This window comes from Alteromonas stellipolaris, assembly GCF_001562115.1.
GTDB classification, from domain to species: domain Bacteria; phylum Pseudomonadota; class Gammaproteobacteria; order Enterobacterales; family Alteromonadaceae; genus Alteromonas; species Alteromonas stellipolaris.
The window spans coordinates 2249192-2306862 of sequence record NZ_CP013926.1; the positions used below are offsets into that span (position 1 = coordinate 2249192).

A 57671-nucleotide genomic window follows, 5' to 3' on the forward strand; every position below is an offset into this window, starting at 1 on the left:
TCACCCTTATACCAAGGCATTGTTGGACAGCGCACCGAGCTTCAGAAAAGATTTACCGCCAAAATCACAATTACCGACACTAGGTGGCTCTATTCCTACGTTGCAGCATTTGCCTATTGGATGCCGGTTAGGCCCACGCTGCCCTCGCGCGCAGCGTGCCTGTGTTTCCAGACCTGCAGTAAGGCACATTCACGACCATACCTATAACTGCCACTACCCGCTGCATATGGAGAAGTTATGACAGATATTATGCAGGTAGATGGCTTAACGTTTAGGCATAACGACAAGAAACGTTGGCTAAAAAAACCCGAAATATTTGAACTGGGGCCTATCGACCTGACTGTGCAGCGTGGTGAAACCATTGCGATTATTGGTGAAAACCGCGCAGGTAAGTCATTGTTAGCCAAATTACTGGTAGGCGCTATTCCTGCTGATGAAGGGGTTATTGAGCTTAATAGTCACAAATATTTAGCGAAATACAATCAACACAACAATCAGCAAAAGCGCACCCATGATATCCGCATGATATTGCAACACAGTAGTGAGTCGATGAACCCTTCTGTGCCCGTGGGAAAAGTACTCGACGAACCCCTTCGTTTAAACACAGATTTAACGGAAGCGGAACGTAAATCTCTTATTGAAGAAATGCTGACAAAAGTGGGTTTGTTACGCGAGCATTATTATTTCTATCGTCATATGCTATCTGATGGCCAACAGCAGCGTGTATCTCTTGCACGCGCCATAATATTGAAACCGAAAGTCCTTATTGCTGACGAACCGTTTGCGGCACTAGACCCATCTATACGCTCTCAAACGGTAAACCTTATTTTGAAGCTACAACAGGAAATGGGGTTGGCGTTTATTTTCATTAGCCATAACTTGGGAATAGTTCGACATATCGCCGATCGGGTTATTGTGATGGAAAATGGCAATATTGTGGAAGAAGGGAAAACCGAAACGATTTTTCGTTGGCCTGAGCATGCCATTACTAAAAAACTCATAGTGGCTTATCAGTCGTTAATTACGAGCAATACTATCAGCTAGTTAACGTTAATCTCAAGATGCTTGGAAATTGATTTAAAGCAACCTTAAAACGATTCTGACCCTATTATTATAACGCTTTTCACATGCGCTTTATGCAAAAACAAAAAATGCGGCCTAGTGAAGAGGCCGCATTTTTTGTTTTTAAATAAACGGGTTTATTAAACCTCGCCCTGTCGCCAATTTAAATAAATTGGCTAACGCATTAGCCTACTAGCGCCAGCAAGATACCTGCCGCAACTGCTGAACCAAGCACACCTGCCACATTGGGCCCCATTGCATGCATCAATAAGAAGTTATGAGGGTTTGCCTCAAGTCCAACCTTATTCACAACCCTTGCGGCCATTGGAACAGCCGATACACCAGCGGCACCAATCAGTGGGTTTATCTTTCCACCACTCATACGGCTCATTAGCTTAGCCATTAACACGCCAGTTGCAGTACCAATAGCGAACGCTACTGCACCTAACCCAAGAATGCCCAAGGTTTCAACGGTTAAGAATTTGTCTGCAGATAGCTTTGAACCTACCGCTAGCCCTAAGAAAATAGTAACTATGTTAATCAGCTCGTTTTGTGCCGTTTTGCTAAGCCTATCTACAACACCACACTCTTTCAGTAAGTTACCAAAGCAAAACATACCCACTAGAGGCGTTGCTGAAGGCAAAAACAAGATAGTTAGGAATAGTGTAGCCAGTGGGAAGATAATCTTCTCACGTTGCGATACAGGGCGTAATTGCGCCATTTCTATGGTGCGTTCTTCTTTGCTAGTTAACGCTTTCATAATTGGAGGCTGAATAATAGGTACCAGCGCCATGTATGAATAAGCAGCAACCGCAATAGCACCTAATAAATCGGGCGCTAATCGAGAAGCTAAAAAGATAGCCGTTGGACCATCAGCACCGCCAATTATAGCAATCGCGCTGGCATCTTTGAGAGTGAACTCAAAACCAGGGATCATGTTGAGCGCAATAGCACCGAACAAGGTCGCAAAAATACCGAATTGCGCAGCCGCCCCTAAAAGTAACATTCTAGGGTTTGCAATTAACGCACTGAAGTCCGTCATTGCGCCCACGCCCATAAAGATAAGCAGCGGGAAAACCCCAGTGTCTATACCGATAGCGTAAATGTAATGGAGCAATCCTCCCGCCTCTGAAAACCCGGCTAATGGAATATTGGTCAATAAGGCACCAAACCCAATAGGGATTAACAACAGCGGTTCAAACTTTTTCACAATCGCTAAGAACAGCAACAGGAAACCTACTGCCATCATGATTAACTGGCCTGACTCAAAATGCGCCAGTGCAGTGCTGTCCCACAGCACCATCAACTTATCCATGAATTACCCCAGCGCAATAAGTGGTTGAGCACTGGCTACGGCATCGCCTTCACCTACAAGTACTTCACTAACGGTACCGGAAACAGCTGAGCGAATTTCAGTTTCCATTTTCATGGCTTCTAAAATAATAACCACATCACCTTCATTCACAACATCGCCAGCACGAACTAGTATTTTGAACACATTACCGGCTAACGGTGCGTTAATGCTTTGCGCACTTTCACTACTGGATGAGGATGCCGGCTGAGCCGCTGGTGCGGCTGTAGATGGCTGACTTGGGGTTATGCTAGATAATTCACCGGATGCTGCTACTTCAACATGGTATACCTTACCTTCGACTTTTACATCGTAAGCCGCCGGAGTGCCAGCAGCTGACACAGGCGCAGGCGTACTTGTTGCCACATCAGCTTCAGTGCCGGGTGCAGGTTCAAATGCATCAGGGTTTCCACGATTTTCTAAAAACTTCAGTCCAATTTGGGGGAACAAGGCATAGGTAAGTACATCATCAATCTTAGTATCTGACAGTGTAATGCTTTTCTCTGATGCTAACTTAGTCAGCTCTGTTTCAAGGCTGTCTAGTTCAGGCGCGATATTATCTGCCGGACGACAGGTAATGGGCTGGCCACCATCAAGCACTCGCTCTTGTAATTCTTTATTCACTGGCGCGGCCGTAGCGCCATACTCGCCTTTAAGGACACCAGCCGTTTCTTTGGTAATGCTCTTATAACGTTCACCGGTAAGTACGTTTAATACAGACTGCGTACCTACAATTTGCGAGGTTGGCGTAACCAAAGGAATAAAGCCTAAGTCTTCACGTACGCGAGGAATTTCTTTTAGCACTTCTTCAAACTTATCTTCAGCGCCTTGCTCTTTCAACTGGCTTTCCATGTTGGTTAACATGCCACCAGGTACTTGAGCGAGCAAGATACGGGCATCAACCCCTTTCAAGCTACCTTCAAATTTACTGTATTTTTTGCGCACGCCACGGAAGTAGCTGGCGATTTCTTCAAGATCCGGCAATGACATGCCCGTATCTCGTTCTGTGCCCTCTACAATAGAAACCATGGTTTCTGTCGCGGTATGACCATAGGTCATGCTCATAGAAGATATTGCGGTATCAAGCATATCGATACCCGCATCAATGGCTTTTTGATAGGTAGCAGTACTTAACCCCGTGGTTGCATGGCATTGCATAGCAATAGGCACACTGACGGTTTCTTTAAGCCCTTTAATAAGTGCTTCACAGTCGTAAGGCTTAAGCAGCCCCGCCATGTCTTTCACACAAATAGAATGAACGCCCATATCTTCGAGTTGCTTGGCCATATCGAGCCACAGTTGAAGATTGTGGACAGGACTTACCGTGTACGAAATTGTACCCTGGGCATGAGCGCCACTGTCAACAGTCGCTTTAATCGCTGTTTTTAGATTACGCATGTCGTTCATGGCGTCAAAGATACGAAATACATCAACCCCATTTTCATGGGCACGCTCTACAAATCGTGTCACTACATCATCAGCGTAATGGCGATAGCCTAATAAGTTTTGACCTCGCAACAACATCTGTTGCTTCGTATTTGGCATTGCCGCTTTAAGCTGGCGAATGCGATCCCAAGGATCTTCCCCTAAATAGCGAATACAGGAATCAAATGTCGCCCCGCCCCAAGATTCAACAGACCAAAAACCTGCTTTATCAAGTTTTTCGGCAATAGGCAGCATATCTTCTATACGCATACGCGTAGCAAGTAGCGATTGATGGGCATCACGCAAGACTAGCTCGGTTAAGGCCAGTGGCTTAGACATGGTAACTCCTGAATGATTTGTTTAATTAATTTTTATTGGCTTGACGATGAGTATGAACAGCAGCGGTGATAGCAGCAACAACGTTACCATCGACACCAGCTTGAACCGCTTTTCTACGAGGTGCAGCATACTGCGGTGCGGCTTCGCCCGGAAATGCTTCACAAAATTTTGCAATTAGGTGAATTCCAACGATTAACAATGCTAGGAATGAAAAAACAAATACCATTCCTATTAGCATCAGTGAGCCGGCTTCAAGCAGCAAACTGCTAACTGATTCTGTTTCCATGGTGAACTCTTCAAAAATTTCGTTGTGAATAAGTATCATGCGAGGGTATAAAACACAACAAAAAAGCAAGTAAAATGCATATGCAATCACACTTTATGCTACTAGAATGCAATAAAGTAACTATTTATGCTAAGTGAATGGATATATTTTCACAAATATATACTTAATGAACTCCTGTGGTTTTTGTGAAATCCATATCAAGTTGTTTAGCGAAATTTTTAGCGTGCATGGCAACGAGTTCTAACTGGAAGTCGTTTTCATCTTGAGGAGTATAAGAAGGTACATTAACCGGACGCCCTTCTTTATCAATCGCCATGAAGGAGATGAAGCAACGATTCGCGACAGTCATCTTACTTTCTGTTGCCTCACCGGAACTAACAGAAACATAGATATGCATACTAGAGGTACCTGTGTGCACTATAGAGGCGGTTAACTTTACCAATTGCCCCACTCTGATTGGTTTAATAAACCGAATGCCGTTGGCCGATACAGTAACGCAATATTCCTTCGACCACTGCGCCGCACAGGCATAGGCCGCTTGATCTATCCACTTCATCACCACACCACCATGAACATTACCACCAAAGTTCACATCGGTAGGCTCAGCGAGAAATTGAAATGTTATTGTTGCAAGTGACATTAGTACTACACCTTCGTAGGGAAACTGCTGTTTATAGAGGTTAGTTCATAATTCGAACAGAGGTTAGCGTAAGGCAACGATAGGAGACTAAAGTGTATAGTGGGCTAGAAGTGAATTGTGTAGAACTACAAAAGAATAGAAATTTAATAGGCGGAAATAAAAAAACCCACCAGATGGTGGGTTTTCTTATATGGCGCGTGTGGAAGGATTCGAACCTCCGACCGCCTGGTTCGTAGCCAGGTACTCTATCCAGCTGAGCTACACACGCGTAAACTTTTTTACTTTAAGGTATTATCCTCAAAGGTGACGCATTTAAAAGAAGTGGCGCGTGTGGAAGGATTCGAACCTCCGACCGCCTGGTTCGTAGCCAGGTACTCTATCCAGCTGAGCTACACACGCGCAATAAAACTTTTGTTGACCGTCACACCATCAACGAACAATGGCGGAGAGGGAGGGATTCGAACCCTCGATACCAGTATTAGGTATGGTTCCTTAGCAGGGAACTGGTTTCAGCCACTCACCCACCTCTCCTTAAGTGGTGCCGCATTTTACGGATTCACTGGCCGGAGTCAAACCTTTTTTTGATAAAAATGTTCGCTCGCTGTCATTTTGTACGATTCGTACAAAAAACCTGTGTTTTGGTCAGGTTATAATCAAATTTTAGCGGGTTAATTTAGGAATGCACGCCTTAGTGCAAAATGAACTTTTCTAATAAATATCGAAAGATACCTAAATTTTTTAAATTAATTTAAAAAAATCCCTATAAACAAAAAAGGCCAGCATAAGCTGACCAATTTTTGTGCAGAGAGTGATTACTCAGCCGTTCCAGGCTGTCCGCCCTTCTCAGCTTGAATTCTCATGTAAATCTCTTCACGGTGCACAGAAACTTCTTTTGGTGCATTCACACCAATTCGGACCTGATTCCCTTTAACACCTAGTACAGTGACAGTTACATCATCACCAACCATAAGTGTTTCACCAACTCGACGAGTCAAAATAAGCATTCGCTTGCTCCTGTTCCTTAATACTGAACATATCCTTAATTACTCCGCCACTCATCGGCACGACCCGACAGTAGCAACAGTGATTCCATGTTTCTGTGTCACTTCAAAAACTCACTGCAAGCTTCAGATTTGATTATAGCTTATCTTCTAACCAAGCGTTAACTGATTCTAACGCAGTGCTTAGATGCTCTGGCTTATCGCCACCCGCTTGAGCCATATCAGGGCGACCTCCCCCTTTTCCACCAACCTGCGCGGCGATAAAGTTAACCAGTTCTCCTGCTTTCACTTTACCGGTAAGGTTTTTCGTCACCCCGGTGATAAGATTGACCTTATCTTCACTTGCCACACCTAGTACTACGATGCCTTCGCCAATTCGGTTTTTAATATCATCCATCATTGAGCGCAGTGATTTCGCTTCAACACCTTCTAACTTAGCAATAAGTACTTTTACGCCGTTTATTTCAATAGCGTTATTAAGCATATCAGCACCTTGCTGACTCGCCAGTTTTTGTGTGGCAGAAGTGAGTGATTTCTCTAGTTCTTTAGTATGAGTTTGTACTGCAACTACCCGTTCAACCAAGTTTTGCGTATCGGTTTTTAACAAACTAGACAGCTCTGTCAAGGTTGCTTGCTGGTCTTGAACATAATATAGCGCCTGCTCACCAGTAATCGCTTCTATACGGCGTACACCTGATGCTATACCCGCTTCGCTGGTGATTTTGAATAAACCAATATCGCCAGTACGGTTAACATGCGTTCCACCACATAGTTCTACAGAGAAAGGTCCCATAGTGACTACACGTACTTTCTCGTCGTACTTTTCACCGAACAACGCCATTGCCCCTGATGCTTTGGCTTCATCCAAACCCATTAATTGGGTTTTCAACGCATGGTTGGCACGAATTTCTTCGTTAACTCTGCGCTCAACTTGAATAAGTTGCGCTGGTGTTACCGCTTCAAAGTGAGAGAAGTCAAAGCGCAAACGCTGAGCTTCTACTAACGAACCTTTCTGGGTAACGTGCTCACCTAACGTTTCGCGAAGTGCTGCGTGAAGTAAATGTGTAGCACTGTGATTTTTCTTCACAGCATCACGGTTTGAGTTATCAATTGCAGAAGTAACACGCTCACCTTTTGTGATGGTGCCCTTTACTTTCCCTTTATGCGCAAAAGCGTTACCCATTTTTTGGGTATCGGTAACGATAAACTCGCCATTCGCGACACGAAGTACCCCTTTATCACCAGACTGACCGCCGCTTTCTGCGTAAAAAGGCGTTTGATCTAATACCACAACCCCTTCTTGACCGTCTTCTAAACGCTCACAAAACGCATTATCTGCAATAAGCTCTACAATATTTGCTTCGCCTTCAACATCACTGTAACCGGTGAAGGATGTCGCATGGTCTATAGTCAGCGTATTGTTATAATCGGCACCAAAGTTACTGGCTTGTTGCGCACGGGCGCGCTGTGCCTGCATAGCACTTTCAAACCCTTCCACATCAATTTTAAGATCGTGTTCACGGGCAACATCGTTAGTGAGGTCTGTAGGAAAGCCATAAGTGTCATAAAGCTTAAACACCACATCACCTGGAATAGTGTCACCTTCAAGGGTTTCTAGCGTATCGTTTAGCATTGCCATACCACGGGCTAAGGTCTTGCTGAACTGCTCTTCCTCTACTCGTAATACTTTTTCAACTACCGGTAATTGGTCTACAAGCTCTGGGTAAGCTTCACCCATTTCTTTGCTTAGTGCTGAAGCCAATTTGTAGAAGAAAATATCGCTGGCACCTAACTGGTAACCATGGCGTACAGCACGGCGAATAATACGACGAAGTACATAGCCTCGGCCTTCGTTAGATGGCATCACACCATCACAAATTAAGAAGCTACAAGAACGAATATGATCGGCAATAACCCGTAACGATTTATTCTCTAAATCTTCACTGCCCACAATAGTGGCCGCCGCTTGAATTAAGTTTTGGAACAAGTCGATTTCGTAGTTGCTATGCACGTTTTGCAAGATAGCTGAAATACGCTCAAGTCCCATACCGGTATCGATAGACGGCTTAGGCAATGCTTCCATCGTGCCATCAGCTTGCTTGTTGTATTGCATGAATACCAGGTTCCAGATTTCGATGAAACGATCGCCATCTTCTTCTGGTGTTCCTGGAGGCCCACCCCAAATATGCGCACCATGGTCGTAAAATATTTCTGAACACGGACCACATGGCCCTGTGTCACCCATAGACCAGAAGTTATCTGATGTACTGATGCGGATAATCTTTTCTTTAGGCACACCAATGTGGTTTTCCCAAATATCAAAGGCTTCTTCGTCTTCTGAATAAACGGTAACCAGAAGCTTTTCTTTTGGAAGGCCAATTTCTTTTGTTAAGAAATTCCATGCAAACTCAATGGCTTCTTTTTTGAAATAATCACCAAAGCTGAAGTTACCTAGCATTTCAAAGAAAGTATGGTGACGGGCGGTATAACCAACGTTTTCTAAATCATTATGCTTACCACCAGCACGAACACAGCGCTGAGAAGAAACCGCACGCGTGTAGCTACGTTTTTCCGCACCTAAAAACGTATCTTTAAACTGGTTCATTCCCGCGTTAGTAAAAAGAAGCGTTGGATCATCTGCTGGAACGAGAGACGAGCTAGCCACAGGCTGGTGACCATGACTCTGAAAATAATCTTTAAACTTTTGGCGTAAGTCAGCAGTTGATAATGTCATTGAAAACCTAACTTCCTTAATACATTGAATGAGAATGTGCGGGATTGATGCCACTAGCCGATTAATCGTTAGATTAACCATTCTAAGATTAACCTTTTTAATAACCGCCTAGTTGTTTATGCATTTCATGCCCTCGCACGGATGTGCGCAACAATACCATGGTTAGCGCTTTTTTGTTAAGCCCATAGCCTGCTCTAGCAGTATAAATAAGCCCTTTTATACCCGTTATAAAGGGCATAAATGAATTTTATGCGATTTTTATTCACCCTTGACGGCATATTCAATATGTTCGCTGTAAAAACCACGATATTGAAGAAACTGCTTTTGCTTCATCAGTAATTTAAAATCAGTTTCTTTGAAGGGGCCAAACTTTTTTTCTTTAACCCATTTCGCTTTTTCAAACCAGTCAGGCTCTATTTCATCAAGGGCCCGTTCAGCGGCAAGTTCATCCACCCCGTATTGCTGCAAATCGAGTTTAATTTTTCTAGGGCCAGAGCCCTTCATGTACAAAGCGCGTGCGCGACTTTCAGCGAAGCGATCGTCACTTTGGATATCCGCCTCCCGAAAGGCTTCCAGTACAGGCATAAAAGCCTCACTTTCGATGCCTTTTTGTGAAAGCTTGCGGCAAATCTCTGAAAAGCTATGCTCTCGTCGTGCAAGCATGCGGGTAATCGCGTCGGTAATGAATTTTCTGTCAAATTCTGACATTTTATTAATCGAAACCTTCTTAAAATACTTTTCAATCTCGTTATATTACTATTAATGGTAATCTTTAGCGTCGTTGAACGAAAGTGAATAAAGTAAACGTAAGCATGGAATATAAGGTAAAAGTTGTCGATGCGGTGTCGGATGTTCCCCAAGCTACATGGGATATGCTTGCCGAAGGCGAAGGCCCATTTTTACGTTACGACTTTTTAAATGCGTTAGAACAAAGTGCGTGCTGCGATGAAGCGTCAGGCTGGTTCCCGCAACATCTTGTCATTGAACAAGCGCCCGCGACCGACCAAGCCGCTATTAACAAGGATGCGTGCCCTTCGTCTGATGAAAGCGCAGTAATAGCCATTATTCCCGGCTATTTAAAAACGCATAGTTACGGCGAATATGTATTCGACCATTCGTGGGCAAATGCATATCACCAGCATGGTATTCCTTATTATCCGAAATGGGTTGCTGCTATTCCTTTTACGCCGGTCTCTGGTTCGCGAATTCTAACGCATGAAAAGGCGCCGTTTAGTGACACGCTTTTAGCCCTTATTTCTCAAACCGTACAGTCCATGGGCGAAGAAGCCGTCTCTTCCTGTCATTGGCTCTTTACCAATGCCCGCACTCAAGGGTTTCTCGGTAATCATTCAGGCTTGCTCACCCGCTACGCCGTTCAATTTCAATGGCACAACTACCAATACGACAGTTTTGACAGCTTTCTAAATGCGCTAACATCCCGTAAGCGTCGAGATATGAAAAAAACACAACGAAAGCTTGTTGAACAAGGCATTCATTACCGTCATTTAACCGGCAGTGAAATAACCGATGAGGTGCTCGACTTTTTCTTGCAGTGCTATCAAGCAACATATTTAAAGCGCAGCGGGCATACTGGCTATTTAAATGAGGATTTTTTTAGACAGTTGCGCGATACCATGGCCAAGAACATGCTTATTGTCACTGCATACAAACATGACTCTCCTATAGCCAGCGCTTTGTTCTTTTTTGATGATACTGGCTTATATGGCAGATATTGGGGCGCACTTGAGGAAGTCAGCGGGTTGCATTTTGCCTGCTGCTATTTTGAAGGTATTGCTTTTGCGATTGAAAAAAAGCTTCCACTTTTTAACCCTGGCACCCAAGGCGAACACAAAATTCTTCGTGGTTTTGAACCTATTTACTGCCAATCGCAACACCAACTATTTGCGGCCCCCTTTCATGATGCTGTAGCGTCATTTTTACAACAAGAATCAGAACATATTGTGGCGTATTTCAATCAGGCCCAAGATGTTTTACCTTTTAATAACGATATAACACCTACCCTAAAAACGACAAACACCCCTAATCCTTTATTAGCGGTGAATAATCATAATGAGAAAACGATATGAAACAAAAACTACTCGCGCTAGCCATAGCAGCTTCGTTGGGCTTAGCAGGCTGTGGTCAACCAGAACAAAATAAACAACAAGCAGCTGACAAGATGGCAATGGAAGAAGAAATGGGTCAGGCTGAACTCGGTTCATTTGGCGTAGATTTAACTGCCCGGAACGAAGCGGTTAAACCTGGTGATGACTTCTTCATGTACGCTGGCGGTACCTGGTACGACAATTACGAGCTTCCTGCTGATAAAACCCGATTTGGTGCATTTACAGCCCTAGCCGAGCGCAGTGAAGAGCAGGTTAAAAATATTATTGACGGGTTAATGGAAAAAGAAAACTTGAATGCTGATGAGCAGCTTGTTCATGATTTCTTTGTGTCTTTTATGGACGTAGAAACCCTTAATGAAAAAGGCCTTACACCTATTTCTGATGTGTTGTCGTCTATTGATGCTATTGCTTCAACCAAAGATTTAACCGAAGTATTTGGAAAAAGTTGGCTCACCGGTGCTAGCTCTCCTATTGATACTGGCATGTGGTACAACCGTTTAGATCCCAATGAGTACCAGCTTAGCGTTGGTGTTGGCGGTCTTAGCTTACCCGATCGCGATTACTACATTAGCGATCACGAAAGGTTCGTAAAAATTCGTGAAGCTTACCTTGCCCACATTGAACAGATGTTAAACTTTGCAGGCGTTGAAAATGCCGCAGAGGAAGCTGCCACCATTCTTCAACTTGAAACCGAAATAGCAAACATTCAGTGGCCTCGTGAAAAACGCCGCGACCGCGACCTTACATTGAACCAAATTGAACGCAGCAAACTTACCGATGCTTATCCTCAATTTGATTGGGACACTTTTCTAGCACAAACCGGCTTTAAAGCCCCTGAACTTAATATCACCCAACCTGAACCCATTAATGATGTCATTGATATTATCAATGAAACTAGCCTAGATGATTGGAAGGCTTACCTGACTTACCACACCATTAAAAACAACGCTGGCTTACTATCAGAAGATGTTTATTTAGCCAACTTTGATTTCTATGGCACCACGTTGAGTGGTCAGCAGGAGCCTCGCCCTCGCTGGAAGCGTGCCGTAAGCCAAATGGCTGGTACTGAATCTTTAGGGTTTGCCATTGGTAAGATATACGTTACTGAGTACTTCCCTGAAAGTTCGAAAGCACAAATGGCCGAGCTGGTTGAAAATTTACGCACGGCACTGAACGAACGTATCGATAACCTAGATTGGATGAGTGAAGACACCAAAGTTAATGCGAAAGAAAAGCTGATGGCGTTTCGCCCTAAGATTGGCTACCCAGACAAATGGCAATCTTTCGACGGGTTAACTATCAACAGTGATGACTTGCTAGGAAACGTGCGTAATCTTAGAGAGTTTTTCAAAGCTGAAGGTATTGCGAAAGAGCTAGAAAAAACCGACCGTGAGCGTTGGGGCATGACGCCACAACGTGTTAACGCGTATTACAACAGTTCGTTTAACGAAATTGTATTCCCTGCTGCTATCCTCCAACCACCGTTTTTCGATCCTAATGCTGATGCCGCAGTAAATTATGGCGCAATTGGCGCGGTTATAGGTCATGAAATGGGCCACGGTTTTGACGATCAGGGTTCTAAGTCTGATGCCAAGGGTATTCAGCGTAACTGGTGGACTGACGAAGACCGCGCTGCGTTTGAGAAAAAAGCCAATATGCTGGCCGAGCAATACAATCAATACGAGCCGATTGAAGGTAACTTCGTTAATGGTCGTAACAGCTTAGGCGAAAACATTGGTGATGTAGGTGGTTTGTCTATGGCTTATCACGCTTACAAACTAAGCTTAAATGGTGAAGAAGCACCGGTTATTGATGGCCTAACTGGCGATCAGCGTTTCTTCCTTGCATGGGCGCAAGTGTGGCGTGAAAAGCGGACCGAAGAGAGTATGTTGAACCAGTTACGTGGTGGAACACATGCACCGGGACGCTACCGTGCGCAAGCACCACGAAACCACGATGCTTGGTATGAAGCCTTTAACGTGCAACCTGGCGATGATTTGTATCTTCCGCCAGAAGAACGAGTTCGTATTTGGTAATGTTAGTGGATACCCATGCGGACGCTTTGTCCGTGTGGGCTTCTTTGATGACAGTATATGTATTTGCAGCATTTATGATTGAAGGCATTTAATGTCATATTCCCTGCTACCACGCCGCTTTTATTGATATTGTGATACTACCAATCGTACATAACGCTTCACTGCGTTACTCGTCCTAATTACATTTTCCTTATTATTTTGCTTTTCACCTTCAAGGGCATTGCGTAACCAAAAACCATCTATCATAGCTGCGGTAGACAACGCAGCCTCTTTGGCATGCTCCCTAGGAATAAGGTTTGCAAAACTATAAGTTAAGTTACTTTCTAACCGTTTGTGGTTTATTCGTTGAAGACGGTGTAAGCCTTTGTTGTGCAGTGATAACGCCCAAAAATTCAACCATGTATTGGTGGCTGAGGATTCTTGCTGTTCACCGGAGAAATTGCTTTCAATAATGGCGTCTAAGCGATCTATATGGCTGCTAAAATCACCCTGCAGTTTCAACTTTTCTAACAAATATCGCATAGCAGCTTCAATCAGCCCCTGTTTATCACCAAAATAATGGCTAATAATACCGGTTGAAAGACCCGCTTGTTTACTAATTAAACTAATTGTGGCGCTGTGAAACCCGTGTTCAGCTATGACCACCAAAGTGGCATCGATTAGCTGCTGCTTTCGAATGGGCTCCATTCCTACTTTAGGCATGTAACTGCTCCATACCGTATGAGTCGCTGCAACATATGCCTATGTCACAGCGACCTAAATTACAGTGAATTAAAACGTTAAACGTGCATTAATGGCGACCGCTCGTGGCGCACCAATCCAAAATGCATTAGGGGCAATGGTAGACGCATAGTCTTCATCTAGCAGGTTATTTACAGTTAGGCGCACTTCAAGCTCTTCCATGCCTTGACCTATATTGCTGATGTATCCACCAATATAAAGGTCGCTAACCAAATAGTCATCTACTTCAGCAGTATTGTAAATATCGATGAAACGAGAGTCGACATACTTTGTCGATATACCTGCAAAATAATTGTTTTTACTCCAGTCAAGGCTGATAACTGCCATGGTATCTGGTGTACCAATAACCGTATTCCCTTTCACCGCCACTAACGACGCTTCAGCATTAGTTGCATCGTCAATAGCGGCTTGGGCACTTGCTAGTGAATCGTACTGAGTACCTGTGCCACCAATGGTTTCAATGTATTCCGATTCACTTAATGTAAGCGAGGTAAAGACAGTGAGGTTGTCGGTAATCGCAAAGTCAGCAGACATTTCAAAACCGCTAGATTCAATCCCGCCTACATTTCGATATCCACCTGCCGCAGCTTCTAAAAAGTCTATACCGCTAGCAGTTTCATTACTGGTGAATTGAATGCGGTTATTAAACTCAATGGTGTAGTAAGTAATATTGGCATTGAACTTAGCGCTTGAGTAACGTAGACCTACATCAATGTTCTCTGCAGTTTCTGGTTCAATAAAGCGTAAATCCGTATCGTCGCGCTCAAGTTGTGCGTCTTTTATTGATGCAAAGTTTTCACCGTAGCCAGCGAAGAGTTCCAACCCATCTATTGCGATAGGCGCTACAAAACCAGCAGAAAACAACGTGTCTGAATCAGAATTAACTTCAAGGTTATTGGCGCTGTCGAAGTTATCATTTTTTGCAATATCAACATTAAAGCGCTTAGCGCCTAGACGTACTTTCGCTATTCCAAAATCAATTTCGTCTTCAACGTAATACATTAAGGTATCAATAGGGAAACTGCGATCATACTGCACCCAGTAAGGCGAGTTATTAAAATTGTAACCAATCGCTGAATCGGTGATTTTGTGCCAATCTCGGTACTCATCACGCTCATAATCTTCCCACCACAATCCAAAGCGAAGCGTATTATCGAACTCACCTAACTTGGCGTACCAGATACCATCGGCATTAAAGCCAATACGCTCTTTGTTGTAATGTGTATGTCGGTATGAGCCAACTGGAATTGCACCTTGTTCGTGACAGCTTGGGTCGTACTCGGCCCCTGCACCGCCATAAGGGAAGGTAATTGAACTTGCACAGCCAGCAATAGGAGAAAGTTGCATACCATCGCGGTCCACAAAGTAGATATTGCCAAGTGCACTACCACCGTAAACCGTGTTTCCGTTGACCAACTCTGAGTGGCCATCAGCGCCGTCATCTTTTACGTCTACAAGATACGGTGGTACCCAATCCCCACGTCCTTCGTTTTCGTGATAATAGACACTTGTCGACATATCGACCGCGCCAATAGAAAACTCTGCTTTTAAGTAAGCTAATAGATTTTCACGTAAGGTAGACCAGCCACGACGATAAGATTGGTCTTGGTAAGGAATGCCAGTCCATTCACTGGTGAGCTGATCCCAGTCTGGATTTTGTGCATATTGCTCTAGGCTATATATACGTTGGTAGTTTTCTTCATGGGTATCGTCATACGAGACATAGCCCGTTAGCGCAACGTCTTCCACCATAGAGGTTATTTTCAACGCCAGGTGATCACGGGTATTTTCAGCCACTTGATCCATAAAGTCGCTGCTTTCTTGCGTAGAAAGGCTGATCCACGCGTACGTATCTTTTAAGATTTCGCCAGTGTCATAACGCACATAATACTTAGATGCATCAAACTCCCCCGCCGTCACGCTCGCGACAACCCCTTCTTCATCGCTCGGGTTGATAGTAGTAAAGTTTAGCGTACCGCCTAGCGCTTCATGAGAGCGAGAAGCAATATCAGACGTACCTTGTGAAACTTCGATAGTTTGTAAATTTTCGGTATCAATATAACGGTTTGCTTTAGCACCGCCGCCGTAGTTCGAGTTGCCATTGGCAATGCCATCTACCGTCATACCGATTTGCTGTTCGTTAAGGTTAACTTGAAAGCCACGAATAACAATAGAAGTAGACCAATCATCGGCCCCAAAGGTATCACCTTCGTTAATTAACACACCCGGTAAGTTATCTACCACGGCAAGCACACTACTTAAATTAGCTTGTTGTTTTTGCATGTCGTCAGAAGCCGCGTTATTCGCGTATGACACACTTCGCCCAACAACAGTAATTTCTTCTATTTCATTAGATTTATCTTCGGCAATAGCTTCTGCATGGCTATTTGAAATACCTGATAATCCGGCAAGTACACTAAGTGCAATAAGATGGTAACGCGTCATGTGTATGTTTCCCTTTTTAATAGTTTGAGTATTTTTCACCCAATCAGCTTAAAAAGCGGATGTGACAGTTACGTTAAGTTAAATTGAACATTCAATTAATAAAAAATGACAGATTATGAAAAAGCACAAAAAAAAGGCCCTTCTCGAGAAGGGCCTTTATTAAATACACTAAATTATCAAAAGGTTAAGATTGCGATACAGCGTTAAAATTAACTTCTTGATTCGGTGTTTCCGTCACTTTTTTTTTCGCATAAAGCAATGCATCGTGCAAGTTATCGTAAATAACGATACCTGGATGGTTAACACAGATACTTTCTAGCACTTCGTTCACCGCAGCGTTAGCACCGCAAATCACTAGCTGCCTACCTGCCGCCATAGCATCCACAGTTACTGTTTCTACCGCCATTGCCGCAGACACATCCACAGTAGGCACACGAGTGAAGTCTAGTATCATCACCTTAGAACCGGCTTTTACGTTGTCTCGTACATGGTGACCAACATCAGCAGCGGCACCAAAACTTAACGGACCGCCAAAGCTAAAGATAGATACTTTACCTCTAAGCGACTCAAGTAACGCATTCTCTTCAGGATCGTTAAGCGACTCAGGAATTTTACGAAGCTCTTCAAGTTGCAACTGAGCAACTTGACGGACGTAAGCTAACGCAGCGAATACCACACCTACACCCACAGCAGTGATAAGATCTACAAACACAGTAAGTGCAAGTACTAAAATCATCAGACCGAAGTCCCAGCGAGGGCCTTTGTGAGCACGCTTTAGGTAGCTCCAATCGATAATATCTAAACCCACTTTTACCAAAATACCAGCTAGTACAGCATGAGGAATTTTCGCCGCAAGCGGGCTAAGACCCAACACAATCGCAAGTAATACCAATGCGTGTACCATACCCGAAATACGGTCTTTACCACCGCTACGAATATTCACAACTGTTCGCATGGTCGCGCCTGCACCAGCAATACCACCAATGAATCCAGCTACAGTGTTACCAATACCCTGACCGATTAGTTCTCTATTACTATCGTGACGTGTACGAGTCATGTTGTCGGCTACCAATGATGTCAACAAACTATCGATGGCACCTAATACCGCAAGAATAAAGGCAGCTTCTAAAATTAATAATGCTGTACCCTGCTCGAACACTGGCATTTGGATGCTTGGTAAACCCGTTGGGATTTGACCTAGAATAGGCACCGATAACGCCAAGCTTGCAAGAGTACCAATGATAAGTGCTGCTAGCGCACCCGGTACATATTTACCTAGTGATGCTGGCCATTTGTAGGCAATAATTAATGTACCGATACCTAAACCTAGGGTGGCAAAATTAATATCTGCAAGGGCAGTTGGTAAATAGCTTAATGCACCAATAGTGCCGCCTGGAGGCTCATGACCTAAAAGACGACCTAATTGTAGAATAATAATAATTGCACCTATACCAGACATAAAGCCCGATATAACAGGGTATGGTACTAGGCGGATATATTCTCCAACCTTCAAAAAGCCGAAAATAATTTGAAAAATACCAGCAAGTATAACAGCGGTAAAGATCAAGCTTGCATCACCAGATAGGCTAGCAAACAAACCGGCTAATACCACCACCATAGGCCCAGTTGGCCCAGAAATTTGTGACGGCGTACCACCAAACAACGCGGCGAAGAAACCCACCGCTATGGCGCCATAAAGACCGGCCATTGGGCCAAGTCCTGAGGCTACCCCTAGCGCCAAGGCTAGCGGTAAAGCGACAATACCGGCGGTTAAACCACCGGTGATGTCACCACGTAAATTACTTACATTTAACTTAAACATGGAATGTTTCCTAAGTTCTCAACGCGCAAAAGAGCTTAGCGTGTAAGCTGCGCTTCTGCGTGAGATTGATCCATTACCTCAAACTCACCAGACTCGCTGTTGTAGCACAACACTTCGCCACTACCTATATTATAAACCCAACCATGAAGAGTAACTTGTTTGTTCGCAATTTTTGCAGCAACAGCAGGATGTGTACGTAAATGCTGAATTTGCTGTACCACGTTTTCTTTTGTTACATCTTCTAAATGATCGTGGGTTAGTTCAGAACAACCACTACGTTCTTTAACAACTTCAGTCGCAGCGCGACAATGGCCTAGCCACTCTTTAACATGAGGCAATGAAGCAAGCCCTTCAGGCTTTAAAGCGCCTTTCATTGCGCCACAATCTGTGTGACCACAAACAACGATATGCGTAACGCCCAGCGCAGCAACTGCAAATTCGATTGAGGCAGTCATACCACCCGTTTGGTTACTATGCGGAGGCACGATGTTGCCTGCGTTACGACAGATAAACAGTTCGCCTGGTTCGGTTTGCGTCACCAAGTTAGGATCGATGCGAGAGTCTGAACACGTGATGAAAAGCACTTCTGGGTTCTGACCATTAGCCAGCTTTTGGAAAGCCGCTTTTTTTCCTGGGTAAACTTCCTTTTGGAATTTAGCAACACCCGAAATTACGTGATCCATAAATTTCTCCATTAAATAATAATTATTGTCTTTTACTGTCTACGCCAGTGTCGCCTGATAGATTAATAGTTTAATATACTAGTTCGTGATAGCTCCTAGCTATCACGCTTTTTAAATTATAAAATTAAGGCGACGTAATCACCATGTTACTGAACGGTAAAACTCCATCAATTAACCAAATTCGTTATTTTGTTGCCGTAGCTAAATACTTAAGCTTTCGACAAGCGGCCACAAGCTTAGGTATTAGTCAGCCTACTTTAACGAGTCAAATTAATACCCTCGAAGCGAGTTTGGACTTAATATTATTTGAACGTTCACGAACTGGCACCTTATTATCGCCTCAAGGCAAAGCACTTTTCGAAGCCGCCGAAGAAGTACTTCAAGCGAATCACCGTTTTAATGAAATTGCACGGGATCTGGCTGAAGGTGAAGTGGTTACTTTCCGCCTTGGAATTCCCCCTACTCTTGGCCCTTATTTGTTGCCCCATATTTTGCCTGAACTACATCAGCGCAAGCCGGGACTTCGTTTCTACGTGCGAGAAGCTGCACCGCAGGCACTACAACATGGATTGCTGCATGGCGAGTACGATTTAATTATCTCACCACTTTCCAGTGAATATTCGCAGCTAATTACGGAGCCGTTATTTAACGAACCCCTTAAATTTGTTGTTCCCTCCGATCATCACCTTGCAGGGAATGCCTTTGTTCGCCCTGAACAAATTGCCGGGGAAAAAGTACTCACATTAGAAGATAGACACCATTTTCATCATCAAGTGCAACATATTTGCGACGAGATTGGCGCAAACCTGCAACGGGACTATGAAGGAACAAGCTTAGATACACTGCGACAAATGGTAGTAATGGGTATGGGGGTAGCATTTTTACCTGGGCTATATATACATTCAGAGTTGCATCACCCTGAGGCACTTCATGTTTGTGAAATAGAAGGTATGCCCATTGAAAGACAGCACTCCTTAGCATGGAGAAATACCGCACCTGGACGCAAAACCTTCAGGGAAATTACCTCTGTGATAAGAGATATTATAGGTAATCGACTTTCAACTGCCGTGGATGTCATTCACGGTTAATTACGTATTTACGTTTCTACACTTATCGCAATTTAGCTAATTAGCATGACAAAATTGATTAAAAATAATGGTATATTTACGTTAATACATGAGCAACTTTCATAAATTATGATTGAACGTCAGCATCTTAAAATTATTAACGCTATCCATAAACACGGCACCATGACGGAAGCAGCCAAGTCCTTGTTTGTTACTCAGTCTGCACTTAGTCATTCGATGAAAAAACTAGAAGCTAGCTTTTCTTTACCGCTTTGGCAAAAAGAAGGTCGAACATTAGTGTTGACTCAAGCAGGTAAAAGCTTGGTTGGGTTATCTCAACGGGTGCTGCCTCAGTTTGAACATACTGAGGCTCAGCTTCGCCGTATGGCAGAAGGGAAGCAAGGTATATTGCGTATTGGGATGGAATGTCACCCTTGTTTCGAATGGTTGCTAAAAGTGGTTGCGCCTTTTTTAAAAGCCTTCCCCGATGTAGACGTTGATGTAAGACGAGCATTTTCGTTCGGTGGCTTACAAGCCTTACATGGCTACGATATCGATTTACTCCTCACCCCTGACCCATTACATGTAGACGCGATTAATTACACCGGCGTATTAGATTACGAACAAGTGTTAGTTATGCACAATGAGCATCCGTTGGCTGAATACGCCTATATCAAGCCTTCGCAATTAGCCAATGAAGTGGTGATCACCTATCCGGTAGAAACCAATAGACTAGATATTTTTTCAGGCTTTCTTACCCCTGCTGGTGCAAGCGTAAAACAACATAGAACTATTGAAACCACAGAAATTATTTTGCAAATGGTGGCAGCTGGGCGCGGTGTTACTGCGCTGCCTAAATGGCTGGTTGATGAAGCGAAAGAATCTGATGTGTTAACGTATAAGCCCTTAGGTGAAAAGGGCTTACAGAAAACCTTATATTTGGGTCACCGAAAAGAGGTTGACCCAATTGGGTTTGTTGACGAATTTATCTCGTTAGCCAAGGCTACCGTATTGCCTAAATGAACAGATAGCCGTGTTTACATTTTAAATCGCCCTATCCATCCATTTAACCCTATAGATACGCCACTATGCTGAGTGGCCTCAACAGCCATGATGACCTGCATTTACCATGGCTACTCAGATTACTAAAAGACCTCTAGGGTTTATGCCATTCCAGCAATAAATTGTTTGCGGGCATCTTATGAATTTCCCGTAATACTAAGTCTTGGCTCCACCCAGTTAGCTCGCTGATATCACGATAGCCGCCATATCCTCGTTCAATAAGTGATTCATGGAATGATCTGTTACTTTCAGATGAAAATTCGCCGCCAATAGTAAAGGGGCCGTATTGGCAGAAAACACCGCCTGAAGGTAAGTATTCACTTACCAATTTCATCAACAGCTCAGCTTCATGACGCTGCATGATGTGAGCGGTATTAGCACTGTAAATACCTTGAACTGCGAGTGATGGAAAGCTGTCTTTGCCTATGGTTAATGCCACTGGCTTTGAGACATTGGGTAACGCAGCATCTTTCAACCATGCTGCGATACCCTCATGGTAGTCAGGTTGGTCACTACAATGCCATTGTAAATGTGGCAAGTTTTCAGCAAAATAAACGGCATGCTGCCCCGTACCGCTGCCAATTTCTAACACACCCTTACAATTAGCAAACGTACGATTTAGCACAGCTAAAATCGGCGCTTTGTTATTTTCGCACGCTTGGCTAAACGGCTTTGAGAACGACTCAGTCATGTAAATTAGGCCCCAACCATTTCTCAGCTTCTTCCAATGTCCAACCTTTACGGGCGGCATAGTCTTCTACTTGGTCTTTTTGAATTTTAGCCACGGCAAAATATTTGCTTTGAGGGTGGGAGAAATACCAACCTGATACCGCCGCACCTGGCCACATGGCATAGCTTTCAGTAAGCTTCATACCAGTATGTTGCTCTGCCGATAATAAATCCCAAATAAGCTGCTTTTCAGAATGCTCAGGGCACGCTGCATAACCTGGCGCAGGTCGAATACCTTGGTATTTTTCACGAATAAGGTCGTCATTGGTTAAGTTTTCACTTTCGGCGTAGCCCCAATATACTTTACGTACTTGTTCGTGAAGGTATTCGGCAAATGCTTCGGCTAACCTATCGGCCACGGCTTTCACCATAATACCGTTGTAGTCATCACCAGCTTTAATGAAGCTATCGGCTAGCTCATCTTCACCTATTCCGCCTGTCACCGCGAAAGCACCGATATAATCATTAATACCTGATGATTTCTCTGCAATATAATCGGCTAAGCAATAGTTAGCGAATTTATCTTTTAAGGTTTGCTGGCGAAGATGATGCGCTACGCCTTGTACTTCTGAGCGGGACTCATCGGTATACACTTCAATATCATCATCTACCCTATTGGCAGGAAATAACCCAATAACACCTTTAGCGGCTAATGAATTATTAGCGATAATGTTATCTAGCATCTCGTTTGCATCGGCAAATAAGGACTTTGCTTCTTCCCCTACCACTTCATCATCTAGAATTCGTGGGTACTTGCCGGCCAAGGACCAAGTCAGGAAGAACGGTGTCCAATCGATATAAGGGCGTAAGGTAGCTATATCTACATCCACCGGTGTTACCCCTAATTTCTTAGGTGTTACGGGTGCTTCTGTAAAATCTGGGTTGAACGCATTGGCGCGTGCTTGGGCTAGAGTAATAGGCTTACTACGCGGCTTCTTACGGGCATGTTGCTCACGTACTTTGTCGTATTCTTTTGCCAGTTCTTCGGCGTAAATATCTCGAGAGCCACGGTTAAGCAGCTTTTGACACACGCCAACTGCACGACTCGCATTAGGTACATACACCACAGGGGCATGATAGTTTTGTTCTATCTTCACCGCTGTGTGTGCTTTGGAAGTAGTGGCACCGCCAATTAATAGTGGTAAATCGAAACCTTGCCGCTCCATCTCTTTTGCCACATGCACCATTTCATCAAGTGAAGGGGTAATAAGGCCTGAGAGGCCAATCATGTCCACATTTTCATCTTTCGCCACTTGCAAGATAGTAGCAGCGGGTACCATGACACCGAGATCTATCACTTCAAAGTTATTACACTGCAATACAACCCCTACAATGTTTTTACCAATGTCGTGAACGTCGCCTTTCACGGTGGCAAGCAATATCTTGCCATTGCTTTTGGTGCCATCGGATTTTTCAGCTTCAATGTAAGGCTGTAAGTGGGCTACGGCTTTTTTCATTACCCTCGCCGACTTTACAACTTGAGGCAAGAACATCTTACCTTCGCCAAACAAGTCACCAACAATATTCATGCCGTCCATTAACGGCCCTTCAATTACATGTAGCGGACGCTCGGCTTGCAGGCGGGCTTCTTCTGTATCATCAATGATGTAATCGGTAATGCCTTTAACAAGTGCATGGGCCAAACGCTTATTAACGTCTTGCTCTCGCCAGCTTAAATCTTCTTTTGCCGCTGCTTTGCCGTCGCCTTGATAGTTGGGGGCGATATCGAGCAAACGCTCAGTAGAGTCGCTACGACGATTTAGAATGACATCTTCTACCGCTTCACGAAGTTCTTTTGGTATTTCATCATAAACTTCAAGCTGTCCCGCATTTACGATGGCCATATCCATACCGGCACGAATAGCATGATATAAAAACACCGAATGCATCGCTTCACGCACAGGGTTATTGCCTCTAAACGAGAACGATATGTTAGAAAGGCCGCCCGAGATGTGCGCATAAGGGCAAAGCTCACGAATTTTTCGCGTGGCTTCAATAAAATCTACGGCGTAGTTATCGTGTTCTTCTATACCCGTTGCTACCGCAAAAATATTCGGATCGAAGATAATGTCTTCTGGCGGAAAACCGATAGATTCTGTCAGCAGTTTATAGCTGCGCTGGCATATCTCAACTTTACGTGCTTGTGTGTCGGCCTGCCCCGTTTCATCAAACGCCATCACTACCGTGGCGGCACCATAACGTTTAATTTTCTGTGCTTGGGCAAGAAAGCTTTCTTCACCTTCTTTAAGGCTGATTGAGTTTACAATCGCCTTGCCTTGCACACATTTAAGTCCGGCTTCAATCACTTCCCATTTTGATGAGTCAATCATAATAGGCACCCGACTGATATCAGGCTCAGATGCAATTAAGTTCAAAAAGGTAACCATGGCCTGCTTGGAATCAAGCATGGCCTCGTCCATATTGATATCGATAATTTGCGCGCCACTTTCCACTTGCTGGCGGGCAACATCAAGGGCGGTTTCATAATCGCCTTCAAGAATAAGACGTTTGAAGCGTGCTGAACCAGTTACGTTAGTACGCTCACCAATATTAATAAATGTAGAAAATTGTGCGCTCACGCTGCCTCCTAGTGTACAAACGGCTCAAGGCCAGACAAACGCATTTTAGGTTCGAACTTAGGCACCGTTCTTGGTGCTACGCTGCTTACCGCATCGGCAATAGCACGAATATGTTCTGGCGTACTGCCACAGCAGCCACCCACAATATTCACTAAACCAGATTCTGCCCATTCTTTGATATGTTCGGCCATTTCAGGCGCCTCTAAATCGTATTCGCCAAACTCGTTGGGTAAACCCGCATTCGGGTGAGCAGATACTAGACACTCGCTGATCGTTGAGACTTCTTCGACATATTGGCGCAACAAGTCTGGCCCTAACGCGCAATTCAAGCCAAACGAAAATGGACTAATGTGGCGCATTGAATAATAAAAAGCTTCAGAGGTTTGGCCTGAAAGCGTTCTGCCTGAAGCATCGGTGATGGTGCCTGAAATCATTACAGGCAAATGCTTACCTAGTTTTTCGAACACGGTTTCCACGGCAAAAGCAGCCGCTTTAGCATTTAGCGTATCGAAAATAGTTTCAAGCATAATCAAGTCTACGCCGCCTTCAATTAACGCTTCAGTAGACTCTGTGTAAGCTTCTACTAAGGCATCGAAAGTCACATTGCGCTTACCTGGGTCGTTAACATCGGGAGAGATAGAAGCAGTACGATTTGTTGGACCTAGAACACCTGCTACAAACCTGGGCTTGCCTGGCGTTTTTGCAGTGAACTCATCGGCGGCTTTTCTGGCTAATTTAGCAGCGGCAATGTTGATCTCTCTTGATTGCGCTTGCATGTCGTAATCGGCCATAGCAATAGTAGTAGCGTTAAAGGTGTTGGTTTCAACAATGTCAGCACCGGCTTCAAAGTAGTCGCAATGAATTTGGTAAATAATATCTGGCTGTGTAACAGCCAAAAGGTCGTTATTACCTTTTACGTCACAATGCCAGTCCGCAAACTGGGTGCCACGGTAATCTTCTTCTTCCAGCTTGTGTTGCTGGATCATGGTGCCCATCGCGCCATCTAATACGAGAATACGTTGTTGTGCAGCGCTTAGCAGTGTTGCTTGCGCGCTAGAAACTTGATGTTGACTCACGCGTTACCTCTTTGGCTGTGATTTTTCAGCTAACTGATTTAAGTCATACGGCGTTGTTTGGTAAACATAGTAGTTTAACCAGTTTGTGAAGAACAGACTCCCGTGGGAGCGCCATCTAACGATAGGCGATTTGTTCGGGTCGTTATCCGTAAAATAATTTTTTGGTATGGCGGGGGTTTGCCCGGCTTTGACGTCCCTAAAATATTCATCTTTAAGGGTATCAGCATCATATTCTGGATGCCCTGTAACGAAAACCATGCGCTTGTCTTCTGAGGCAACAATATAGGCGCCTACTTCTTCAGATTCTGCCACCACATGCAGTCCATCTACACTATTATAATTCGCGGTATCGATATGCCCATAACGAGAATGAGGCGCATAGAATACGGGATCGAAGCCACGTAATAATTCATTATGTGGGTCGTTTACTTTGTGCTCGAACACACCTGAAAATTTTTCTTTGCGCAGCGTGCGAGTAAAGTTATAAAAATGATACATGGCAGCATGTGCAGCCCAACATAAATATAGAGTGGAGTTAACGTGACGCTGTGCCCACTCTAAAATGGTGGTCATAGTATCCCAGTACTTTACGTCTTCGTATTTTAGTAAAGCTAGAGGTGCGCCAGTCACGATAAGCCCATCGTACTTTTTGTCTGCCACTTGCGAAAAGTCGTGGTAGAAAGCATCCATGTGAGACTGTGGGGTATTTTTGGGCGCCTGACTATCGATGCGAATAAAATCCACATCAATTTGTAATGGCGTATTGGAGAGTAACCTCAACAGCTGTACTTCAGTCTCAATTTTATTAGGCATCAAGTTTAAGATACCCACTTTAAGAGGACGTATATCCTGATTCGCCGCCCTATTGCTCTCCATGGTGAAGATATTTTCGCCCAACAACACATTCTGCGCAGGCAGTTGTTCTGGTATACGAATTGGCATAGAAGGCTCCAGTCATAAATTACTATGACTGTATTGTGGCAATTACCACACAGATGTCAACATCTTTACGTCTAGACGTCTAAACGGATGTTGAAAACCATTATTGGGAAGAGGATTGCTTGTGTACCATAAACAGCATTTCAGCTTCGGCACGAGGGATATCACAGGCTTCCATCACTTCTTGCATACTTGCGCCCTGCTTTACTAATTCCGCAGCACGCTGATAAAGCCTTAGAGAGGGATCTTGCAGTTTTAACTCGCGAATTTGATTTTCGAAATCGTCTTGTTTTTCTTGAAGGGCTTGAAGATGACGAGTAACAACGAGGCTTCGGGTTTGCGCCTCATTTTGCTGATGACCAAAATCTCGAATTTGGGTATCCATGTCATCGGTTCTGCGCGTTACAAGCTCTTGCAGTTCAACTAACGCCGCATGTGTTTTTCGCTCTTTAAACGTCAACCATATTGCAAAAATACCCAGTGCTAATACAAGCGCAAGCAATATAAGTTCGTTGAATGTTGGAGCAATAAACTGCAGATCCATATGCGAAGAAGCCTTAATTCGTAGCTATATAAAACGGAAATAAAAAAGGCAGATAACCCAGTTACCTGCCCTTTAGACGTGTTGGCTGATTAAATTGAACTTAGTTCATCCCACTCATCGTCACTTAAAAGTTTATTTAAATCGACTAGGATAAGAAGCTCACCGTCTCGGTTGCTAACACCTTGAATAAACTTAGCACTTTCTTCAGTACCCACGTTTGGCGCACTGTCAATTTCAGACGAGCGAAGGTAAACCACTTCAGCCACGCTATCAACAAGTATACCCACGACCTGCTCATCAGATTCGATGATCACAATACGGGTATTATCCGTTATCTCTGTTGGTGGTAATCCAAAACGCGCACGTGTATCAATGACCGTAACAACATTACCACGTAGGTTAATGATACCTAGTACGTAGTCAGGTGCGCCGGGTACAGGTGCAATTTCAGTGTAACGCAATACTTCTTGCACTTGCATTACGTTAATACCGTATGTTTCTTCACCTAAGCGGTATGTCACCCATTGAAGGACTTCATCGTTACTGTCGGTGGTATTACTGTTCGTTCTTTCGTCGCTCATGAACCTGGCTCCCAATACTCGGCGTCTGGTCGTTACTGCCTAAGCCTTTGTTAAGCATAGATATTAATTCGTTAACGTCAATTAACGCGCACATTTTCTCTTTAACCATCCCCGCTAACCAGGGACGCTTACCGGTAGACTCACGCCATTTGACGTCAGCTTTTGCCAAGGTGACCGTGTTAACCAGTTTCTCACTGGCCAATCCCCACGAACTATCCCCTAACATAATAAGATATCGGTAGTTCAATGACTCTGCGAGACTCTCATCATACTTTTCTGGCATGACCCATCTTGCAGAATCTACAACGCTAAGCTTCTCTTCGCGATGTATCATTACCCCCATAAACCAATCTGGTTTCCCAAATAGAGGGCCTATCTTTTCAATCTGATGAATACCACCTAGGGTGGTCAATGGCACCGCTAATGTTAACCCTGCCACTTCAAAAAACAATGCCTGAAAATTATTTTCGAGGCTGTCGACCAACAATCCATTTTCTACTGATTGCCCCTCTTCTGGAAAGGCTTGCACTGACTCAGCAGTCTCATTATCTATTTCATTGTAGTCGCTTTTTTCGTATTGCGTAGTTTCTTCGACATCTTTGCCTGTGCTAGATGACACGGCTTCAATGATGGCTTCTTCAACCACGATTTGTTCAGTGGCAGGTGCTTCATCAATTGTGGCTTCTTCGGCTAACGTTTGTACTGCCTGCTCAAGCAATTTTGCCGTTCGCGCAGTTACGTCTGCCGGATCATCTGGCTCTTTTAATAGGCTATCGAGATAAGCCTCTACAACGTCTTCCCGTGCAAAAGGTCCTTGATTGCTCATCTAACTTTACTTCTCCAAAACCTCAAGTAACTTGCTATAAGCCGTTACCCCTCGGGTTTTCGGGTATGCTGCGGAAATTGGCAACTGTACTAAACTCGCATCTCTAAAATGCGTATCTACGGGAATTACACCTTGCCAAACCCGCTCTCCATAATCGCTCATTAAACGCTTTCTTGATTCAAGTGCCGCGTTCGTGCGCTTGTCGAACATAGTAGGAATAATCACAGTGTCAAAAGACTTTTGCAGAGAGCGCCCCATTATTTCCATGGTGCGTATCATTCTGTCCAAGCCTTTCAGCGCCAAATACTCTGTTTGTGTCGGCACTATCACTTTATTACATGCTGCCAATGCGTTGACCATAAGTACACCAAGTACCGGCGGGCAATCAATAATGACAACATCAAATTCATTCTCTACTTTGGCCAGCGCTTTTTTTAGCACCAAGCCCATCCCTTGCTCACTACCCATTGTTCTGTCTAGTGTGGCTAACGCCATGGTAGCGGGCAAAACGTACAAATTATCTAGCTTAGTGGGACACAAACAGTCCATGACCATATCGGCAGTGATATCAGAAGACTTAATAAAAATGTCGTAGACAGATTGACTGAGTAACTCTGCGTCTATGCCGAAATAGTAACTAAGTGAGGCGTGGGGGTCGGTATCAACCATCAATACCCGTTTCCCGCGCTGAGCTAACAAACCACCTAAGGTTACTGTCGTTGTTGTTTTACCAACTCCGCCTTTCTGGTTTGCAACTGTCCACACCTTCATCGTTTTAATTCCCAGCTTATATTTACTTGGGTTGTTGTTCATTCACAGACAACACTGCCGCTGCGCTTTAGCTATTTCATTTCGGTTAAGATACAGCTGCTCATGTCATCTATATCAATACTGTTAACCGATATGTTTGCAACAGCTACTGCTTGAGGCATGCCATAAACAACACATGAATCCTGATCTTGCGCCCAAATGGTAGCACCATTATCTTTCATCAAACGGCAGCCTTCTCGCCCATCTGCGCCCATACCAGTTAATATAATACCCAATAAATCGCCACCATAAGCTTTGGCCAGCGAACCGAAGGTTAAATCAACACTCGGCTTATAATTTATTTTATCAGACGGGTTAGCGTCGGTAATTACTACTTTCTTATGAGAGCCTGAACCCTCTATCAACATTTGTTTACCACCGGGTGCTAAATAAGCGCACCCTGGTTTCAATATGTCACCATGTTCAGCTTCTTTAACCGCAATATTGCAATGAGAATTAAGCCGCTGTGCAAACGCGTTAGTAAAAGTGCCAGGCATATGTTGCACCAACACAATTGGATAAGGAAAATCTGAAGGCAATGCTACCAGTATCTTCTGCAATGCCACGGGCCCCCCCGTAGATGCACCAATTGCTAAACACTTATACCTTTTACCAGAAGCCTTAATCGAGGAAACGGTAGGCTGCCTCGTGGCATCTTTTCTTCCAGTCAGTAGATTAGAACTCTTGAAAAACGCTGGTTTTGGCGCGTTATCAGGAAACTTTCTACTTTCAATACGCTTCAATACAGGGCGTTTGATACCAACACCACGCCGTGCAATTAATCTTACTTTTGTACAGAGCAGTCGTGCTGCGTCTTTACGATCTTGGGCGATATCTTCGAATTTCTTTGGCAGAAAATCTAATGCACCGGCTTCTAACGCATCTAGTGTCGCTTGTGCACCATGATGCGTTAGAGACGAAAACATCAAAATAGGCACAGGCCGCTTTTCCATGATGGCCTTTACCGCTGAAATGCCATCCATTACCGGCATTTCCACATCCATTGTGACTACATCAGGTAGCAGTGTATCTATTTTATCTAGTGCATCTTGCCCGTTACGAGCTTCGCCAATAACTTCAAGTTCTCTATCGTCGTCGAGAATTTCACGAACTCGACGACGATAAAAAGTAGAATCGTCCACGACCAGGACTTTAAAGACCATGGATGTAAATTTCCTATGTGTTCCGCCGTATTACTTTAAAGGCTTCCGAGCATAACGCTTCAGTAAGCTAGGAACATCTAGGATGAGTGCAATTCCACCGTCGGATGTGATAGTTGCTCCCGCCATACCTGGCGTTCCCTGTAATAAGGCATCTAATGGTTTTATCACCACTTCTTCTTGGCCTATTAGCGCATCAACAACAAAACCAACTTGCTGGGTGCCTATTTGAACCACGACGACGTGACCTTTATCTTTGATTATATTTTTAGGTCCACGGATCAACCATTCTCCAAGGAAGAACAGTGGTATCGCTTTAGAACGAACTATCATGGTTAATTGGCCATCAACCGTATTGGTTTTCTTGATGTCCATGTTGATAATTTCGTTGACCGCACCTAACGGTAACGCGAACGTTTGTTTGCCAACCACAATCATTAGGGTCGGTAAAATCGCAAGCGTAAGTGGAACTTTAATATCGAGTCGCGTGCCTTTCCCAAGGTGAGAATCAATATTAATGGTACCGTTAAGCTGATTAATTTTTGTTTTAACCACATCCATGCCTACACCACGGCCCGAGATATCACTTATCTCAGTTTTTGTAGAGAAACCTGGTGCAAAAATGAGATTGAACGCTTCAACATCAGACATACGCGCAGCCGCATCGGCATCTAAAACACCTCGACTTATCGCAATCTCTTTTAGTTTTTCAGCATCCATTCCCTTACCGTCATCTTCAATGGTAAGTAGGATATGATCACCTTCTTGAGAAGCCGATAATCTCACGGTCCCCATTCGGGCTTTACCTGTAGCAGCACGGTCATCAGGCATTTCAATACCATGATCCACTGAGTTTCTCACTAAGTGAACCAACGGATCGGCCAATGCTTCTACCAGGTTTTTATCTAAATCTGTCTCTTCACCTTCCAACTCTAAGGTGATTTCTTTTTTCAAACTACGTGCTAAGTCTCGAACAACGCGAGGGAAGCGGCCAAACACTTTCTTAATTGGCTGCATACGGGTTTTCATAACCGCACCCTGCAAATCGCCAGTCACCACGTCAAGGTTAGCAATTGCCTTAGACATACTCTCGTCGGCATTGTTTATTCCTAAACTCAGCAAACGATTTCGTACCAATACTAACTCACCGACCATATTCATAATTTGGTCTAGGCGCTTAGTATCAACACGTACTGTGGTTTCTGCTTGAGGAGGTGTTGGGTTTGCTTTTTTGTCGTCTTTCTTAGCCGCGGCTTTAGCAGGCTCTGGCGCCTTTTTAGCTGCTGGACTAGGCGCTGGCGCTTTTGCGGCAGGCGTTGATTTAGCTGGCGTACTAGCGGCAGATTGCTCTGCTTTAGCCTTCTGAATTGCTTCTGTCGCTTTTTTATCTACAGGCGGAGTATTTGCTGCTGGTTCAGAGCCTTGCGCTGTAGGCCCTTGTCCTGAACCGTGTAGTTGGTCAAGTAGTGCTTCAAACTCATCGTCAGTAATTTCTTCACCGCTAGGCGCAGCTGCTTTGGGCGCAGCTGCAGGTGCGGGTTCTTCTTCTTTGAATTTACCTTTACCGTGCAATTCGTCTAACAGTGCTTCAAATTCGTCGTCGGTGATATCATCACCTGAACCAACGGCAGCGGGTGCAGCCGCTTTTGGTTCTGCTTTAGGCGCAGATTTACCCGGAGCATTTGAACCATGAAGTTCATCAAGTAAGGCTTCAAATTCATCTTCTGAAATTTCGTCAATACCGCCATCGCTGCTAGCAGCAGGCGCTTCAGGTACGGGCGCTTCTTCCAACGCAAATTCTTCCTCGACAACTTCGGCAGCGGGGGCTTCAGCCGCCTCACTACTGTCACCAAAGATATTTTCATCTGGGGTTTCTGGGGTGCTTAACTTATGCAGCAAATCAACTAACTTTGCGTCTGCAGGTACTAGCGGCTCTTGCGCTTTAACACGCTCAAACATATCTACTACTACATCGGTGGCCTGAAGAATGGTGTCCATCAATTCAGGCGTAAGAGTACGTTGTCCGTTTCGCATTACATCGAAAACGTTTTCTGCACCGTGGCAAATTTCAACTAATTCGGTAAGCGACAAAAAGCCGGCGCCACCTTTTACGGTATGGTAACCCCGGAAGATAGCATTAAGTAAATCTCCATCTTCAGGATTATTTTCCAGATCAACGAGCTGTTCTTGTAATTGTTCAAGGATCTCCCCAGCTTCAACTAGAAAGTCCTGTAATATATCCTCGTCAACATCAAACGCCATGCGCCCGCTCCCCTAAAAACCTAAGCTAGACAAAAGATCATCTACGTCATCTTGGCCAGATACCACATCATCGCGTTGGTCTGCATCAATAATTGGACCTTCGGCTTCGACACCATCAATCTTGTTAACTTTTTCGACTTTCGCTTCCGATGGCTTGTCTTGCTCTGACTGTTCGGGTTCACCGAACATCGTCAGCATATTAACTAAGCTATCTTCCACTTCTTTTACGAGTTCAATCACTCTGCGAATAACTTGACCGGTAAGATCTTGATAACCTTGTGCCATTAACACTTCGGTAAGCAATGATGTAAGCTTAGACGATTGTTTCGATCCGTCTTCTAGCAATTCGTCTAAATCTGCGCATAAAACTTTGAATTCACCCAACTCAAGTTGACGATTCATCAGTTTTTTCCACTCCGGCATAATTTTTTCGATGCGCGTGGAAAGCACTTCCGCAATTGGCATGCACTCTTCAACAGCATCCATGGTGGTATTGGCCGCTTTTTCCGTCTCTTCGATAACGTACATCAGTCGCGTTTGCGCATCAGGAATGTCATCAACGGTTAAATTTTTAATACGTTCATCGATTTGGAAGTTATTTAACGAATCATGAAGTTGACGCGTTAATTTACCAACTTCAGCAAAGAGCTCAATGGACTCTTTCATCGAAACGGCTTCTAAGACGGCGTTCGCAGATGCGTTATCGCCCTCTTCAAGATACGCTACCAATTTTTTGGCTTCTTCGAGCGTTATAGAGACACTTTCATTTGTCGACATCCAGTAAACCTCATTTCTCTGGTGAGCGTCTGGATCAACCTAAACGTTCGAAGATTTTGTCTAATTTCTCTTTCAACGTAGCGGCAGTGAAAGGTTTAACAACATAACCGTTCACACCAGCTTGCGCTGCGGCAACGATTTGTTCTTTCTTCGCTTCTGCTGTCACCATAAGAACCGGTAGGTGTTTCAACTTATCGTCGGCACGTATAGCGCGTAATAAGTCGATACCTTGCATACCTGGCATATTCCAATCTGTTACAACAAAGTCAAAATCACCTTGTTGTAGCATAGGCAGCGCGGTGTTACCGTCGTCCGCTTCCTGGATATTGGCAAAACCCAAATCTTTTAACAGGTTCTTTATGATACGTCTCATGGTAGAAAAATCGTCAACCACGAGAATTTTCATACTTTTATCCAAAATAGCCTCCAATGAGGGGTTAATTGTTATTAATTTCTATTCTTCGTCAACTTGCCACGATTTCATTCGTGATTTGAGTTTTAACATGGCCTGACTATGAATTTGACTCACTCGCGATTCACTAACATCAAGAACTTCACCAATTTCTCTAAGGTTCAGTTCTTCATCATAGTATAAAGAAAGTACAATCGCTTCCCGTTCGGGTAATGTAGTAATAGCATGTGCTAGCGCTTTTTGGAAAGCCCCTTGCATCAAATCTTCTAACGGTGCATCGCTGCCTCGGTTTTTTTCTGTAGAAATAACATCTTCAGAAACACCTAGGTCTTCAATACCCACCAATTTTCCAGCATTCACTTCGTTAAGCATTTGATGATAATCTTGCATGCTGACATTCATTTTAGCTGCAATATCAACATCTCGCGCGTCTCGGCCTGTTTCACCTTCAACTTGAGAGATAGCTTCGGTGATTGCCCTTCCATTTTTATGAACAGAACGAGGTGTCCAATCACCTTTTCTTATTTCATCAAGCATGGCGCCGCGAATACGAATACCTGCAAAGGTTTCGAAACTTGCACCTTTGGAACCGTCAAAATTTCGTGCAGCTTCTAGCAGTCCAATCATACCTGACTGGATTAAATCATCGACAAGAACACTGGCTGGTAATCTCGCCATTAAGTGGTGTGCTATTCGCTTCACCAGCGAAGCGTGACGCTCAACTAATTGTGACTTGTCCGTTTGCTGTTGATAAGCGGCTGCTTTGCTATTCAACGCTGACTTCCTACTGCTTTATCTGCTACTAGTTGTTCAATAAAAAATTCTAAATGGCCACCTGGTTGCGCAGGAATAGGCCATGATGCTGCTTTGGTTGCTAGCTGGCTAATCGCCACTGCTGCCGGAGAACTCGGGTAAGCATCTACAATTGACGTTTGTTTACGTACTGCTTTGCGTATGTTCTCGTCAAAAGGAACTGTTGCAACCAATTCTAGCGCAACATCCAAGAATCGCCCTGTTACTTTAGATAATTTGCTGAAAAGCTCCTGACCTTCTCTAACATCGCGGACCATGTTGGCGACCACTTTGAAGCGAAAGACACCGTGCTCTCGGTTAAGAATTTTAATTAGCGCGTAGGCATCAGTGAGTGAAGTGGGCTCATCGCACACTACCACCATAATATCTTGAGAGGCTTTGGAGAAACTTAGCACCATATCGGAAATACCCGCTGCGGTATCTACAATAAGCACATCAATGGGCGAGCGCAATTCGCTAAAAGCTCTAATGAGCCCTGCATGCTGCGTTGGTGATAGCTCTGCCATTGATTGAGAACCCGATGTGGCTGGTGCTATTTTTATACCGTGAGGGCCCGTAACGAGTACATCGTCCAAGGTACACTCACCAGATAAAACGTGTGAGAGGTTTTTCTCTACGCGCAATCCTAGCATTACATCCACATTGGCCAGACCTAAGTCTGCATCCAATACCATTACTCGCTTTCCCTGCTTTGCCATAGCAATAGCTGTGTTTAGCGTAATATTTGTCTTACCAACGCCACCTTTACCTCCGGTGACGGCGATAACTTTGATTAATCGTGATTGCTTCATTTTTCGTAAGCTACTCGCTTGATCATCAATCATACTGCTCGTGCTGTTTTAACCACATTGTTACTAGTAGTATGATTCAAACCGTACTTTTTATAAAGCTTTGCAGCAGCAGATACTAAAGATTTTGCTTCTGCAATCTTAATGTCTTCAGGAACTTTCTGTCCATCTGTTACATAACTGACAGGTAACTGGTACTCCACCGCAGCGCTAAGCACTTCGCCTAGAGAGTAGCACTCATCAAGCTTTGTAAAGATACAACCGCTAAGTTCCACCCCTTCGTACGCATCTATAATACGTTGCAACGCAGCATATTGGGTATTCGCTTGCGCTACTAGGTATTTTTTCACTGGCTGCATTTGGCCGTTATCAAATTGATTTATCTGTTTAATTAATCGACTATCTCGCTGACTAAAGCCTGCCGTATCAATTAACACTAGTCTCTTATGGCGTAATTGAAACAATAAATCTGATAATTCTTCACTACTTTGTGCTTTACGGACCGTGCAACCAATAATTTTTCCATATGTGGCTAATTGCTCAAACGCTGCAATACGGTAAGTATCTATCGTAATCATGGCAACGGAGTCAGCACCGTATTTCTGTGCGTAGCGGGCAGCCAATTTCGCTACTGTAGTAGTTTTACCTGTTCCGGTTGGCCCCACTAACGCTACTGCGCCCTTTTGCGTAAGTATATCGTTACCTGTCACATTAATGCGATTAGCCAATAGGTTTAAAAGATACACCCAAGCGTCTCGCTCGTTGTAATGCGACGGCGTATAACTAATCAGTTGCTCAGCCAGAGATTGGCTTAACCCCATATCGGTTAAACGCTGAATTAAATAATGATGTACAGGCTGCTGACGACGACTTTTTGCTTCCATCAAATCGGCAACTTGGTATTGAAGTACATTTCGTAGTGACGCCAATTCCTCTTTAATCTGAGATAACTCGTCAGATTTAGCAGCACTACCATTATCAATACTTTCATTAAGGCTAGACGCTTGATGGCTTGGGAATTCAGAGGTGTGCTGGCTTGCTTCTACGTCGTCGATAAAGGCTTCTGAAAAGTCTAAGTGCGAAGCAATTTGATTGGCATGCTGAGCATTGGCACTGGGGGCCGGCGCTGAAGCTGGGCTTTGAATACTGCCACCATGTTGTTTTTCTAACAATGCTTTTAAGCTATCTGGACCATCATCACCGATAATTTCACTAAGACTAGGAACCGCTGCTTTCGCTTGTCCTGATGTTCTAGGTGCAGGCTTTTTAATCGACAGTTTGGCTTCTGGCTCTTTATCGTAAGCGGCTACCAGTTCAATACCGTCAGCTAGCTTTCGGTTTGACATGATAACAGCATCACTGCCTAATTCCGCTTTAACTTGGCTTAAAGCTTCTCGCATATCTTTGCCAAAGAAACGTCTGATTTTCATTGAAAACTCTCCAATCACCCAGTGTCAGATTATTGACCGACCGAACTGACTATTTTTATCTGCTTATCGTCGGGTACTTCCTGATAGGAAAGTACATGTAAGCCCGCGACCGAATACTTTAAGAAGCGAGATAGTACGGGGCGCAACATACCGGAAGTGAGAAGTACCGCAGGCTCACCTTCTAATTCTTGTTGCTGACTAGCTTGCTGCAATGATTTTTGCAGCTTATCGGCCAGTCCTGGTTCTATACCAGCGCCATCTTCGCCACCTGCTTGTAATGACTGGTGCAACATCTGTTCCAACTCTGGCGCCAAGGTTATGACGGGTATCTCTTTCGCCCCTTGAGTAATTTCTTGAGTGATGAGACGTTTAAGCGCAATACGTACCGCAGACACCAGTACATCAGGGTCTTGGCTACGTGGGCCATACTCACTCAAGGTTTGTACAATGGTACGCATGTCGCGAATAGGCACCCCTTCAAATAACAAGGTTTGCAGCACTTTAACAATGGTGCTTAGCGGCAGAATATCAGGCACTAACCCTTCAACTAATTTAGGATGCTGCTTAGCTAGCATGTCTAATAGCTGCTGAGCTTCTTCATGTCCAAGTAGTTGATAGGCGTTGTTTGTCAGCAATTGACTTAAGTGAGTAGCAACTACAGTGGCAGCATCAACCACGGTATAACCTAAGGTTTGTGCGTGCTCACGCTTATTCGGTTTTATCCATACTGCATCTAAGCCGAAGGCAGGATCTTTAGTGGCACGGCCTTCCAACTTGCCAAATACTTGACCCGGATTAATCGCAAGTTCTTCATCATGACTTATCTGTGCATCGCCAATGGTGACGCCCAACATGGCAATGGTATAAAGGTTAGGCTCTAAATCTAGATTATCGCGAATGTGTACGGGCGGTATAAGAAAGCCCAGTTCTTGAGATAGCTTCTTACGCACCCCTTTAATACGAGTGAGCAGTTCTCCGCCCTGAGACTTATCTACTAATGGGATTAATCTATACCCTACTTCTAAGCCTATGGTGTCTACATGCTGAACGTCGTCCCATCCAAGCTCTTTTATTTCAGGCGCGACAGTGTCATCTTTCACTATGTTCGCTGGGGTTTTAGGCTTTTCTGCCTCGCGTTTAGCGGCAACACCCTGCCAGTAAGCGTAACCAGCTATAAGCACTGAAAAACCAATAAAGGCTAAATGAGGCATTCCGGGTATAATACCCATAACAAATAGCACACCAGAGGCAATATAAAGGGCTTGGCTATTACCCAATTGACTACGAATTTCTTTACCCATTTCTTGGGTTTCGTTTTCTCGGGTAACAATAATTGCGGTAGCCACAGACAGTAACAGCGATGGAATTTGTGCCACTAAACCGTCACCAATGGTTAATATGGTGTATACCTCAATGGCATTTCCAAAACTTAGCCCGTGTTGAATCATGCCAATAAAAAGGCCACCTACAATATTGATAAGCATGATGAATAGGCCCGCGACCGCATCACCTTTCACAAATTTTGACGCACCGTCCATCGAACCGTAGAAATCTGCTTCGGCGGTAATTTCTTCACGGCGAGCACGCGCCTGATCTTGGTCGATATAGCCTGCATTCAAGTCGGCATCGATAGCCATTTGCTTACCTGGCATAGCATCAAGCGTAAAGCGTGCACTTACTTCTGAAATACGCCCTGCACCGGCGGTGACTACTTTAAAGTTGATAATAAGTAAGATAGCAAAGACCACCACACCCACCGCATAGTTGCCGCCAATTACCACTGCACCAAAGGCTTCGATAACCTTACCCGCAGCATCGCCCCCTTCATGTCCGTACAGCAATACCACACGGGTAGAGGCCACATTTAGGGCTAATCGCAGTACGGTAGCAATCAATAACACGAGGGGAAAAATACCAAAATCAACCGGCTTTTGGGTGAGTACTGCCACCAAAATAATGACTAAAGACAGCGCAATATTAAAGCTGAACAATACGTCGAGCAGGAATGGCGGCATGGGAAGAATAACCATGCCCATAATGGCAAGAAGAACAATGGGAGCGCCTAAGCCACTGGTAATGTTCTGCAGCTGACTTTTATCGAATCGCTGAAGGTAACCGGATAACTGCATTGCAGGGAGTCTCTCTATCGGAAAATTGACGCTTAACGCTATCTTTCAATGAGTATTACAACTACCGTGCCAGCTTTATATAAAACCGATTAAACATAAGTGGGAGGGCTGCAATTCGCAGCACTACAATAAAGAGTGTCTCATTATAAGCCTAAGTTCTAGCTCCTATTCAGGCACTTATTTAGGCTTTAACTAAGCAGCGAGCAGCGCGCTAGCGGCGCAGCTCTGGTGGTATGGGTAAGTCACGTTTAAGCGGCTTGGGACGTTTTCCTTTGCCCGCCCTGTGTGCTTTTAATTGATAAACGTGTGCTAATACTTGTGCTACCGCCATAAACAAGGCGTTGGGTACTTCACCGTCAATTTCAGTCGAGTAGTAAACGGCACGGGCTAGCATGGGTGATGGAATAAGCGGCACATCGTTGGCGGTGGCTATTTTACGAATATGCATGGCCAATTCATCGGTGCCTTTTGCCACAACTACAGGGGCGCGGTTACCACTGTCATCATACTTTATCGCGACAGAGTAATGGGTTGGGTTGGTCACCACCACATCGGCCTGAGGGACTTCTTGCATCATACGCTTAGTAGCAGCTTGATACTGCAAGCGACGAATGCGGCCTTTTACCAAGGGATCACCTTCAGAGTTTTTACGCTCGTCTTTCACCTCTTGTTTAGTCATCTTAATTTCTTTGTTGTGCTTATAAATTTGATAAGGCACATCAATAAGTGCAATAGGTATCATGCCGCAAACCAACATGATAAAAGCCCATTTCAGCATATCTAACGCGTGAAAAATGTTACCCGGGTACAGCTCTAAGTCCAGATGTAGCGCTTCGTCTTCAAAAAACAGCAATGCGCCTAACGCCATCCCAACGATGACAACCACTTTGGCGATAGATTTAATTAACTCGACCAAGCCATTCATGCCGAACATACGCTTAAACCCACTAAGCGGGCTCATTTTAGAGCCTTTAAATTTGGCACCTTCCCATGTGAAGTTGTAGCCGCCTAATGCAATAGAGCCGTATATCCCGGCTAGCATGGCTACCGTCATATACAGTAAAACCGGTACACTTACCGTAGAAATCGCGTCGCCCCATGCACCAAACATATGAGTGGTATCGTAGGTTTCATCTCGTGACAAAACGAACATACGCTGAGTAAGTTTAAACACCGATTCGGCAATCCACCCTCCAACGAACAAAAACATAAAAGCACTGACTACCAACACTAAGGTTGTGGATAGTTCTCGGGATCGAGCTATCTGCCCTTTTTTTCGGGTGTCTTCGAGTTTTTTCCCCGTGGGGTCTTCTGTTTTTTCACTAGAATCTGAATCAGCCATGTATCACCTGACTTATTTTCATGGGCAAATCCTAAGAAGTTGACACATAAACTGCTCGGCCCTGAACCACTGTGTTTCAAAATGCGCGGTAAAGTTATCCAGGGTTATCCAGATAATGAGCAAACCCATCACCTGTGCAATAGAAAAACCAATACTGAAAATATTAAGCTGAGGCGCCGCTTTGGTCATTACACCAAACGCTAAATTCACAATAAGAAGGGAAACAATGGGCGCCAACGATAGCGTAATCGCAGAGATAAACATCCACCCGCCCCAATGGGCAATTTCCCTAAACTGCTCACCTGTCCACCATGCTTCCCCGATTGGGAACGCATGAAAGCTTAATACTATCATGTGGATCATAGCCAGATGGCCGTCTAACGTCCAAAACAGCAAGGTAGCTAGAATTAAGTAAAATTGGCCTACGGCCGGAACGTTAATACCATTGACGGGGTCTACAATTGAAGCGAAACCTAAACCCGTTTGCATAGCAATAATTTGCCCTGCCAGCACAAAAGTATTTAGCACCATCATGGAAATAAACCCGATAGCTACGCCTATTAACAGCTGCTGAATCCCAAGAATAAAGGTGCCTAGATTCACTAAATCATCAACAGGTGCGGGCGGCACTACCGGCATAATAATAAGGGTTAGCATTATGCCTAGCAGAGCACGAACTTGCGGGGGAATAGATTGTGCGCTTAAGCCAATCATTGCCACAAAAAGCCCACTAATGCGCATAAACGGCAGCATTAAATCAGCAAGAAACTGATTGATGGTAGCCAGTTCAACAACCATGTTAACCGACAACCTGAGGTATCATTTCTACCATGTGGAAAGTGAAATCCATTAACTTTTGCACCAACCAGTTGCCTCCCCAGCTAAGTGCTAATAAGGTAACAAGTAATCGCGGCAAGAAACTCATGGTTTGTTCGTTAATTGAGGTTGCAGCCTGAAACACGGCAACTACTAGCCCGACAATAAGGCTTGGAACAATCACCGCGGACACCAGAACAATAACCATAAACATGGCTTCGCGGAGTATTTCAACAAAGACTTCTGGTGACATAAGTCCTCCTACACACCCATACCAAAACTGGTCGCCAGTGTGCCAAATATGAGATTCCAACCATCAACTAACACAAACAACATGAGCTTAAATGGCAAAGAAACAATCATGGGTGACAGCATCATCATACCCATCGCCATTAATATTGAAGCTACAACAAGGTCGATAATAAGAAACGGAATAAACAGCATAAATCCAATTTGAAATGCGGTTTTAAGTTCACTGGTGACAAAAGCTGGAATAAGGATAGTCATTGGCACTTCTTCCGTGTCGGCATACTTTCCTTCATCGCCTGCAATGCGCACGAAAGTTTCTAAATCTTTCACCCGTGTTTGCGACAGCATAAAGGCACGCATTGGCCCTTTAGCCTGTTCTATCGCATCCAGACTTGTCATTTGCTCTGACAAATACGGCTGCAATGCGCGCTCGTTAATTTCTTCAAATACCGGCGCCATAATAAACATGGATAGAAACAAACTTACCCCTACCAAAATTTGGTTTGAAGGAGATTGCTGCAAGCCAATCGCCTGACGCAAAATCGATAACACCACTATGATACGAGTAAATGAGGTCATCATCATAATGAATGCAGGTATAAGACTGAGCGCCGTCATGATAAACAGCGCTTGTAACGTCATGGTGTAATCTTGCGAGCCGTCGTCGTTAGTCACGACGGTAACCGCAGAAATGCCTTGTTGTGCCAATGCAGGCTCAGCAATCACCCAAGAAGCTAACACTACAAAAAATGCGGTCCAAAACTTACGCATCGTTTTTATCTTCCTTTATTGAAGGGTTCAGCTTACCTGCCATGGCGGCAACCAGCTTTTGTTTAAATGCGTCACCGCTACCTTGCTGCCCATTTGCTACTGGCGTTTCTAAGTGCTTTTCAAGTTTACTTAAATGGGAAATATTATGACTGGTAACGCCCACAAGGTGTTGTTCGTCGCCCACCTGAATAACCATAATTTTTTCTTTAGTGCCTGCCACCATAGTGGCGACTACCTTCATTTGGCCACCACCCATGGTACCGACATTAAATCGACGCATAAGGTAAGCAAGCGCAAAAATAATTCCAACCACTAAAAGAAGTGATAGAAAAATTGACACTACAGAGGTGGGGTTAGTGATTGATTGGGTAGATTGCGCATTCACTACTTGCGTAAATATAAGGGGCAGCATTGCGCAACCCCTTGCTATGTAAGAAGATTTATCGAAGCTTCTTGATTCTCTCGATTTGACTAATAACATCCGTTAACCGAATACCGAATTTATCGTTGACCACTACTACTTCACCATGAGCAATCAACGTGCCATTTACCAATACATCTAATGGTTCACCAGCAACTCGGTCCAGCTCCACCACAGATCCCTGATTCAACTGTAGCAGATTTCGGATACTTATTTGACTACGCCCTACTTCCATCGAGATGGTGACTGGAATATCCAAAATGGTATCCAGCTTCTTTTTCTCTTCTTGGGTTATGGGTGTGTCGTCGGTTAATTCGTCGAGTTCTGCAACCTGAACATCATCGTTTTCCTGATCGTCAGCTTCAGAATCGGCTTGCTCCGCCATAGCGGCAGCCCAATCGTCCATACCGTCTTCACTCATGGGATATTCCCCTCACCTTACAGGTCTTCTTCGAGTACTTGCAGCTCGGCATCATTATCTATAATGCGCCCGCCGCGGGTTAATAATTGTAGCTCAGACTTCACAGAAGTCGGTCTTGCAATCTTTTCTACTATCTTCAGGGCTAAGTTATCACGTGAACGACCTAGTTTAGCTCTGAACGTAGGTAAATCTTCAATCAGCACAGTAATGGTTTCTGGCATTTCTACAGGAATAATTTCACCTGGTTTAAATTCCATTACTTGGCGTAATGACACATCCACATCAAGCATGTGGGTCGTCAGTGCCACTTTTACGTCCATGATTTCATCGCGAAGTGCTTTACTCCAACGTAAATCAGTGTCTTCTTTATCACTTTGCACACCCGCATCTAGCAATTCACGGATAGGCTCAAGCATTGAATATGGAAGCGAAACGTGGAAATCGCCACCACCACCATCAAGCTCTATATGAAACGAGCTTATCACCACCACTTCAGTGGGGCTCACAATATTCGCCATCGCTGGGTTTACTTCTGAGTCTAAATACTCAAAAGACACGTCCATGACTGGCGCCCACGCTTCCTTGTAATCTTCAAAAATAATTTTAAGCAGCATTTGAATAATACGCCGCTCTGTTGGCGTAAATTCACGCCCTTCAATTTTTGCATGGTAGCGGCCATCACCCCCAAAGAAGTTATCTACCAGAATGAAAACCAAACGGGCTTCCATGGTGATAAGGCCAGTACCTTTAAGTGGGCGAAACCGCACCATGTTCAAGCTAGTGGGTACAAACAAGGTATGAATGTATTCACCAAACTTAATCATTTGAATACCGTTAATTGACACTTCCGCAGAGCGGCGCATCATATTGAACAAACTCACCCGCATATGACGGGCAAAGCGTTCATTAACGATTTCAAGTGTAGGCATACGCCCACGAACAATCCTATCCTGTGAGGAGAAGTCGTACTCTAGCGTAGAAGCATCGGAGTCAGCATCGCCAACCTCGTCTTCTTCTACATCGTCTACCCCGTGTAGGAGGGCATCGATTTCATCTTGAGATAATAAATCACTCACAGTTTTCTACCTGTTATTGCATCACAAAACCAGTGAAGAGCACACGCTCAACCACATCACTTCCCGCGATGTCTTTAAGCACTTTTTGTACTTCAGTCACCGCTTGTTCACGCAGTTCAATTTTTCCTGCTTCAGTCACCAAATCATCGGCATTTGATGTACTAAAGACTTGCAGCAAAGTGCCTTCAATCAGCGGTATGTGGGTTTTAGCCAACTCTTCGTTGTCTGAGCCCCGCACTAGAAGCTGCACTTTAATTTGTACTAATCGGTCTCGACCTGTGCCCGGAACGTTAAAAACGAAAGGGCGTGGCATAGCAACGTACAAGGCGGTACCTACTTCAGCGCTTCCACCTGGAGCCGCTGTTTCAGTGGCTGCTTGCTCTTCGGTTTCGGCAAGTTGCTCTGCAGCAACAGGCTCATCACCTCCAGCGAATAAAAGAAAATAGGCTGCTGCACCACCGCCAACTAACACCACGGCGATAATAATAATCAGCATCATTTTGCCTTTCTTTTTACCACCTTCTTCAATCTGTAACTCTTCTTCAGCCATGTCTAATCCGTCAATATCCCACGAGGAACTCGTATTATCAGGCTTACGACGCAAATGGCAACGTAAGCCTGCATAAATTTGCAGTTCTTATAGCAGATAGCGCAATTGTACATCAACCCTACTTAAGTCTTTGCCTTCGCTATCTACCTACTAAGCGTAATAGTCTATACCGCCTTTCGCTTCCCTAGTGACAGATTGCTCTATCACCGTGGAGCCTTCGTCGAACTCACCGTCGGTATCTTGGCTAGCTACACCGTTACCTGCAAGTTGCTGGCCACTTCCATCACCATTTTGTGACGAATTATCTTTACGAACTTCTGATTCACCTAAATTAATGCCTTGCTCTGCTAGCATATCTTTTAGCCTTGGCATGGCATCGGCTAGTGCATCTTTAGCGTGTTGCGACTGCACAATGAAACTTACACTGGCTGCATCGCCAGATACATTCACACGCACCTGCATACTGCCTAGTTCAGGCGGGTCGAGCCTAATTTCTGCCATACTGTTTCGCGCATTCACCATCCAGCGAATTTTCTCATGCAACTGCTGCTGGCCTTCGGGCTTCAAAATATTGACAGGTTTGTCAGCACCATCAAATTGAAGCTGAGTTTTGGTTGACTCTGCTCGAACTTGGTTATTTTCATTCATGTGAGAATCGATACTGACTAACTCACTTTGCAATACCTGATGAGCGCTTTGTTGGGTACCGTTTACCAATTGCATAAACTGTCCGGCTAGCGCATCCGTTTGCCCCGCAACATTCTGCATTTGAGTTTGTGTTAACCCTGCTTCAGAGGCTGCATCGGCTACAAGTGCCGAAAGATCTATGCCTGGCTCACGCCCTTGAGCGACTTGTTGCTGAAACTCGTTTATACCAGCAATCAGGTTTGATTTAACCGCTTGTTGCTGGGCTGCGGTGGTCGCTGTAGGCAAAGATGCCGCTACCCGCTCGGCAAATGCTTCAGTCGCTTTTTGTGCACTTTCTGGTGACATCATCGCGAGTGACTGCAGCAAAGATTCACCCTGGCTATCGGTAAGTACATCGCTAGCTTCGGTAGAGACTGTATCGATAGGGTTGTTATTCGTTTGCGTTGATGCAGTAGATTGGCCTGAAACACCATTGGCTAACGCTGCATTTAGCGCCTCTTTGGTGTCAGTTTGCCCAGCAATTTGTTCTTGAAGAAGACTTAATACTAATGCCTCATCGGCACTCAAGGCTTGTTCATCTACTGCTTCTTGTTCGGACAAGAGCGCTTGTTCGGCATGTTGTGCCTGAGTATCAGAGCTTTCTTCACCATTTTCGCTTGCATCACCTAAAAACTGCGCAAGCAGGTTAGCTAAGGGATCAACACTTTCCGACTGCCCTGCATCAACTTCGCTTGTTGCAGCGTTTTCATTAGCTTTAGCCAATAGCGCAGCGGTGAGTGCTTTTACTGCTTCTAAGGTTTCTTTACTAAGCGCTTCTCCGGCATCTTGACTAAGTTCGTCACCGGTTTGACTCTCAAGCAAGCTCATTAGATAAGCCGTTATTTCCGTTGCTGAGCTTGCATCAACATCGTCCGGAAGACTCGTTGCGGTTAATGCACCGTTTACCCCGGCATTGCTTTCGTTGCTGCCGTTATTTAACGCCAACGCACTTAGTACGTCTTCGCTCATCAACTCATTACCCGCTAGCAAAGCTTGTGCTGATTGCTTCGCAGCTAATTCGGCATCCTCTATCCCGCCAGCGTTTAATAAATCATCGATACTGGCCGTGTTACTGCTAGCCTCGGCATCTGAAGAAACCTCAGCGTCACTAGAAGCACCTATCATTGATGTTACATACTCAATCCAGTCTGTGGAGCTTTCGCTATCCCCGCTTCCAATACTCGTTAACTCTTCGGGTGGTAAATCGATATGGCCGCCAAAGAAGTCTTTCTTAGTTTGGCCGTTATTTTCACCGATGTTTTCACCATTATTTAGGCCATCGTCTTTACCGCCTTTGTTTGCATCAGCGTCAATTCGACGTGCCTGCGCATCAGCAATGTCAGTATTTGCCGATTCATCCGTGTCTTCGCCAGGTGGGGCTACATCCCCCACTTCGCCTTTATTGCCTGTTTGGTCCGCTTGATCGCCATTTCGCGCTTGCGCTTCATCATCTTTTACCGGAGGTAAGTCAACATTTCCTTCCTCTGGGTCAACCGAGCGGTTATTAGCCGATTTCTTTTCGATAGCAGGGTTTGCACTGTCGTTTACCGAGGCACTTGCGTGTCGCGATGAATGACTTCTGTTTTGAGCGTCAAGAGACTTTGCATTTGACTCTTTTGCTTGAATATAGGCAGCTTCAAACGCTTTGTTATTCTGCGATGAATCTTCTGCACCCATTCCAGCTTCTACGGCTTTTGCCGTTGACGAAGCAGAGAAAGGCAATGCGGCAATGTCTGTTTTTTGTGCGGCAACTTGTTGCATCATATTTTTACCGTCCTGCTATGACTTTAAAAGTCAGAACCATGAAAACCCAGATTGAATCGTTTGGTCTCTACAACCCAGTGTCCGAGGGCTGCAGGCCGACACTTAGCTTAGAAAAGCTGCCATATCGGCATTCAAATTAGGCGTATAAACACATTAATGATTAACGAATTTGCAAAGAGTGTTCCACTGTGGAGATTAAACGACGAGGTATTTAAAAAATCGAAAGGATTGAAAGACTTGGGGTAACTGACTTGGGGTGAATGAAAATAAGATAAACTGACTAGAAAAAAGTTTTTCCACTCCTAAAAAATTTCTGCGTGGCAAATTCGTCCATCATAGCTTGTTCTGCTCTAGCTTCTTTTGCCACTTTAGCTAAATGACGTTTATTAAGTAACAACTCTACTGCCTTTACTTTTTGCTGCTGCTTTAGCCAAAGCTGTTTACGCTGGTCGGCGGCCATATTTGCTTGTGCAATGACATTCATTTGCTGCTCACAGGCCTTATCTAATTTGCCTACAAACGACAAATGCTGTTGATAATGGGTAGCAGTTACACCCGCTTTGCCGGTTTGCTGAATGCCCTTTAAGTAATCAATTCTATATTGCTCAAGGCTGGTGAGCTTTTGTTTCTGTTGCATCACATTTTGCTGTGCTTGTTGGAACATTTGGGCAATGCGTTGCTCTCTTTCTCGTTCAAATTCAGCGAGGCGTTCTAATTGTTTAGACATAATTGATTACCCTTGCCCTAAGCCTTTCGCTAATGCAGCCATGCCTTCTAGACATTCATCGTAAGGCAATACATTCTTCATGCCTTGTTGCAGGAATGCATTAATTGCAGGCTCTGCACGAATGGCTAAATCGATACGAGGATCTGAACCTTTGGCATAAGCACCAATGGATATAAGATCTTGGTTTTGTTTATAGTTTGAATAAACTTGCCTTACTCTGCGTGCCATTTGTTGATGTTCATCGCTGACCACCATAGGCATAACACGGCTAATAGACGCTTCAATATCGATGGCAGGGTAATGACCGCTATCGGCGAGGGTCCGTGATAACACAACGTGGCCATCTAAAATAGCCCGTGCGGCATCGGCAATGGGATCTTGTAAATCGTCACCTTCGGTAAGTACCGTGTAAAAGGCGGTGATAGAACCTTGTTTCTCACTTCCGTTACCCGCCCTTTCTACCAATGCAGGTAATCGGGCAAATACCGAGGGCGGATACCCTTTTGTGGCGGGAGGCTCACCCACCGCTAATGCAATTTCACGTTGGGCCATGGCATAGCGAGTTAAAGAATCGATAAGTAGTAGAACTTTTAAGCCCTGATCGCGAAAGTATTCAGCAATCGTGACTGCCGTTTCGCAGCCCTTCAAGCGCATTAACGGTGAAGTATCGGCCGGCGCTGCTACCACAACCGCACGGGCGCGCTCTTCTTCGGTTAAGATATCGTGAATAAACTCTTTTACTTCTCGGCCCCGCTCTCCCACTAAGCCAACCACAACCACATCGGCTTCGCAGCCTCGGGTCATCATACCGAGCAAAACACTTTTCCCCACGCCGCTACCTGCAAAAAGCCCCATGCGTTGACCTACGCCAACGGTATTTAGCGCGTTAATAGCGCGAACACCGACATCCATAGGCTGAGTAATAGCGCGGCGAATTAACGGGTTGATAGGAGGGCGCGTAGTAGGTACGCGGGTTTCAGTTTGAATTTCGCCAAGCCCATCCAGCGGGTTGCCGTTGCCATCCACCACACGACCCAATAGTCCCATGCCAACGGCAAGGCCACTTTGTCGGTTCAGCGGCATAACCCGACTCCCAGGTACAATGCCCCGCACTGCTTCGGTGGGCATGAGGTAAGTAATATCGGCGCCAAACCCCACCACTTCAGCCTCAATTTCGCCTTCAATGGTTTGCACAAGGCACTGGCTACCGACGGGTAGTTGGCACCCAACTGCTTCCAGAGTAAGGCCTATGCCTCTGACAAGTTTACCCGCCGCCACAATAGGCGGTGACGTAACTTGCTTCTGCAAGCTGTCGAAATGCGCATGCCAAGGGCTAGTCATCTGATAAACCCTGATTCACCATAAATTTGTCAATCACATCGCGACAACGGCGTTCAATGGAAACATCTACGGCATTTTGTTCAGTCGCAATATCACAGCCACCTCGCTCCATAGTAGGCGCTTCAATGAACTGCCAATCTTTCTCTTTTAACGTAGCTTCGGAATAATGTTCGGTAACTAGCGCTATATCATCCGGATGCATATGAATTTGATACCGAGTTTGATTGACTGGCAGAGCTTTCATTCCTTCGCTAAGCGCTTGTAAAATCACTTGATGATTCGACGAAATTTCGGTTTTTATTACAGATTTGGCAAGAGTAACTGCAAGCTTAACTAGCTGATCGCGGGTTTCGTCGTTAGCTTGTGATAATGGCGTATGAAGTTTTTCAATAAGTTGCTGCCAAACTTCAACTTGCGAAGAAATTATGCCCTTACCTTCTTCTAATCCTTGCTCAAGCCCCTCAGCATGACCAGATTCACGACCTTCATTAAGTCCTAGCTCTAGGCCTTCCGCTTTCCCTTCTTCGAAACCTTGCGCCTTGCCTTGTCCGTAGCCTTCATCGTGAGCAGCTTGTCTAATAGCTTCAATTTCTTGTGCAGTAGGAGGAAGGATTTCAGCTTCTTCCTCTTCTGGTGGCTCGTATTTCCAATCTGAACGGAAATTTAGCGCGTTGGTTTTGTCTTTATCTTGTGGCTTTTCGGGCTGTTCAACGAAGGGCAAATCCCAAGGTTTTGCATCACTTAATTCGTCGTCGCTGAAGCCTTTATTTGATGACATCAATCTACCCAGGTAACGTTCATGAGGCCTTTAGCAAACTAGTGCAAAGGCCTATTTTAACCACAATAGCGAATAAATAATGAAGGGTTATAAGAACTCTTCACCGCCTCCGCCGCCCAGCATAATTTCACCTGAATCGGAAAGTCTTCTGGCAACAGAGAGAATTTCTTTCTGTGCAGTTTCAACTTCAGATATACGTACAGGCCCCAAGGCTTCAAGGTCGTCGTTAAGCATTTCTGCCGCACGCTTCGACATGTTTTTCAAAATCTTGTTCTTAAGCTCTTCGTCCGCACCTTTAATCGACTTAAGCAGCGCATCTTGTTGCACTTCGCGCAAGATAGCTTGAATACCTTTGTCGTCTACATCGACTAAGTTGTCGAATACGAACATGAGATCTTGGATTTGTTGACTCATTTCTTCGTCTTGTTCACGGATAGCATCCATCAACTGACCTTCAATAGCGGTATCAAGGTAGTTCATGATGTTCGCAGCAGATTTCAGGCCGCCCATTTTAGCGGCTTGCGTACCCGCTTGACCGGCGAATTGTTTCTCCATGATTTCGTTAAGCTCTTGCAGTGCAGCAGGCTGAACTTCTTCAAGATTCGCAATACGCATAAGTAAGTCTAAGCGTACTTTTTCTGGGAACTGTGCCAATATTTCGGCACTCTGTTCTGGCTCTAAGTACGACAATACAATGGTTTGAATCTGAGGATGTTCGTTTCGGATGATACTGGCTACTTGCTTCGAGTCCATCCACTTCAACGAATCGAGACCTTTCGCTCCACTTCCCATCAGAATTTGGTCAATTAAGTTAGCCGCTTTATCTTCACCTAATGCAGCGGTAAGGGCGCGCTTAACAAAGTCTTGGCTTTGGAAGCCGATGGTACTGTAGTTTTGAATCTCTTCAATAAAGTGTTTATGCACAGACGTAATTTTTGTCTGTGTCATATCATCCACTTTAGCCATCTCAGAACCCAGCTTTTGAACTTGCTTTGGCTCAAGATGTTTTAAAATTTGTGCAGCGTCTTCTTCAGACAAACTCAGAAGCAAGATGGCGGCTTTTTCAACCCCTTCTAGCTTACTGACGTCATAGGACGCTTCTTCTGTAGTGGCAAGTTCTTCAGCCATAATACGCTCTCACTTACTCATCTTGCATCAGCCAGCCCTTAACAACTTGGGCTGACAATTCAGGCTCGTTCGCAACCAGTGCACGAACCGCTTTTAATACGTCTTCATCTTTATGTAAATCTGGCAGCATCAGTGAACCATCTGCCGCAAAGCCCACTTGACCTTCATCGAAATCAGTAGACAACATACTAATGGTTTCGTCACCAAGATCTAGGCCCTCGTCTGCATCAAAGTCATCCGCTTCTTTCGACTCATCAGGGTTAATCAAGCGACGTAGCATTGGTCTTATCACAAAGATGATAAGCACGATAATAACCAAACCACCAATGACTAGCTTAAGTATAGGCAAAAATGCAGGCTGTTCCCATATTGGCGCATCTTCAATAATACCATCATCCATACGGGTGAAAGGAACACTGACGACTTCCAACGAGTCGCCACGGGTCACGTCAAACCCAACACCACCTTGTAATAAACGGCGAATGTTTAACAAGGCTTCTTGATTACGAGGCTCTGCCGAGGTAGTGCCATCTTCACCAGCAACTTGAAGATAGTCTACCGCCACAGATACGCTTAACCGGCGGATTACGCCACTTTGTTTTTTGGTATGACTAATGGTGGTGTCCAGCTCGTAGTTTCGAGTAGAAACTTTCGATGTGCTGCCTGGCAACGTAGCTTGTGCACCAGTGGTCGCATTTTCGGGAATGTTTGAATCTAGCGGAGGTTGGTTAGTTAGCGCACCAGGAATACCCATGGCACCGCCACCTACACTATTTTGTTCGTTAATCATTTCACTACGAACAGCCGGTAAATCAGGATTATAGCTACGCTGAGTTTGCTCAAGTGCAGTAAAGTCCATACTAACATCCGCTTGCGCGGTGTAATTACCTATACCTAGAACTGGAATAAGAATGGCATCAATTTTTTCTAGATATTCTTGTTCACGCTGTCTTTCGATTTCATATTCTTTGCGTGCTCGAGCGCTTAGTGAGTCTTGAGAACCCGAATTTAGTAATCGACCATTGCTATCGGTAACTGTTACCGCAGAAGGCTCCATGTTTTGTACCGCTGACGCCACGATATCAATAACGGAATCAACTTCCTCTCCGGCAATCACCTTGCCGCGCTTAGCAGTAAGTACTACAGTAGCAGAGGCTTTTTTCTCACGACGAGCAAATACATTCTCTTTTGGCATCGCCAATAGAACCCGTGCTTTTTGTATACTTGAGATATCTTCAATAGTGGCAGCGATTTGTTGCTCACGGGCGTGTTTCAAGCGTTCCATCTCTACCCGCTGGCTTACCCCGAATCCCATGTCCTGCATGATAATATCGGTTCCAGCATCGGAAGAGCCGGTTAAGCCCTGACGCGTCATGCCCAAGCGTATAGTTTGAAATTCATCGCTTCGAACGTATACCGTATTCCCCTCTAAACGATATTCGATTTGGTTAGCGTCCATATAATCCAAGGTTTCAATAAGCTCTTGGGTTTCCATTTTTGCTAACGGACGAAAATCAGGCTCTTGTGCCCAAATTAATATGAAGACTGCAATGGCGACACATATAACAAGCACTACCACTAACGCCATTTGGCGCATCATGTCTGCACTGCCTAAGGTATCCATGAATCCTGATTTATTCTCAGGCTCGCTATCGTTACCCATAGATGGGTCGTTAACGGTCAAATTTGTGCCTGTTGCTTCAGCCATGACTTACTCCAACTACACCGGCATGTTCATAATGGTTTTATACGCTTCAAGTACCTTGTTACGTACTTGCACTGTGGCCTCAAAAGCTATGCCTGCCTTTTCTTTAGTTAGCATAACTTCGGCAAGGCTTAGTGACTTATCACCCATTTCAAACCGCTGCTGTAAATCTTTAGATTCTAATTGCATGCCATTAACCCCATCTACCGCTTGCTTAAGCATGGTAGAGAACTCGTTGGCCGAGGGATTAATCTCGTTTGATGGTTGAAGTTCGTTTGCAGGCATACGAGTTTGCCCAATCATGCTTTGCATTTCTTGGTACAAACTATTGGCTTTAACGTCCATAACCACTCCTTCGAATGTCGGTGGGGAATTGCCGCTTAACGACAATGCGCTTTAATTACTTATGCTTAGCTATAAGCAAGCGGCAAGCCAACTTTAAAACCCACCTAAAATCAATTTAAAAACAATAAGTTATGGAGTTTTTCAAGGGGGTTGCCAATTTTATGACAGAGAGGGGAGAATAGCGTCAAGAAAGTGAATAGACGTAAGATTATGTAAAAACGCGAAGCAAAAATGCTCGGTGGCAGCGCAGAAGGTCTCGCACGTTGCCGTGACGCCCAGTCCAAGCCAGTATAAATACAAGCACAACTGCAAGTACAATACGAAAAGCACAGCACCTAAAGCGTTAAAAATAAGGGGCTAATCGCCCCTCATTACCAAACTAGTTTGAGATGTTAGGCCGGTAATTCAATCCCGTCTTCACGCATTCTAGCTAACTTATAGCGTAAGGTTCGAGGGCTGATACCCAATTTTTCTGCCACATCTTTACGCTTACCATTACATAGAGTAAGTGTATCAAGAATGATTTGATGCTCCTGCTGGCGAAGCTCTGAGCCTAAGCGACTATTGTCTTCTGGCTCATCCTGCTTTACTTCCATCTCATCATGCACAGCCATATCAATCATTAAGTCACCAGACTCTATGCTGCCGTCTTCACACAGTATAAGTGCCCGCTGAATAACGTTTTCAAGCTCTCGCACGTTACCTGGCCATGTATATTGCGCCAATTTGTTTCGTGCAGCTGCACTGAGACGTACATTGCCTAAGCCTTGCACACTTGTGTGACGATTAATAAGGTGTTCCGCTAACGGTACAATATCACCTGGACGCTCTGCGAGCGGGCGCCATGTGATAGGGAAAACATTTAGGCGGTAATATAAATCTTCTCGAAAGTTTCCAAGCTCTACCGCTTTACGTAAATCTCGGTTACTGGTTGCAATAACCCGTACATCTAATTTAATCGTTTTACGTCCACCAAGCCGCTCTACTTCACGCTCTTGAATAACACGAAGTAGTTTTGCCTGAAGTGCTAAATCCATTTCGGTAATTTCATCTAATAGCAGTGTACCGCCTTGGGCTTGTTCAAACTTACCGGGGCAAGCTTGAATAGCGCCGGTAAACGCGCCTTTTTCATAACCAAACAATGTCGCTTCAAGCATATTTTCAGGAATAGCTGCGCAGTTGATTGCCACAAAAGGTGCATCTGCGCGAGAAGACTGGTCGTGTATATAGCGGGAAAGTACTTCCTTACCAGAACCACTTGGCCCAAGCACCATCACGGTCGCTTCTGACTTCGCCACTTTTCTTGATAATTCGAGTAATTTTAAACTAGAAGGGTCAGCCACGATAGGCGTGCAAGATTCGACTTTTTGTGCAGGCGCATAGCGTCCAACAAGATTAAGTAGCACTTCAGGCGCGAATGGTTTGGACAGATAATCAGTAGCCCCATCTCGCATGGCCTGCACGGCATCATCGATGGTGGCGTACGCTGTCATTAATAACACCGGAAGTTGAGGGTATTTCGCCTTAATGCTTTTTAATAAAGCAAGGCCACTCATTTCACCCATTTGGATATCACTTACCACAAGATCTATCTTTCTCCCCGCTAATACCATTAGCGCAGCCTCGGCACAGTCAGCATCCACAACATCGTAATCGCCTAGTAATAAGGTGTCGTACAACGCTTCGCGTAATCCAGCATCGTCTTCCACGATAAGAATAGTTGTTTTAGACATTTCTAATTCTCCTAGCAATTAAGCGACATTTGAGTGAGGCTTATTGTGTTGCCCGATAGCCTGAGTATTACAAGGTAATGAAAGCGTAAAGCAGGCACCACCTTCATTAAGATTGACCACGCTAAGCGAGCCATTATGCGCTTTAGCTACCGACTTCACCACGGCTAATCCTAGCCCTGTGCCATGGGTTTTGGTGGTAAAGAACGGCTCGAATATTTTATTGATTAAGGTATTTGGTACACCAGGCCCCTTATCATTAACGCAAAGCAGTACTCTATCTTCATGTACTACCGCATTAATCGACACCGTGTAACCCTTGGGCGTAACCTGACTCGCATTTTGGATAAGATTCAATACAGCACCTTGCAGCGCAGTGAGGTTACCCGTGATAAGTGCATCGGTTGAATCAAAGCCATTAAAAGTAATCTTTTGTGCGTGCTGCGCGGTGATAGTTTGCGCGTTGGGCTCAATAGCTTCTCGCAAACTGGCGAGCGATAAGGTATTCACAACTTGTTGTTCACCAGATTTGGCAAACAACAGCATGTCATTAACTTGGCTTTCTAACTCTTTAAGTCTGTCTGTCATCTTTCGAGCAAACTGCTCAGATGCGTGCTGCGGTAAATCTTTTCGCGTTAAATTAGAGGCGTAGAGCATAGCTGCGGATAAAGGCGTACGAATCTGATGCGCAAGCGATGCCACCATTTTGCCTAATGAAGATAAACGCTGCATATGACTGACACTGGCTTGAAGCCGACGGGTTTCCGTCAAGTCTGTAATAACTATAAGCTGCCCTGGCTCATCTTCTAGTGGCGTTATAGAAAGCTTAACGCGACGACCATCTACCAATGACACTTCGTGACCATCGTCTGCACGCGGGTTAAATGAGCGAGAAATGATGCTACGCCATACTTGTTCTTCTAGCGGCTCGCCCAGTAATGCTTTGGCTAAGTCATTGGCTTGACGTACAACCCCTTTGCCGTCAATAACAATGACGCCTGCAGGCATGACTTGAAGCAAGTTTTCCAAACGACTAGCTTGGCGACGAAGTGAACTGACTTCTGCTTCACTCACATAAGACGGTGTTGTAGCCTCAAGCGCATGCTCGACACTAGGCACATCAAAAGATGAAGTGAATGTTTCGGAAGACGAAGTGCTGCTGTCGTGTGTGCTATCAAAAATCATATGGCTCTCGTCAATTTAAAGACGGTTTGTGTATATGATTTTACATTGCAGAAGACATGCCAGTTTTATAGGCTTTAATATTCAATGAGTTACATCAAAATAAGATGAAAGTTTAACGTCAATTACCTGACGTTAAACTTCTTCCATGCGTTGAATGTCGTACTTACGCATCTTCTCAACAAGCGTGGTTCTTCGCATTCCAAGCTTATCGGCAGCGCGAGCGACAACCCATTCTTGTTGTTCTAACGCTTGGCGAATGAGGGTAATTTCAAGTTCAGATAAGTATTCTTTCAGATTAACCCCTTCCTCAGGCAACGACGAGGAAAGCGGCAAACTGTTCTCTTCCTCAGGCTCGTCAAAGTGCTCTTGAGAGGCTGATTCGGCAAAAAGCGCATTAAACGCATCTCGCTCTAACAATTCTTCAGGGTAATCTGGTTCGTACGCTTGAATCTCACCGTACTGGTATTTCTCTGGAAGGTCGGCCACATCAACGATTTGACCGGGATAAAGAATACTTAAACGCTCAACAAGGTTTGATAGCTCTCGTACGTTACCCGCCCAGTTATGCTCCATTAACGATGCAATGGCGCGCTCAGTGAAACGTACGCTATCTACACCATCACCTTGAATACGACTGTTGAGTTCTTGCAATAGCAAGGGAATGTCATCTTTACGCTGACGTAACGCGGGGCTATCGATAGGGAACACATTTAAGCGGTAATAGAGATCTTCACGAAACTTATCTTCTTTGATCATAGTTTCTAGATGACGATGGGTAGCCGCAATAATACGAACGTTGCATTGTAGAGGCTTACTGCCGCCTACTCGCTCATAAATACGCTCTTGCAGCACCCGAAGCAGTTTGACTTGCATCTGCAACGGCATGTCGCCAATTTCATCTAGAAATAATGTTCCGCCTTCGGCTAACTCAAAACGGCCTTTACGAGCACTTATTGCACCGGTAAACGCGCCTTTTTCGTGACCAAACAATTCACTTTCAAGTAGCTCGCCGGGAATAGCACCGCAGTTAACAGGAATAAAAGGGCCGTCTTTACGTTCTGACAAGAAATGTACATTACGTGCCACCACCTCTTTACCTGTACCAGATTCGCCCAAAATCAGCACTGTAGCCTCTGTTGGAGCTACTTGCTCTACTAAACGGCGTACAATCTGAATTTCGTCGCTCTTACCAACCAAACTTCTAAAAAGACGCGTTTTAGAGCCACCAGCACGTGTTTTACCCGGCTTTCTGCGACTATATTCTTGGCATCGGTGAATTGATTGCGTAAGTACTGGGTAAGTAAGCGGTAAGGTGATCACGCTGACTAAATTGCACGACGCGGCTACTTCGCCATTTGAATGTAAAATGGCAACGAATGGTATGTGTGGAAAACGAGCAACCAGTGAATTTATCACTGACGGCGACGCGTACTCAATAAGTACCGCATCTGCGCCCTTTTCTTTCAGGTAACTTTCACAGTCAGAAAGCCCTCGTGACTGACACGACTCTCCCAAAAAGGTGACTATGGTTTCTAAGCTATGAATTAGTTCCTGGCTATCACTAACCAGCAAAATATCCTTCATCAAATCCCCGAGAACGCTTTGTTATTATTTACAGTTTAGCGCATTTGTAAATTGTAACGACAAAAGATCGCAGCGCAACTGGTGTTTTCGGAAATGTAGCAATAAAAAAAGCAGGTTTCCCTGCTTCTTTCGAATAACTCACTCAAATTTAATGTTTAACTGAGCAGCGCCAAAACCTGCCCTTGCTGCTGATTCGCTTGGGCTTGAACCGTTAAAGCCGCTTGTCCTTGCACATCATTTGCCGCTTGTTGAGAGCTGGCTTGAGCGTAATCTAAATCTTGAATTCGGCTACGCGCTTCTGCCGTGTTCACATTGGATTGGGTTAAATTTCGAGCAGTACTAGCCAAACTATTTTGCGTAGCGCCTAAATCGCCAC

The 57671-nt window shown here is 44.6% G+C and carries 52 protein-coding genes and 3 tRNA genes (2 of these 55 running past the window's edge); 6 read left to right on the forward strand and 49 right to left on the reverse strand.

Annotated features, from left to right (window positions below; translation table 11 throughout):
* Both AVL57_RS09515 and AVL57_RS09520 read left to right on the forward strand, forming a co-directional pair.
* Positions 1 to 241: the end of a peptide ABC transporter ATP-binding protein gene (locus AVL57_RS09515; protein WP_057793238.1), read on the forward strand. 755 nt of this gene lie to the left of the window's left edge; 241 of the gene's 996 nt are visible here — the last part of the coding sequence; the start codon falls outside the window, past its left edge; the stop codon is at positions 239 to 241.
* The gene (locus AVL57_RS09520; RefSeq protein ID WP_057793240.1) at positions 238 to 1044 is read left to right on the forward strand and encodes an ATP-binding cassette domain-containing protein; all 807 of its coding nucleotides are present in this window, start codon (positions 238 to 240) and stop codon (positions 1042 to 1044) included. Before AVL57_RS09515 ends, AVL57_RS09520 begins: the two co-directional genes overlap by 4 nt.
* A gap of 202 nt (positions 1045 to 1246) precedes the next feature.
* Here the strand turns inward: AVL57_RS09520 and AVL57_RS09525 are convergent, their stop codons facing one another.
* The 10 genes from AVL57_RS09525 to AVL57_RS09570 all read right to left on the reverse strand — a co-directional run bounded on the left by AVL57_RS09525 (position 1247) and on the right by AVL57_RS09570 (position 9546).
* Complete coding sequence (locus AVL57_RS09525; protein ID WP_057793242.1) at positions 1247 to 2377, reverse strand: sodium ion-translocating decarboxylase subunit beta; 1131 nt, start codon at positions 2375 to 2377, stop codon at positions 1247 to 1249.
* 3 nt (positions 2378 to 2380) lie between these two features.
* The gene (gene oadA, locus AVL57_RS09530; RefSeq protein WP_057793244.1) at positions 2381 to 4177 is read right to left on the reverse strand and encodes a sodium-extruding oxaloacetate decarboxylase subunit alpha; all 1797 of its coding nucleotides are present in this window, start codon (positions 4175 to 4177) and stop codon (positions 2381 to 2383) included.
* A 25-nt stretch (positions 4178 to 4202) separates the two neighbouring features.
* A complete protein-coding gene (locus AVL57_RS09535) occupies positions 4203 to 4463 on the reverse strand; it encodes an OadG family protein (RefSeq protein WP_041452987.1) in 261 nt (86 codons plus the stop codon).
* Positions 4464 to 4626: 163 nt separating this feature from the next.
* Positions 4627 to 5103 carry an acyl-CoA thioesterase gene (locus tag AVL57_RS09540; protein ID WP_057793246.1) on the reverse strand — a complete coding sequence of 159 codons (477 nt, stop codon included), beginning with the start codon at positions 5101 to 5103 and terminating at the stop codon, positions 4627 to 4629.
* A 191-nt stretch (positions 5104 to 5294) separates the two neighbouring features.
* A tRNA-Arg gene (locus AVL57_RS09545) sits at positions 5295 to 5371 on the reverse strand.
* 54 nt (positions 5372 to 5425) lie between these two features.
* A tRNA-Arg gene (locus tag AVL57_RS09550) sits at positions 5426 to 5502 on the reverse strand.
* 41 nt (positions 5503 to 5543) lie between these two features.
* Positions 5544 to 5634, reverse strand: a tRNA-Ser gene (locus tag AVL57_RS09555).
* 281 nt (positions 5635 to 5915) lie between these two features.
* Positions 5916 to 6107 carry a carbon storage regulator CsrA gene (gene csrA, locus AVL57_RS09560; protein WP_013785064.1) on the reverse strand — a complete coding sequence of 64 codons (192 nt, stop codon included), beginning with the start codon at positions 6105 to 6107 and terminating at the stop codon, positions 5916 to 5918.
* 133 nt (positions 6108 to 6240) lie between these two features.
* Positions 6241 to 8838, reverse strand: a complete 2598-nt coding sequence (alaS, locus tag AVL57_RS09565) for an alanine--tRNA ligase (RefSeq protein WP_057793248.1) — start codon at positions 8836 to 8838, stop codon at positions 6241 to 6243.
* A 258-nt stretch (positions 8839 to 9096) separates the two neighbouring features.
* Positions 9097 to 9546, reverse strand: coding sequence for a regulatory protein RecX (locus AVL57_RS09570; RefSeq protein WP_057793250.1), 450 nt, complete (start codon positions 9544 to 9546; stop codon positions 9097 to 9099).
* A gap of 104 nt (positions 9547 to 9650) precedes the next feature.
* Here AVL57_RS09570 and AVL57_RS09575 point away from each other — a divergent pair, with 104 nt between their 5' ends.
* Complete coding sequence (locus AVL57_RS09575) at positions 9651 to 10925, forward strand: GNAT family N-acetyltransferase (protein WP_057793251.1); 1275 nt, start codon at positions 9651 to 9653, stop codon at positions 10923 to 10925.
* Complete coding sequence (locus AVL57_RS09580) at positions 10922 to 13000, forward strand: M13 family metallopeptidase (RefSeq protein ID WP_057793252.1); 2079 nt, start codon at positions 10922 to 10924, stop codon at positions 12998 to 13000. The genes AVL57_RS09575 and AVL57_RS09580 overlap by 4 nt, the downstream gene beginning before the upstream one ends.
* A gap of 120 nt (positions 13001 to 13120) precedes the next feature.
* Here the strand turns inward: AVL57_RS09580 and betI are convergent, their stop codons facing one another.
* From betI to AVL57_RS09600, 4 genes are all read right to left on the reverse strand, one after another.
* Positions 13121 to 13702, reverse strand: coding sequence for a transcriptional regulator BetI (betI, locus tag AVL57_RS09585; RefSeq protein ID WP_057793257.1), 582 nt, complete (start codon positions 13700 to 13702; stop codon positions 13121 to 13123).
* 69 nt (positions 13703 to 13771) lie between these two features.
* Positions 13772 to 16186 (reverse strand): TonB-dependent receptor domain-containing protein, encoded by a 2415-nt coding sequence (locus AVL57_RS09590; RefSeq protein ID WP_061093584.1) that lies wholly within the window; start codon positions 16184 to 16186, stop codon positions 13772 to 13774.
* 184 nt (positions 16187 to 16370) lie between these two features.
* Entirely contained in the window at positions 16371 to 18008 is a 1638-nt protein-coding gene (locus tag AVL57_RS09595; RefSeq protein WP_057793259.1) for a SulP family inorganic anion transporter, read from the reverse strand.
* A gap of 35 nt (positions 18009 to 18043) precedes the next feature.
* Entirely contained in the window at positions 18044 to 18691 is a 648-nt protein-coding gene (locus AVL57_RS09600; RefSeq protein ID WP_057793263.1) for a carbonic anhydrase, read from the reverse strand.
* Positions 18692 to 18834: 143 nt separating this feature from the next.
* Here AVL57_RS09600 and AVL57_RS09605 point away from each other — a divergent pair, with 143 nt between their 5' ends.
* Together AVL57_RS09605 and AVL57_RS09610 are read left to right on the forward strand one after the other, a co-directional pair.
* Complete coding sequence (locus AVL57_RS09605; protein ID WP_057793265.1) at positions 18835 to 19779, forward strand: hydrogen peroxide-inducible genes activator; 945 nt, start codon at positions 18835 to 18837, stop codon at positions 19777 to 19779.
* Between the two features lie 108 nt (positions 19780 to 19887).
* On the forward strand, positions 19888 to 20781 hold the full coding sequence (locus AVL57_RS09610; RefSeq protein ID WP_057793268.1) for a LysR family transcriptional regulator: 894 nt from the start codon (positions 19888 to 19890) through the stop codon (positions 20779 to 20781).
* Between the two features lie 133 nt (positions 20782 to 20914).
* On the opposite strand, the gene AVL57_RS09615 is transcribed toward AVL57_RS09610, so the two are convergent.
* The 35 genes from AVL57_RS09615 to AVL57_RS09785 form a co-directional block, all read right to left on the reverse strand.
* Positions 20915 to 21511 (reverse strand): DUF938 domain-containing protein, encoded by a 597-nt coding sequence (locus AVL57_RS09615; protein ID WP_057793271.1) that lies wholly within the window; start codon positions 21509 to 21511, stop codon positions 20915 to 20917.
* Positions 21504 to 24128, reverse strand: a complete 2625-nt coding sequence (gene metH, locus AVL57_RS09620; RefSeq protein WP_057793273.1) for a methionine synthase — start codon at positions 24126 to 24128, stop codon at positions 21504 to 21506. Before metH ends, AVL57_RS09615 begins: the two co-directional genes overlap by 8 nt.
* A gap of 8 nt (positions 24129 to 24136) precedes the next feature.
* Positions 24137 to 25204: a homocysteine S-methyltransferase family protein gene (locus AVL57_RS09625; protein WP_057793275.1), complete on the reverse strand. Its 1068-nt coding sequence runs from the start codon at positions 25202 to 25204 to the stop codon at positions 24137 to 24139.
* A gap of 3 nt (positions 25205 to 25207) precedes the next feature.
* Positions 25208 to 26146 carry a homoserine O-acetyltransferase MetA gene (gene metA / locus AVL57_RS09630; RefSeq protein ID WP_057793277.1) on the reverse strand — a complete coding sequence of 313 codons (939 nt, stop codon included), beginning with the start codon at positions 26144 to 26146 and terminating at the stop codon, positions 25208 to 25210.
* A 100-nt stretch (positions 26147 to 26246) separates the two neighbouring features.
* Entirely contained in the window at positions 26247 to 26687 is a 441-nt protein-coding gene (locus AVL57_RS09635; protein WP_057793279.1) for a DUF2802 domain-containing protein, read from the reverse strand.
* Between the two features lie 89 nt (positions 26688 to 26776).
* Positions 26777 to 27268 (reverse strand): chemotaxis protein CheW, encoded by a 492-nt coding sequence (locus tag AVL57_RS09640; RefSeq protein ID WP_057793281.1) that lies wholly within the window; start codon positions 27266 to 27268, stop codon positions 26777 to 26779.
* Entirely contained in the window at positions 27243 to 28094 is an 852-nt protein-coding gene (locus AVL57_RS09645; RefSeq protein ID WP_057793283.1) for a chemotaxis protein CheW, read from the reverse strand. Before AVL57_RS09645 ends, AVL57_RS09640 begins: the two co-directional genes overlap by 26 nt.
* 6 nt (positions 28095 to 28100) lie before the next feature.
* Entirely contained in the window at positions 28101 to 28865 is a 765-nt protein-coding gene (locus tag AVL57_RS09650; RefSeq protein WP_057793285.1) for a ParA family protein, read from the reverse strand.
* 71 nt (positions 28866 to 28936) lie between these two features.
* Positions 28937 to 30067, reverse strand: coding sequence for a protein-glutamate methylesterase/protein-glutamine glutaminase (locus tag AVL57_RS09655; protein WP_057793286.1), 1131 nt, complete (start codon positions 30065 to 30067; stop codon positions 28937 to 28939).
* Between the two features lie 30 nt (positions 30068 to 30097).
* Positions 30098 to 32326 carry a chemotaxis protein CheA gene (locus tag AVL57_RS09660; protein WP_057793288.1) on the reverse strand — a complete coding sequence of 743 codons (2229 nt, stop codon included), beginning with the start codon at positions 32324 to 32326 and terminating at the stop codon, positions 30098 to 30100.
* 12 nt (positions 32327 to 32338) lie between these two features.
* Complete coding sequence (locus AVL57_RS09665; RefSeq protein ID WP_057793290.1) at positions 32339 to 33103, reverse strand: protein phosphatase CheZ; 765 nt, start codon at positions 33101 to 33103, stop codon at positions 32339 to 32341.
* 34 nt (positions 33104 to 33137) lie between these two features.
* Positions 33138 to 33521, reverse strand: coding sequence for a chemotaxis response regulator CheY (cheY, locus tag AVL57_RS09670; RefSeq protein WP_013785088.1), 384 nt, complete (start codon positions 33519 to 33521; stop codon positions 33138 to 33140).
* A gap of 36 nt (positions 33522 to 33557) precedes the next feature.
* On the reverse strand, positions 33558 to 34289 hold the full coding sequence (locus tag AVL57_RS09675; protein ID WP_013785089.1) for an RNA polymerase sigma factor FliA: 732 nt from the start codon (positions 34287 to 34289) through the stop codon (positions 33558 to 33560).
* Positions 34286 to 35152, reverse strand: a complete 867-nt coding sequence (locus AVL57_RS09680) for a MinD/ParA family protein (protein ID WP_057793292.1) — start codon at positions 35150 to 35152, stop codon at positions 34286 to 34288. Before AVL57_RS09680 ends, AVL57_RS09675 begins: the two co-directional genes overlap by 4 nt.
* A complete protein-coding gene (gene flhF / locus AVL57_RS09685) occupies positions 35149 to 36546 on the reverse strand; it encodes a flagellar biosynthesis GTPase FlhF (protein ID WP_057793294.1) in 1398 nt (465 codons plus the stop codon). The genes AVL57_RS09680 and flhF overlap by 4 nt, the downstream gene beginning before the upstream one ends.
* 29 nt (positions 36547 to 36575) lie before the next feature.
* Positions 36576 to 38675, reverse strand: a complete 2100-nt coding sequence (gene flhA, locus AVL57_RS09690) for a flagellar biosynthesis protein FlhA (protein WP_013785092.1) — start codon at positions 38673 to 38675, stop codon at positions 36576 to 36578.
* Positions 38676 to 38886: 211 nt separating this feature from the next.
* Positions 38887 to 40017, reverse strand: a complete 1131-nt coding sequence (gene flhB / locus AVL57_RS09695) for a flagellar biosynthesis protein FlhB (protein WP_057793297.1) — start codon at positions 40015 to 40017, stop codon at positions 38887 to 38889.
* 18 nt (positions 40018 to 40035) lie between these two features.
* Complete coding sequence (gene fliR / locus AVL57_RS09700; protein ID WP_057793299.1) at positions 40036 to 40815, reverse strand: flagellar biosynthetic protein FliR; 780 nt, start codon at positions 40813 to 40815, stop codon at positions 40036 to 40038.
* Between the two features lies 1 nt (position 40816).
* Entirely contained in the window at positions 40817 to 41086 is a 270-nt protein-coding gene (gene fliQ, locus AVL57_RS09705) for a flagellar biosynthesis protein FliQ (RefSeq protein WP_013785095.1), read from the reverse strand.
* A gap of 8 nt (positions 41087 to 41094) precedes the next feature.
* Complete coding sequence (fliP, locus tag AVL57_RS09710; protein ID WP_057793300.1) at positions 41095 to 41853, reverse strand: flagellar type III secretion system pore protein FliP; 759 nt, start codon at positions 41851 to 41853, stop codon at positions 41095 to 41097.
* Positions 41846 to 42265: a flagellar biosynthetic protein FliO gene (gene fliO / locus AVL57_RS09715; RefSeq protein ID WP_057793302.1), complete on the reverse strand. Its 420-nt coding sequence runs from the start codon at positions 42263 to 42265 to the stop codon at positions 41846 to 41848. Before fliO ends, fliP begins: the two co-directional genes overlap by 8 nt.
* A gap of 28 nt (positions 42266 to 42293) precedes the next feature.
* On the reverse strand, positions 42294 to 42695 hold the full coding sequence (gene fliN / locus AVL57_RS09720; protein ID WP_013785098.1) for a flagellar motor switch protein FliN: 402 nt from the start codon (positions 42693 to 42695) through the stop codon (positions 42294 to 42296).
* 17 nt (positions 42696 to 42712) lie between these two features.
* On the reverse strand, positions 42713 to 43771 hold the full coding sequence (gene fliM, locus AVL57_RS09725) for a flagellar motor switch protein FliM (protein ID WP_013785099.1): 1059 nt from the start codon (positions 43769 to 43771) through the stop codon (positions 42713 to 42715).
* 13 nt (positions 43772 to 43784) lie between these two features.
* Positions 43785 to 44321: a flagellar basal body-associated protein FliL gene (gene fliL / locus AVL57_RS09730; protein ID WP_057793304.1), complete on the reverse strand. Its 537-nt coding sequence runs from the start codon at positions 44319 to 44321 to the stop codon at positions 43785 to 43787.
* A 150-nt stretch (positions 44322 to 44471) separates the two neighbouring features.
* Positions 44472 to 46772: a flagellar hook-length control protein FliK gene (locus AVL57_RS09735; RefSeq protein WP_057793305.1), complete on the reverse strand. Its 2301-nt coding sequence runs from the start codon at positions 46770 to 46772 to the stop codon at positions 44472 to 44474.
* A 280-nt stretch (positions 46773 to 47052) separates the two neighbouring features.
* Positions 47053 to 47499 (reverse strand): flagellar export protein FliJ, encoded by a 447-nt coding sequence (fliJ, locus tag AVL57_RS09740; RefSeq protein ID WP_013785102.1) that lies wholly within the window; start codon positions 47497 to 47499, stop codon positions 47053 to 47055.
* A gap of 6 nt (positions 47500 to 47505) precedes the next feature.
* Positions 47506 to 48840, reverse strand: a complete 1335-nt coding sequence (gene fliI / locus AVL57_RS09745) for a flagellar protein export ATPase FliI (RefSeq protein WP_057793306.1) — start codon at positions 48838 to 48840, stop codon at positions 47506 to 47508.
* Positions 48833 to 49618, reverse strand: a complete 786-nt coding sequence (fliH, locus tag AVL57_RS09750; protein WP_057793307.1) for a flagellar assembly protein FliH — start codon at positions 49616 to 49618, stop codon at positions 48833 to 48835. Before fliH ends, fliI begins: the two co-directional genes overlap by 8 nt.
* 87 nt (positions 49619 to 49705) lie before the next feature.
* Entirely contained in the window at positions 49706 to 50746 is a 1041-nt protein-coding gene (gene fliG, locus AVL57_RS09755) for a flagellar motor switch protein FliG (RefSeq protein WP_057793308.1), read from the reverse strand.
* Positions 50747 to 50759: 13 nt separating this feature from the next.
* On the reverse strand, positions 50760 to 52454 hold the full coding sequence (fliF, locus tag AVL57_RS09760) for a flagellar basal-body MS-ring/collar protein FliF (RefSeq protein WP_057793310.1): 1695 nt from the start codon (positions 52452 to 52454) through the stop codon (positions 50760 to 50762).
* Between the two features lie 12 nt (positions 52455 to 52466).
* Positions 52467 to 52796, reverse strand: a complete 330-nt coding sequence (gene fliE / locus AVL57_RS09765; protein WP_013785107.1) for a flagellar hook-basal body complex protein FliE — start codon at positions 52794 to 52796, stop codon at positions 52467 to 52469.
* A gap of 392 nt (positions 52797 to 53188) precedes the next feature.
* On the reverse strand, positions 53189 to 54529 hold the full coding sequence (locus AVL57_RS09770; RefSeq protein ID WP_057793311.1) for a sigma-54-dependent transcriptional regulator: 1341 nt from the start codon (positions 54527 to 54529) through the stop codon (positions 53189 to 53191).
* Between the two features lie 18 nt (positions 54530 to 54547).
* The gene (locus AVL57_RS09775) at positions 54548 to 55711 is read right to left on the reverse strand and encodes a sensor histidine kinase (RefSeq protein ID WP_057793313.1); all 1164 of its coding nucleotides are present in this window, start codon (positions 55709 to 55711) and stop codon (positions 54548 to 54550) included.
* 132 nt (positions 55712 to 55843) lie between these two features.
* Complete coding sequence (locus AVL57_RS09780; protein WP_057793314.1) at positions 55844 to 57295, reverse strand: sigma-54 dependent transcriptional regulator; 1452 nt, start codon at positions 57293 to 57295, stop codon at positions 55844 to 55846.
* A gap of 155 nt (positions 57296 to 57450) precedes the next feature.
* On the reverse strand, positions 57451 to 57671 hold the 3' end of the coding sequence (locus AVL57_RS09785) for a flagellin (protein WP_057793315.1). 580 nt of this gene lie beyond the right edge of the window; 221 of the gene's 801 nt are visible here — the last part of the coding sequence; the start codon falls outside the window, past its right edge; its stop codon occupies positions 57451 to 57453.

Excerpts from the sequence above, each read along its gene's own strand:
- AVL57_RS09520 (WP_057793240.1), top strand. The coding sequence starts at position 238 with ATGACAGATATTATGCAGGTAGATGGCTTAACGTTTAGGCATAACGAC.
- AVL57_RS09525 (WP_057793242.1), bottom strand. The coding sequence starts at position 2,377 with ATGGATAAGTTGATGGTGCTGTGGGACAGCACTGCACTGGCGCATTTT.
- oadA (WP_057793244.1), bottom strand. The coding sequence starts at position 4,177 with ATGTCTAAGCCACTGGCCTTAACCGAGCTAGTCTTGCGTGATGCCCAT.
- AVL57_RS09535 (WP_041452987.1), bottom strand. The coding sequence starts at position 4,463 with ATGGAAACAGAATCAGTTAGCAGTTTGCTGCTTGAAGCCGGCTCACTG.
- AVL57_RS09540 (WP_057793246.1), bottom strand. The coding sequence starts at position 5,103 with ATGTCACTTGCAACAATAACATTTCAATTTCTCGCTGAGCCTACCGAT.
- csrA (WP_013785064.1), bottom strand. The coding sequence starts at position 6,107 with ATGCTTATTTTGACTCGTCGAGTTGGTGAAACACTTATGGTTGGTGAT.
- alaS (WP_057793248.1), bottom strand. The coding sequence starts at position 8,838 with ATGACATTATCAACTGCTGACTTACGCCAAAAGTTTAAAGATTATTTT.
- AVL57_RS09570 (WP_057793250.1), bottom strand. The coding sequence starts at position 9,546 with ATGTCAGAATTTGACAGAAAATTCATTACCGACGCGATTACCCGCATG.
- AVL57_RS09575 (WP_057793251.1), top strand. The coding sequence starts at position 9,651 with ATGGAATATAAGGTAAAAGTTGTCGATGCGGTGTCGGATGTTCCCCAA.
- AVL57_RS09580 (WP_057793252.1), top strand. The coding sequence starts at position 10,922 with ATGAAACAAAAACTACTCGCGCTAGCCATAGCAGCTTCGTTGGGCTTA.
- betI (WP_057793257.1), bottom strand. The coding sequence starts at position 13,702 with ATGCCTAAAGTAGGAATGGAGCCCATTCGAAAGCAGCAGCTAATCGAT.
- AVL57_RS09590 (WP_061093584.1), bottom strand. The coding sequence starts at position 16,186 with ATGACGCGTTACCATCTTATTGCACTTAGTGTACTTGCCGGATTATCA.
- AVL57_RS09595 (WP_057793259.1), bottom strand. The coding sequence starts at position 18,008 with ATGTTTAAGTTAAATGTAAGTAATTTACGTGGTGACATCACCGGTGGT.
- AVL57_RS09600 (WP_057793263.1), bottom strand. The coding sequence starts at position 18,691 with ATGGATCACGTAATTTCGGGTGTTGCTAAATTCCAAAAGGAAGTTTAC.
- AVL57_RS09605 (WP_057793265.1), top strand. The coding sequence starts at position 18,835 with ATGTTACTGAACGGTAAAACTCCATCAATTAACCAAATTCGTTATTTT.
- AVL57_RS09610 (WP_057793268.1), top strand. The coding sequence starts at position 19,888 with ATGATTGAACGTCAGCATCTTAAAATTATTAACGCTATCCATAAACAC.
- AVL57_RS09615 (WP_057793271.1), bottom strand. The coding sequence starts at position 21,511 with ATGACTGAGTCGTTCTCAAAGCCGTTTAGCCAAGCGTGCGAAAATAAC.
- metA (WP_057793277.1), bottom strand. The coding sequence starts at position 26,146 with ATGCCAATTCGTATACCAGAACAACTGCCTGCGCAGAATGTGTTGTTG.
- AVL57_RS09635 (WP_057793279.1), bottom strand. The coding sequence starts at position 26,687 with ATGGATCTGCAGTTTATTGCTCCAACATTCAACGAACTTATATTGCTT.
- AVL57_RS09640 (WP_057793281.1), bottom strand. The coding sequence starts at position 27,268 with ATGAGCGACGAAAGAACGAACAGTAATACCACCGACAGTAACGATGAA.
- AVL57_RS09645 (WP_057793283.1), bottom strand. The coding sequence starts at position 28,094 with ATGAGCAATCAAGGACCTTTTGCACGGGAAGACGTTGTAGAGGCTTAT.
- AVL57_RS09650 (WP_057793285.1), bottom strand. The coding sequence starts at position 28,865 with ATGAAGGTGTGGACAGTTGCAAACCAGAAAGGCGGAGTTGGTAAAACA.
- AVL57_RS09655 (WP_057793286.1), bottom strand. The coding sequence starts at position 30,067 with ATGGTCTTTAAAGTCCTGGTCGTGGACGATTCTACTTTTTATCGTCGT.
- AVL57_RS09660 (WP_057793288.1), bottom strand. The coding sequence starts at position 32,326 with ATGGCGTTTGATGTTGACGAGGATATATTACAGGACTTTCTAGTTGAA.
- AVL57_RS09665 (WP_057793290.1), bottom strand. The coding sequence starts at position 33,103 with ATGTCGACAAATGAAAGTGTCTCTATAACGCTCGAAGAAGCCAAAAAA.
- AVL57_RS09680 (WP_057793292.1), bottom strand. The coding sequence starts at position 35,152 with ATGATTGATGATCAAGCGAGTAGCTTACGAAAAATGAAGCAATCACGA.
- flhF (WP_057793294.1), bottom strand. The coding sequence starts at position 36,546 with ATGAAAATCAGACGTTTCTTTGGCAAAGATATGCGAGAAGCTTTAAGC.
- flhA (WP_013785092.1), bottom strand. The coding sequence starts at position 38,675 with ATGCAGTTATCCGGTTACCTTCAGCGATTCGATAAAAGTCAGCTGCAG.
- flhB (WP_057793297.1), bottom strand. The coding sequence starts at position 40,017 with ATGGCTGATTCAGATTCTAGTGAAAAAACAGAAGACCCCACGGGGAAA.
- fliR (WP_057793299.1), bottom strand. The coding sequence starts at position 40,815 with ATGGTTGTTGAACTGGCTACCATCAATCAGTTTCTTGCTGATTTAATG.
- fliQ (WP_013785095.1), bottom strand. The coding sequence starts at position 41,086 with ATGTCACCAGAAGTCTTTGTTGAAATACTCCGCGAAGCCATGTTTATG.
- fliP (WP_057793300.1), bottom strand. The coding sequence starts at position 41,853 with ATGCGTAAGTTTTGGACCGCATTTTTTGTAGTGTTAGCTTCTTGGGTG.
- fliO (WP_057793302.1), bottom strand. The coding sequence starts at position 42,265 with ATGCTGCCCCTTATATTTACGCAAGTAGTGAATGCGCAATCTACCCAA.
- fliN (WP_013785098.1), bottom strand. The coding sequence starts at position 42,695 with ATGAGTGAAGACGGTATGGACGATTGGGCTGCCGCTATGGCGGAGCAA.
- fliL (WP_057793304.1), bottom strand. The coding sequence starts at position 44,321 with ATGGCTGAAGAAGAGTTACAGATTGAAGAAGGTGGTAAAAAGAAAGGC.
- AVL57_RS09735 (WP_057793305.1), bottom strand. The coding sequence starts at position 46,772 with ATGATGCAACAAGTTGCCGCACAAAAAACAGACATTGCCGCATTGCCT.
- fliJ (WP_013785102.1), bottom strand. The coding sequence starts at position 47,499 with ATGTCTAAACAATTAGAACGCCTCGCTGAATTTGAACGAGAAAGAGAG.
- fliI (WP_057793306.1), bottom strand. The coding sequence starts at position 48,840 with ATGACTAGCCCTTGGCATGCGCATTTCGACAGCTTGCAGAAGCAAGTT.
- fliH (WP_057793307.1), bottom strand. The coding sequence starts at position 49,618 with ATGTCATCAAATAAAGGCTTCAGCGACGACGAATTAAGTGATGCAAAA.
- fliG (WP_057793308.1), bottom strand. The coding sequence starts at position 50,746 with ATGGCTGAAGAACTTGCCACTACAGAAGAAGCGTCCTATGACGTCAGT.
- fliF (WP_057793310.1), bottom strand. The coding sequence starts at position 52,454 with ATGGCTGAAGCAACAGGCACAAATTTGACCGTTAACGACCCATCTATG.
- fliE (WP_013785107.1), bottom strand. The coding sequence starts at position 52,796 with ATGGACGTTAAAGCCAATAGTTTGTACCAAGAAATGCAAAGCATGATT.
- AVL57_RS09770 (WP_057793311.1), bottom strand. The coding sequence starts at position 54,529 with ATGTCTAAAACAACTATTCTTATCGTGGAAGACGATGCTGGATTACGC.
- AVL57_RS09775 (WP_057793313.1), bottom strand. The coding sequence starts at position 55,711 with ATGATTTTTGATAGCACACACGACAGCAGCACTTCGTCTTCCGAAACA.
- AVL57_RS09780 (WP_057793314.1), bottom strand. The coding sequence starts at position 57,295 with ATGAAGGATATTTTGCTGGTTAGTGATAGCCAGGAACTAATTCATAGC.